50 protein-coding genes and 1 tRNA gene (2 of these 51 running past the window's edge) are annotated in these 56,279 nt (G+C 68.5%); 27 read left to right on the forward strand and 24 right to left on the reverse strand.

Annotated features, from left to right (window positions below; translation table 11 throughout):
* The 3 genes from CSC65_RS13120 to CSC65_RS13130 form a co-directional block, all read left to right on the forward strand.
* On the forward strand, positions 1-447 hold the 3' portion of the coding sequence (locus tag CSC65_RS13120) for a TetR/AcrR family transcriptional regulator (RefSeq protein WP_162411030.1). Its footprint begins 183 nt before the window's first position; 447 of the gene's 630 nt are visible here — the last part of the coding sequence; the start codon falls outside the window, past its left edge; the stop codon is at positions 445-447.
* 28 nt (positions 448-475) lie between these two features.
* A complete protein-coding gene (locus tag CSC65_RS13125) occupies positions 476-2,848 on the forward strand; it encodes a 3-hydroxyacyl-CoA dehydrogenase/enoyl-CoA hydratase family protein (protein WP_162411031.1) in 2,373 nt (790 codons plus the stop codon).
* Between the two features lie 82 nt (positions 2,849-2,930).
* Positions 2,931-4,136, forward strand: a complete 1,206-nt coding sequence (locus tag CSC65_RS13130) for an acetyl-CoA C-acyltransferase (protein WP_162411032.1) — start codon at positions 2,931-2,933, stop codon at positions 4,134-4,136.
* 107 nt (positions 4,137-4,243) lie between these two features.
* Here CSC65_RS13130 and galU read toward each other — a convergent pair whose 3' ends face one another.
* From galU to cmk, 8 genes are all read right to left on the reverse strand, one after another.
* Positions 4,244-5,146 (reverse strand): UTP--glucose-1-phosphate uridylyltransferase GalU, encoded by a 903-nt coding sequence (gene galU, locus CSC65_RS13135; RefSeq protein ID WP_162411033.1) that lies wholly within the window; start codon positions 5,144-5,146, stop codon positions 4,244-4,246.
* Positions 5,143-7,056 (reverse strand): nucleoside-diphosphate sugar epimerase/dehydratase, encoded by a 1,914-nt coding sequence (locus CSC65_RS13140; protein WP_238390396.1) that lies wholly within the window; start codon positions 7,054-7,056, stop codon positions 5,143-5,145. Before CSC65_RS13140 ends, galU begins: the two co-directional genes overlap by 4 nt.
* 9 nt (positions 7,057-7,065) lie before the next feature.
* A complete protein-coding gene (locus CSC65_RS13145) occupies positions 7,066-8,046 on the reverse strand; it encodes an MraY family glycosyltransferase (protein ID WP_238390397.1) in 981 nt (326 codons plus the stop codon).
* A 5-nt stretch (positions 8,047-8,051) separates the two neighbouring features.
* The gene (lapB, locus tag CSC65_RS13150) at positions 8,052-9,230 is read right to left on the reverse strand and encodes a lipopolysaccharide assembly protein LapB (RefSeq protein ID WP_162411035.1); all 1,179 of its coding nucleotides are present in this window, start codon (positions 9,228-9,230) and stop codon (positions 8,052-8,054) included.
* A gap of 3 nt (positions 9,231-9,233) precedes the next feature.
* On the reverse strand, positions 9,234-9,518 hold the full coding sequence (locus CSC65_RS13155; RefSeq protein WP_162411036.1) for a hypothetical protein: 285 nt from the start codon (positions 9,516-9,518) through the stop codon (positions 9,234-9,236).
* 58 nt (positions 9,519-9,576) lie between these two features.
* Positions 9,577-9,891, reverse strand: a complete 315-nt coding sequence (locus tag CSC65_RS13160) for an integration host factor subunit beta (protein WP_162411037.1) — start codon at positions 9,889-9,891, stop codon at positions 9,577-9,579.
* 78 nt (positions 9,892-9,969) lie between these two features.
* Positions 9,970-11,658 (reverse strand): 30S ribosomal protein S1, encoded by a 1,689-nt coding sequence (gene rpsA / locus CSC65_RS13165; RefSeq protein ID WP_162411038.1) that lies wholly within the window; start codon positions 11,656-11,658, stop codon positions 9,970-9,972.
* A 166-nt stretch (positions 11,659-11,824) separates the two neighbouring features.
* Positions 11,825-12,502, reverse strand: a complete 678-nt coding sequence (cmk, locus tag CSC65_RS13170; protein WP_162411039.1) for a (d)CMP kinase — start codon at positions 12,500-12,502, stop codon at positions 11,825-11,827.
* A 175-nt stretch (positions 12,503-12,677) separates the two neighbouring features.
* On the opposite strand from cmk, the gene ykgO reads away from it, so the two are divergent.
* From ykgO to CSC65_RS13200, 6 genes are all read left to right on the forward strand, one after another.
* Positions 12,678-12,803 (forward strand): type B 50S ribosomal protein L36, encoded by a 126-nt coding sequence (ykgO, locus tag CSC65_RS13175; RefSeq protein WP_010342887.1) that lies wholly within the window; start codon positions 12,678-12,680, stop codon positions 12,801-12,803.
* A 220-nt stretch (positions 12,804-13,023) separates the two neighbouring features.
* A complete protein-coding gene (locus tag CSC65_RS13180; RefSeq protein ID WP_162411040.1) occupies positions 13,024-13,353 on the forward strand; it encodes a hypothetical protein in 330 nt (109 codons plus the stop codon).
* Between the two features lie 138 nt (positions 13,354-13,491).
* Complete coding sequence (locus tag CSC65_RS13185) at positions 13,492-14,523, forward strand: agmatine deiminase family protein (RefSeq protein WP_162411041.1); 1,032 nt, start codon at positions 13,492-13,494, stop codon at positions 14,521-14,523.
* Positions 14,524-14,647: 124 nt separating this feature from the next.
* Positions 14,648-15,532: a carbon-nitrogen hydrolase gene (locus CSC65_RS13190; protein ID WP_162411042.1), complete on the forward strand. Its 885-nt coding sequence runs from the start codon at positions 14,648-14,650 to the stop codon at positions 15,530-15,532.
* A gap of 9 nt (positions 15,533-15,541) precedes the next feature.
* Complete coding sequence (locus CSC65_RS13195; protein WP_162411043.1) at positions 15,542-16,072, forward strand: GNAT family N-acetyltransferase; 531 nt, start codon at positions 15,542-15,544, stop codon at positions 16,070-16,072.
* Positions 16,062-17,300, forward strand: a complete 1,239-nt coding sequence (locus CSC65_RS13200; RefSeq protein ID WP_425501368.1) for a TraB/GumN family protein — start codon at positions 16,062-16,064, stop codon at positions 17,298-17,300. The genes CSC65_RS13195 and CSC65_RS13200 overlap by 11 nt, the downstream gene beginning before the upstream one ends.
* 66 nt (positions 17,301-17,366) lie before the next feature.
* Here CSC65_RS13200 and CSC65_RS13205 read toward each other — a convergent pair whose 3' ends face one another.
* The 3 genes from CSC65_RS13205 to CSC65_RS13215 are packed head-to-tail and all read right to left on the reverse strand — an operon-like array spanning position 17,367 to position 25,110.
* Entirely contained in the window at positions 17,367-20,477 is a 3,111-nt protein-coding gene (locus CSC65_RS13205) for an efflux RND transporter permease subunit (RefSeq protein WP_162411044.1), read from the reverse strand.
* The gene (locus CSC65_RS13210) at positions 20,474-23,986 is read right to left on the reverse strand and encodes an efflux RND transporter permease subunit (RefSeq protein ID WP_162411045.1); all 3,513 of its coding nucleotides are present in this window, start codon (positions 23,984-23,986) and stop codon (positions 20,474-20,476) included. Before CSC65_RS13210 ends, CSC65_RS13205 begins: the two co-directional genes overlap by 4 nt.
* The gene (locus tag CSC65_RS13215; RefSeq protein WP_162411046.1) at positions 23,983-25,110 is read right to left on the reverse strand and encodes an efflux RND transporter periplasmic adaptor subunit; all 1,128 of its coding nucleotides are present in this window, start codon (positions 25,108-25,110) and stop codon (positions 23,983-23,985) included. Before CSC65_RS13215 ends, CSC65_RS13210 begins: the two co-directional genes overlap by 4 nt.
* A 258-nt stretch (positions 25,111-25,368) precedes the next feature.
* On the opposite strand from CSC65_RS13215, the gene CSC65_RS13220 reads away from it, so the two are divergent.
* From CSC65_RS13220 to CSC65_RS13240, 5 genes are all read left to right on the forward strand, one after another.
* The gene (locus CSC65_RS13220; RefSeq protein ID WP_162411076.1) at positions 25,369-25,767 is read left to right on the forward strand and encodes a c-type cytochrome; all 399 of its coding nucleotides are present in this window, start codon (positions 25,369-25,371) and stop codon (positions 25,765-25,767) included.
* Positions 25,768-25,780: 13 nt separating this feature from the next.
* A complete protein-coding gene (locus CSC65_RS13225; protein WP_162411047.1) occupies positions 25,781-26,224 on the forward strand; it encodes a c-type cytochrome in 444 nt (147 codons plus the stop codon).
* Positions 26,225-26,379: 155 nt separating this feature from the next.
* Complete coding sequence (locus tag CSC65_RS13230; protein ID WP_162411048.1) at positions 26,380-28,263, forward strand: ABC transporter ATP-binding protein; 1,884 nt, start codon at positions 26,380-26,382, stop codon at positions 28,261-28,263.
* Between the two features lie 29 nt (positions 28,264-28,292).
* Entirely contained in the window at positions 28,293-29,489 is a 1,197-nt protein-coding gene (locus CSC65_RS13235; RefSeq protein WP_162411049.1) for a PQQ-dependent sugar dehydrogenase, read from the forward strand.
* A gap of 141 nt (positions 29,490-29,630) precedes the next feature.
* Complete coding sequence (locus tag CSC65_RS13240; protein ID WP_162411050.1) at positions 29,631-30,413, forward strand: ferredoxin--NADP reductase; 783 nt, start codon at positions 29,631-29,633, stop codon at positions 30,411-30,413.
* A gap of 124 nt (positions 30,414-30,537) precedes the next feature.
* On the opposite strand, the gene CSC65_RS13245 is transcribed toward CSC65_RS13240, so the two are convergent.
* Positions 30,538-31,044 carry a glutathione peroxidase gene (locus CSC65_RS13245; RefSeq protein WP_162411051.1) on the reverse strand — a complete coding sequence of 169 codons (507 nt, stop codon included), beginning with the start codon at positions 31,042-31,044 and terminating at the stop codon, positions 30,538-30,540.
* Between the two features lie 264 nt (positions 31,045-31,308).
* On the opposite strand from CSC65_RS13245, the gene CSC65_RS13250 reads away from it, so the two are divergent.
* A complete protein-coding gene (locus CSC65_RS13250; protein WP_202922884.1) occupies positions 31,309-31,755 on the forward strand; it encodes a hypothetical protein in 447 nt (148 codons plus the stop codon).
* An 84-nt stretch (positions 31,756-31,839) separates the two neighbouring features.
* Positions 31,840-34,035, forward strand: a complete 2,196-nt coding sequence (locus CSC65_RS13255; RefSeq protein ID WP_162411052.1) for a M3 family metallopeptidase — start codon at positions 31,840-31,842, stop codon at positions 34,033-34,035.
* 325 nt (positions 34,036-34,360) lie between these two features.
* Here the strand turns inward: CSC65_RS13255 and cfa are convergent, their stop codons facing one another.
* Genes cfa through CSC65_RS13270 form a run of 3 tightly spaced genes read right to left on the reverse strand, consistent with a single transcriptional unit; the run spans position 34,361 to position 36,711 of the window.
* Positions 34,361-35,485, reverse strand: coding sequence for a cyclopropane fatty acyl phospholipid synthase (cfa, locus tag CSC65_RS13260; RefSeq protein WP_162411053.1), 1,125 nt, complete (start codon positions 35,483-35,485; stop codon positions 34,361-34,363).
* Between the two features lie 7 nt (positions 35,486-35,492).
* Entirely contained in the window at positions 35,493-36,344 is an 852-nt protein-coding gene (locus CSC65_RS13265) for a DUF3298 and DUF4163 domain-containing protein (protein WP_162411054.1), read from the reverse strand.
* A 58-nt stretch (positions 36,345-36,402) separates the two neighbouring features.
* Positions 36,403-36,711, reverse strand: coding sequence for a GNAT family N-acetyltransferase (locus CSC65_RS13270; RefSeq protein ID WP_162411055.1), 309 nt, complete (start codon positions 36,709-36,711; stop codon positions 36,403-36,405).
* Positions 36,712-36,890: 179 nt separating this feature from the next.
* On the opposite strand from CSC65_RS13270, the gene CSC65_RS16140 reads away from it, so the two are divergent.
* Positions 36,891-37,058: a hypothetical protein gene (locus CSC65_RS16140; protein ID WP_202922885.1), complete on the forward strand. Its 168-nt coding sequence runs from the start codon at positions 36,891-36,893 to the stop codon at positions 37,056-37,058.
* Positions 37,059-37,143: 85 nt separating this feature from the next.
* On the opposite strand, the gene CSC65_RS13275 is transcribed toward CSC65_RS16140, so the two are convergent.
* The 3 genes from CSC65_RS13275 to CSC65_RS13285 all read right to left on the reverse strand — a co-directional run bounded on the left by CSC65_RS13275 (position 37,144) and on the right by CSC65_RS13285 (position 40,354).
* A complete protein-coding gene (locus CSC65_RS13275) occupies positions 37,144-38,037 on the reverse strand; it encodes a hypothetical protein (RefSeq protein WP_202922886.1) in 894 nt (297 codons plus the stop codon).
* Positions 38,038-38,108: 71 nt separating this feature from the next.
* Positions 38,109-38,726 (reverse strand): rhomboid family intramembrane serine protease, encoded by a 618-nt coding sequence (locus CSC65_RS13280; RefSeq protein ID WP_162411056.1) that lies wholly within the window; start codon positions 38,724-38,726, stop codon positions 38,109-38,111.
* A gap of 8 nt (positions 38,727-38,734) precedes the next feature.
* Positions 38,735-40,354: a POT-type proton-dependent oligopeptide transporter gene (locus CSC65_RS13285; protein ID WP_162411057.1), complete on the reverse strand. Its 1,620-nt coding sequence runs from the start codon at positions 40,352-40,354 to the stop codon at positions 38,735-38,737.
* Between the two features lie 160 nt (positions 40,355-40,514).
* Between CSC65_RS13285 and CSC65_RS13290 the strand changes: the two genes are divergently transcribed.
* From CSC65_RS13290 to CSC65_RS13305, 4 genes are all read left to right on the forward strand, one after another.
* A complete protein-coding gene (locus CSC65_RS13290; protein ID WP_238390401.1) occupies positions 40,515-42,308 on the forward strand; it encodes a M14 family metallopeptidase in 1,794 nt (597 codons plus the stop codon).
* A gap of 16 nt (positions 42,309-42,324) precedes the next feature.
* The gene (locus tag CSC65_RS13295; protein ID WP_162411059.1) at positions 42,325-43,227 is read left to right on the forward strand and encodes an endonuclease/exonuclease/phosphatase family protein; all 903 of its coding nucleotides are present in this window, start codon (positions 42,325-42,327) and stop codon (positions 43,225-43,227) included.
* Between the two features lie 108 nt (positions 43,228-43,335).
* A complete protein-coding gene (locus CSC65_RS13300; RefSeq protein ID WP_162411060.1) occupies positions 43,336-43,902 on the forward strand; it encodes a type 1 glutamine amidotransferase domain-containing protein in 567 nt (188 codons plus the stop codon).
* A complete protein-coding gene (locus tag CSC65_RS13305) occupies positions 43,899-44,342 on the forward strand; it encodes an MliC family protein (RefSeq protein ID WP_162411061.1) in 444 nt (147 codons plus the stop codon). Before CSC65_RS13300 ends, CSC65_RS13305 begins: the two co-directional genes overlap by 4 nt.
* A 105-nt stretch (positions 44,343-44,447) precedes the next feature.
* Here the strand turns inward: CSC65_RS13305 and htpX are convergent, their stop codons facing one another.
* Entirely contained in the window at positions 44,448-45,323 is an 876-nt protein-coding gene (gene htpX, locus CSC65_RS13310) for a protease HtpX (RefSeq protein ID WP_162411062.1), read from the reverse strand.
* A 79-nt stretch (positions 45,324-45,402) separates the two neighbouring features.
* On the opposite strand from htpX, the gene gluQRS reads away from it, so the two are divergent.
* The 3 genes from gluQRS (at position 45,403) to phaR (ending at position 47,741) form a co-directional block, all read left to right on the forward strand.
* Positions 45,403-46,365 carry a tRNA glutamyl-Q(34) synthetase GluQRS gene (gene gluQRS / locus CSC65_RS13315; protein ID WP_274379414.1) on the forward strand — a complete coding sequence of 321 codons (963 nt, stop codon included), beginning with the start codon at positions 45,403-45,405 and terminating at the stop codon, positions 46,363-46,365.
* Positions 46,366-46,393: 28 nt separating this feature from the next.
* Positions 46,394-47,134, forward strand: coding sequence for an acetoacetyl-CoA reductase (phbB, locus tag CSC65_RS13320; protein ID WP_162411063.1), 741 nt, complete (start codon positions 46,394-46,396; stop codon positions 47,132-47,134).
* Positions 47,135-47,219: 85 nt separating this feature from the next.
* Positions 47,220-47,741 (forward strand): polyhydroxyalkanoate synthesis repressor PhaR, encoded by a 522-nt coding sequence (gene phaR, locus CSC65_RS13325; RefSeq protein WP_238390398.1) that lies wholly within the window; start codon positions 47,220-47,222, stop codon positions 47,739-47,741.
* A 125-nt stretch (positions 47,742-47,866) separates the two neighbouring features.
* Here phaR and CSC65_RS13330 read toward each other — a convergent pair whose 3' ends face one another.
* Together CSC65_RS13330 and CSC65_RS13335 are read right to left on the reverse strand one after the other, a co-directional pair.
* A complete protein-coding gene (locus CSC65_RS13330; RefSeq protein ID WP_162411065.1) occupies positions 47,867-48,766 on the reverse strand; it encodes a M48 family metallopeptidase in 900 nt (299 codons plus the stop codon).
* A 14-nt stretch (positions 48,767-48,780) separates the two neighbouring features.
* Positions 48,781-50,628 carry an SUMF1/EgtB/PvdO family nonheme iron enzyme gene (locus CSC65_RS13335; protein ID WP_162411066.1) on the reverse strand — a complete coding sequence of 616 codons (1,848 nt, stop codon included), beginning with the start codon at positions 50,626-50,628 and terminating at the stop codon, positions 48,781-48,783.
* A gap of 116 nt (positions 50,629-50,744) precedes the next feature.
* Here CSC65_RS13335 and rnd point away from each other — a divergent pair, with 116 nt between their 5' ends.
* From rnd to CSC65_RS13350, 3 genes are all read left to right on the forward strand, one after another.
* Positions 50,745-51,839 (forward strand): ribonuclease D, encoded by a 1,095-nt coding sequence (gene rnd, locus CSC65_RS13340; protein WP_162411067.1) that lies wholly within the window; start codon positions 50,745-50,747, stop codon positions 51,837-51,839.
* Between the two features lie 24 nt (positions 51,840-51,863).
* Positions 51,864-51,939, forward strand: a tRNA-Ala gene (locus CSC65_RS13345).
* A gap of 111 nt (positions 51,940-52,050) precedes the next feature.
* Positions 52,051-53,169, forward strand: coding sequence for an SGNH/GDSL hydrolase family protein (locus CSC65_RS13350; protein WP_162411068.1), 1,119 nt, complete (start codon positions 52,051-52,053; stop codon positions 53,167-53,169).
* A gap of 4 nt (positions 53,170-53,173) precedes the next feature.
* Here CSC65_RS13350 and CSC65_RS13355 read toward each other — a convergent pair whose 3' ends face one another.
* The 3 genes in view from CSC65_RS13355 to CSC65_RS13365 are tightly spaced (at most 60 nt apart) and all read right to left on the reverse strand, a layout consistent with a single transcriptional unit that may run on beyond the window.
* The gene (locus tag CSC65_RS13355) at positions 53,174-53,887 is read right to left on the reverse strand and encodes a phosphatase PAP2 family protein (protein ID WP_162411069.1); all 714 of its coding nucleotides are present in this window, start codon (positions 53,885-53,887) and stop codon (positions 53,174-53,176) included.
* Positions 53,868-55,136 (reverse strand): flavodoxin-dependent (E)-4-hydroxy-3-methylbut-2-enyl-diphosphate synthase, encoded by a 1,269-nt coding sequence (ispG, locus tag CSC65_RS13360; protein WP_162411070.1) that lies wholly within the window; start codon positions 55,134-55,136, stop codon positions 53,868-53,870. The genes CSC65_RS13355 and ispG overlap by 20 nt, the downstream gene beginning before the upstream one ends.
* Before the next feature lie 60 nt (positions 55,137-55,196).
* A protein-coding gene (locus CSC65_RS13365; RefSeq protein WP_162411071.1) for a bifunctional diguanylate cyclase/phosphodiesterase crosses the window boundary here: on the reverse strand, positions 55,197-56,279 show its final stretch. 1,818 nt of this gene lie beyond the right edge of the window; the window shows 1,083 of its 2,901 coding nt (coding positions 1,819-2,901); its start codon lies off the right edge, out of view; its stop codon occupies positions 55,197-55,199.

The following is a 56,279-nucleotide window of genomic DNA, read 5'->3' on the forward strand; positions in this document are numbered from 1 at the left end:
CGACGAATGGACGGCATGACCAGCCAGCGCCTGGAACAGCTGGAAACCGCCCTGCGTGAACGACCCGGCGAACTGGAGCCGGTCCTGGCCGCTTTCATCGAACCTGCGCTGGCGCTGGCCCAGGACCGCAATGGTGGCGCCTCTTTCGTGCGCGTGATCGCCCGCGCCTACGCCGAGCACAACGAGAGCCTGCGCAAGTTCCTCTCCGACCACTACGGCCATGTGTTGCGGGAATTCGGCAAGGCCCTCGCCGGCTGCCTGCCCGGCCTGGACAAGGAAACGCTGTACTGGCGCCTGGACTTCCTGGCGGGCTCACTGACTTACGCGATGTCCGACTTCGGCCTCATCAAGCGGCCGACCGGCGCCAGCGAGGCCTCCCATCGAGCCCGGGCCGCACGAGAACTGATCCGATTCGCCGCCGCGGGCCTTGGTGCTCCGGCGAAATAAACGTTGTCAATACAGAAGGTTGAAAGACATGTCTGAGAAACTTCTTGTACGTCGCGCCGCCGTGCTCGGCGCCGGAGTCATGGGCGCGCAGATCGCCGCCCACCTGACCAATGCCGGCGTGGATACCGTCCTGTTCGACCTGGCGGCCAAGGAAGGGCCGGCCGACGGCGTCGTGCTCAAGGCGATCGCCAACCTGGGCAAGCTCAGCCCCGCTCCGTTCGCCAGCAAGTCGCTGGCCGAGGCGGTCACCCCGGCCAACTACGACACCGGCCTGGAGCAGCTCAAGGACTGCGACCTGATCATCGAGGCCATCGCCGAGCGGATGGACTGGAAGCAGGACCTGTACCGGAAGATCGCTCCGTTCGTGGCCGACCACGCGGTGCTGGCCTCCAACACCTCGGGCCTGGGCATCAACAAGCTGGCCGAAGTGCTGCCCGAGCAGCTGCGCCACCGGTTCTGCGGCGTGCATTTCTTCAACCCGCCGCGCTACATGCACCTGGCCGAACTGATCCCGGCTGCCAGCACCGACAAGTCCGTGCTGGAAGGACTCGAAACCTTCCTGGTCACCCAGCTGGGCAAGGGCGTGGTCTATGCCAAGGACACGCCGAACTTCATCGGCAACCGGATCGGAGTGTTCTCGATCCTGTCGGTGATCCACCATACCCGCCAGTTCGGCCTGGGCTTCGACGAGGTCGACGCGCTGACCGGCCCGCTGGTCGGCCGTCCCAAGTCGGCCACCTACCGCACCTCCGACGTGGTCGGCCTGGACACCATGGCCCATGTCATCAAGACCATGGCCGACACCCTGCCACTAGACCCGTGGCACAAGTACTTCCAGTCGCCTGACTGGCTGCAGGCGCTGATCGGCAAGGGCGCGCTGGGCCAGAAGGCCGGCGCCGGCATCTTCCGCAAGGTCGGCAAGGACATCGTCGTCCTCGACCTGGAGAAGCAGGACTACCGCGCCGCCGACCGCAAGGCCGCCGACGAGGTGGTCGAGATCCTCAAGATCAGGAACCCCGCCGAGAAGTTCGCGAAGCTGCGCGAGAGCCAGCATCCGCAGGCGCAGTTCCTGTGGGCCGCCTTCCGCGACCTGTTCCACTACAGCGCCTACCACCTGGCCGACATCGCCCACACCGCGCGCGACGTCGACCTGGCCATCCGCTGGGGCTACGGCTGGTCGCTGGGTCCGTTCGAGACCTGGCAGGCCGCCGGCTGGAAGCAGGTGGCGCAGTGGATCGCCGACGACATCGCCGCTGGCAAGGCCATGAGCGACGCGCCGCTGCCGGCCTGGGTGCTGGACGGCCGCGACGGCGTGCACGCGGCTGCCGGCAGCTACAGCCCGTCTGACAACGCCCTGGTGCCCCGCTCCACCCTGCCGGTCTACCAGCGCCAGCGCTTCCCCGATCCGCTGCTGGGCGAGAAATTCGACACCGGCCAGACCGTGTTCGAGAACGACGGCGTGCGCATGTGGCACGACGGCGACGGCATCGCGGTGGTCGGCTTCAAGACCAAGATGAACACCGTTTCCGACCAGGTGCTCGATGGGCTGCAGGAAGCGATCACCATTGCCGAACGCGACTTCCAGGGCCTGGTGATCTGGCAGCAGAAGGAGCCCTTCTCCGCCGGCGCCGACCTGGCCGGGGCACTGGGTGCGCTTCAGGCCGGCAAGGTCGCCGAGTTCGAGGCGATGGTCGCCAACTTCCAGCGCACCAGCCAGCGGATCAAGTACGCGCTGGTCCCGGTGGTCGCGGCCGTGCGCGGCCTGGCCTTGGGCGGCGGCTGCGAGTTCCAGATGCACAGCGCCCGCACCGTGGCCCACCTGGAGAGCTACATCGGCCTGGTCGAGGCCGGCGTGGGCCTGCTGCCGGCCGGTGGCGGCCTGAAGGAACTGGCGGTGCGCGCCTCGCGTGCGGCCGGTCCGGGCGGCGACGTGTTCGCCGAGCTGAAGAAGACCTTCGAAACCATCGCCATGGCCAAGGTGTCGGCTTCGGCCCTGGAGGCCAAGGAGCTGGGGCTGCTGCGCGCAGACGACAAGGTGGTGTTCAACGCCTTCGAACTGCTGCACGTGGCCAAGGCCGAGGCGCGAGCACTCGCCGAAGGTGGATATCGCCCACCGCTGCCGGCGCGCCGCGTCCAGGCCGCCGGCGACGTGGGTATCGCGACGTTCCGGATGATGCTGGTCAACATGCTGGAGGGCCGCTTCATCAGTCCGTACGACGACGAGATCGCGACCCGCATCGCCACCGTGCTCAGCGGCGGCGAGATCGATCGTGGCGCCATCGTCGACGAGGAGTGGCTGCTGAAGCTCGAGCGCACGCACTTCGTCGAGCTGGCCCAGCAGGAAAAGACCCAGGCCCGCATCGGCCACATGCTCAAAACCGGCAAACCGCTGCGCAACTGAGGCTGGCGCGGCGCCATCGCGCAGATGGCGCCCCCTTCCGTCCGCCGCGGTCCCAGGCCCTTCCGAACTCCGGAGTAACGAAATGACCAAGCAGATCCAGGACGCCTACATCGTCGCCGCCACCCGCACCCCGGTCGGCAAGGCGCCCAAGGGCATGTTCCGCAACACCCGCCCCGACGACATGCTCGCCCACGTGCTCAAGTCCGTGGTCGCGCAGGCGCCGGGCATCGATACCTCGCGCATCGACGACGCGATCATCGGCTGCGCCATGCCCGAGGGCGAGCAGGGCATGAACGTGGCGCGCATCGGCGTGCTGCTGGCCGGCCTGCCCGACACCGTGGCCGCGCAGACCATCAACCGCTTCTGTTCCTCCGGCCTGCAGGCCGTCGCGCTGGCCGCCGACCAGATCCGGCTCGGCAACGCCGACCTGATGCTGGCCGGTGGCACCGAGTCGATGTCGATGGTGCCGATGATGGGCAACAAGGTCGCCCTGTCGCCGTCGGTGTTCAAGGACGACCACGTCGCCATCGCCTACGGCATGGGCATCACCGCCGAGAAGGTCGCCGAAGAATGGAAGGTCTCGCGCGAAGAGCAGGACGCCTTCGCGGTCGCTTCGCACCAGAAGGCGCTGGCCGCGATTGCCGCCGGCGAGTTCCGCGACGAGATCAGCCCCTACGAGATCCAGTCGCACGTGCCTGACCTGGCCAGCAACACGATCCAGCTGCGCAAGAAGCTGGCCGATACCGACGAAGGCCCGCGCGCGGATACCTCGCTCGACGGCCTGGCCAAGCTGCGCCCGGTGTTCCGCAACGGCCAGTTCGGCGGCACCGTCACTGCCGGCAACTCTTCGCAGATGAGCGATGGTGCCGGTGCGGTCCTGCTGGCCTCCGAGCAGGCGATCAAGGATTACGGCCTGACCCCGCTCGCCCGCTTCGTCAGCTTCTCGGTGGCCGGCGTGCGCCCGGAAGTGATGGGCATCGGCCCGATCGCCGCGATCCCCAAGGCGCTCAAGCAGGCAGGCCTGACCCGTGACCAGTTGGACTGGATCGAACTCAACGAAGCCTTCGCCGCGCAGGCGCTGGCGGTGATCCGCGACAGCGGCCTGGACCCGTCCAAGGTCAATCCGCTGGGCGGTGCGATCGCGCTGGGGCACCCGCTGGGCGCGACCGGCGCGGTGCGCACGGCCACGATCGTCCATGGCATGCGTCGTCGCCAGCAGAAGTACGGCATGGTGACCATGTGTATTGGTACCGGCATGGGTGCGGCCGGGATCTTCGAGGCGCTCTGAGTCCAGAGCGTCCTGTAGAACGGACGGCTAGGCAGAACGAAAAACGGCGCCCCTAGGCGCCGTTTTTTATCTATCGCTGCCGGCAGTTAGTTGCCGGGCAACGCCGATCAGTCTTGGTCCTTCACGCCCAGCTCGCCCAGGGCGCGCTGCATCATGTCCCGTGCTGGATCGCTCAGCTTCTCGTGGTCGAGCGCGTAGCGGATCGTCGCCTCAATCAGCCCGATATGCGTACCGCAGTCGAAGCGCGTGCCCTGGAACCGGTAGGCGTGCACCGGCTGCTCGGCCAGCAACGCGGCGATCGCATCGGTCAGCTGGATCTCGCCACCGGCGCCGGGCCGGGTCGCCTCGAGCAGGCCGAAGATGCGCGGGCTCAGCACGTACCGGCCGACCACGGCCAGATTGCTCGGCGCCACTTCAGGCTTGGGCTTCTCGACGATCGCCTTGATCCGGCCCTGGCGGCCGTCGAAGGCCTCTGTGGCCACGATGCCGTAGCTGCCGGTGGCCTCGTGGGGCACGTTCTGCACCGCGATCATGCTCGCGCCGGAAGCCTGCGCCGCATCGGCCATCTGCTTCAGCGCGCCTGCGCCACGGTTCCAGATCAGGTCGTCGGGCAGCAGCACAGCGAACGGTTCGTTGCCGATGACTTCCTTGGCGCAAAGCACCGCATGCCCCAGGCCCAGGGCTTCAGCCTGGGTCACGAAGATCGCGCGCACGCCCGGGGGCAATACGTGCCGTACCAACTCCAGCTGCTCGGTCTTGCCGGCACGTTCGAGCTTCTGCTCCAGCTCGTACGCCTTGTCGAAGTAATCGGCGACCGCATGCTTGTAGCGGTTGGTGATGAATACCAGCGTGTCGCAGCCAGCCTCGATCGCCTCGTCCACGGCGTACTGGATTAGCGGCCGGTCGATGATCGGCAGCATCTCCTTGGGAACAGTCTTGGTCGCGGGCAGGAATCGGGTCCCCAACCCCGCCACCGGGAAAACTGCCTTCCTGATCCTCTGGGACGTCATCGTGTCGCTCGTGCCTCACGCGCCGGGAACGGCACCACGGTGGCGCCGGATTCGGATGCCTCGACCAGCTCGGCGGGGATGAACTCCGGAATCACCTCGCGCAACACCTGCCGCAGCGCCTGCTCGTCGTAGCGCGCACTGGCTTCGCGCATGCGTTCGACACCTGTCCGAACCAGCTCGGCGGAGGACTCCCTTGCACCTGCCTCCAGGATCTTGGAATGCGAGGTCGGGCGGTAGTGTTCGTCGGCATAGAAAAGCGTTTCGTGCAGCTTCTCGCCTGGCCGCAGGCCGGTATACACGATCGCGATGTCACGGCCTGGCTGCTTGCCTGCCAGGCGGATCATCTGCTCGGCGAGCAGCCGGATCGGCACCGGCTCGCCCATGTCGAGGGTATAGATCGCCGCATGCGAGCCCGACGCCGCCGCCTGCACGATCAACTGGCAGGCCTCTGGGATCGTCATGAAGTAGCGCGAAACCTCGGGATCGGTCACGGTGACCGGCCCGCCCTTGCGGATTTGTTCGCGGAACAGGGGAACCACGCTTCCTGCCGAATCGAGCACGTTGCCGAAGCGCACGGTGACGAAACGGGTGCCGCTGTGCTTGCTGTCCAGCGATTGCGCGATCATCTCGGCGAAACGCTTGGTTGCCCCGAGGACGTTCGCGGGATCGACGGCCTTGTCGGTGGAGATGAAGACGAACGTGCCGACGTTGCTCTCGCGGCACAGCCGGGCAACCGTATCGGTGGCCAGCACGTTGTTGCGCACGGCCTCGCGCATCTGGTTTTCGAGCAAGGGCACCTGCTTGTAGGCCGCAGCATGGAAAACCGCATCGGGTTGCCCCAGCTGCAGCGCGTAAGCAGTCACCGCCGGATCCCCGCAGTCACCCAGAACCGCCTGGATCTCAAGGTCGGGGAAGGCGCGCCTCAGGTCTCCGTGGATTGTGATCAACGCAAGCTCATTGATCTCCAGCAGCACGATCCTGCGCGCACCGTGGCGCGCGCACTGCCGGCACAGCTCCGAACCGATCGAACCGCCGGCGCCCGTCACCATCACCGTCCGCCCGCCCAGCCATCCACGGATCAGCTTCCAGTCCGGCTGCACTGGCTTGCGTCCGAGGAGGTCTTCGATCGCGACCTCCTTGAGCTCACCTGGCAGCGCCTGCCCTTCCAGCACGTCCGTCAGGCGCGGCACGGTGCGGAACAGCAATCCGGTCCGCTCGCAGATTCCCATCACCCGCTGCATCGCTGCGGCATCGAGCGAGGGCATTGCGATCACCAGCATGCCCGCCGCTGTTTCCTTGGCCATCGCCGGTGCATCGTCCAGTCCGCCCAGGACAGGCAGGCCATGCAGGCGCGATCCCCGCAGCCGTGGCGCGTCGTCGAGGAATCCGACGGGCTCGTAGGCTCCCGAACGACGCAGGTCCCGGACCAGTGCTTCACCCGCCCTGCCTGCCCCGAGGATCAGCACCCGGCGCGCGGACAAGTGGCGCTGTCCGACATGATGGTCCTTCCACACCCGGTACAGCAGCCGGGGCATGCCCAGCAGAACGGTCAGGGCAAAGGGATACACCACCAGGGCCGTCCGCGGCACCGTGTCCAGGCGGTTGTAGACCGCCAAGGCCATCACGATCGCCAGGAGGCCGAAGATGCCGGCCTTCAGGATGTTCCAGAGGTCGGGCACGCTGGCGAATCGCCACAGCCCCCGGTAAAGCCCCACGCGCCAGAACACGAGCCCCTGCGCCACCAGCACCAGGGCGATCGTCGGCGAGAAATCGAACCAGGCATACCCCTCGTGGCGGCTGGCATAGCGCAGGATATGGATCAGCTGCCAGCAGACGTAAACCATCACCATGTCGTGCAGCACGACGGCGATGCGGGTCAGTGCGGCTGCCGAATTTTGTCCGGAATTCATGCGTTCTCTTTAGTTGAAACCGCTCTTCCTTGACACGAGACGCCGACGCTGGAAGAACCAGCCAAGGGACGCGCATGCAAACCAGAGGACCGTGACCGCAGCCGCCTGCCACGGCCCGATCTTGTTCACGGAAAGCGCAAGGATACTAGCTGCCAAGCTGAACGTAGCGTAGATGCATGTCACAAATGTGTGACTCTGGGCGGTTTTAACCCAACGCTGATACAGGTGGGAGGTATGCGGCTGCCACCATCGCTCGCCCCCCCGCATGCGGGCACCCAAGGTCAGGGAAGCGTCGACCAGGAACGCCGACAGGGGCAGGAGCACCAGGATCGCACCGTCCGGGCCCCGCTCGACCGCCGCTACCGATGCCAATGCCGCCAACGCATAGCCCAGGGTCCCGCTGCCCACATCGCCGAGGAATATTCTCGCCCGCGGGAAATTGAACGGCAGGAACACCGCCGCTGCGACTCCGAACGCCAGTGCCGCGTAAGCGGTGCCCGGCGCCAGCCATGCGAAGGCCACTGCACACAACATGGCCTGGCTGGTGGCCAGGCCATTGATGCCGTCCATGAAGTTCCAGACGTTGACCAGCCCCGGGACCAAGGCCAGGGTCAGGATTGCCCAGCCCCACTGCCCCTCCGCTCCATGCAGCCCCCAGGCGAGCAGCGCGCCGGCCAGGCATTGCACGGCCAGTCGCAACCAGGGCGAAAGCGGTCGATGGTCGTCCACCCATCCGATCCCGGCGACCAGCATCAGCCCACCTGCGAAACCCAGCACGGCGGCCGGCCGGGCGGTGCCGGCAATCAGCGCGACCACGCATCCGGCCAACAGCGCGCAGGCGATGCCGATGCCTCCTCCACGCGGCGTCGGCACCGCGTGACTGCGCCGCTCACCGGGCAGGTCGACCAGATTGCGTCGGCGCGCATAGGCCAGCGCCGCCCAGGTCATCAGTACCGAAATACCGGCGTGGAGCGCCAGCCAGCCCGCCATTGCCATCAGACGACCGCGTAGTTCAACAGCGGCTTGACCGTTCCCCATTCCTTGCAGCTGGGACACTGCCAATGGTGGGTCCGGGCTCCGAAACCGCAACGCGTGCAGCGGTAACTCGGATTGCGGACGAGCAGCTGGTCGGTGATGTGCTTGAGGTCATGCAGGGTGGCGGTGCTGTCCGCACCCACGGCCAGGGTGAGATCGATCAGCGCGGCCTCGCCACGCACGGACGGACGGTCCTTGAGCTGACGCCCGAGGTAGTCACGTGCGGCATTCGGTCCCTCCTGGCCCTCGATCAGGCGGGTGAGCGCCAGCACCGGCGCGATGCCACGGTAGTGCTCGCCCATCTCGGCCAGGAACGCACGTGCGCCGGCGTTGTCGCCGACCTCCCCGTAACACGCCAGCAGGCTGGGCAGGAATTCAGGCAGATACTCCGGATCGTGGCGGGCAGCACGCTCGTAGGCACGGATCGCGCCTTCCGGATTGCGGGCATCCGCTTCGATGCGCCCTTCAAGGATGCCCGCACGCACGCTGGCGGCATCGGCCTGGTAGGCACGCGCGATCGCCGCGCGGGCACCATCGAGATCGCCGTTGGCGCGATGGCGCTCGGCCAGCTCGCATTCGAACTGGGACACCAGCTTGCCCATCGGCTCGCCGGCGACCTCCTCGTAGCGCATGGCGTTGTCGATCGCGCGTTCCCAATCGCGCTCGGCCTGGTAAATGCCGATCAGGTGCTTGAGCGCCTGCGGCGCGCGCTGGTCGATCCGGGCCAGGTCGGTGAAGACGGTCTCGGCACGATCAAGCAGGCCGGACTTCATGTAGTCCTCGCCAAGCGCGAGCAGGGCCTGGACCCGTTGGGCATCGCTGAGGTCATTGCGCTGCACCAGGCCCTGGTGCAGACGGATCGCGCGGTCGACTTCGCCACGGCGACGAAACAGGTGCCCCAGCGCGACCTGGGTTTCGAAAGTTTCCTTGTCCAGCTCGGCGATGTGCAGGAACAGTTCGATCGCCTTGTCCGGCTGCTCGTTGAGCAGGTAGTTCAGGCCACGGAAGTAGGTCGTGGACAAGCGACTGACCTGCGTGTCGCCATGACGCTGTCCACCGCGCCGGCCGATCACCCAGCCGGTGAGCGCGGCGATGGGCAGAAGCAGGAAGAACCAGAACCACTCGTTCAGAAATTCCATCGCTCAGGTTCCCGGGTTGGGCGGACGCGGACCTTCCGCGGCCGTTGCGACGGGTACGGGACGGTTGGCGCGGCGCAGGCGTGCACGCAGGGGGAGGACAGTCGTCGCCATCACCATTCCGCCGCCCAGGAGCACCCCGGCGAGCAGCGACACCATGATGGCGATTCCCGTGGTGGTGACGACTTCGACGATGCCGAAATCGAGCGCGATCCGCTGCGGATTGAGCGAACCGACCACCAGGCCCGCGGCCAGGAAGGCGACGAGCACCAGCAGACGAAGAATGGTCATGTCCCGACTCCTGCGACAGTCGGGGAAGCTTAACGGACCGGAACGCGGTCGACGAGCGTCAGCTGCCGTCGTCGGCGGATGCCGGGATCGGCTGCACGTCGCTCACCTTCTCGCGCAGCTCCTTGCCGGGCTTGAAGTGCGGTACATGCTTGCCGGGAAGGGCCACCGAATCGCCGGTCTTGGGGTTTCGCCCCAGACGTGGCGGCCGGTAATGCAGGGAAAAGCTGCCGAAGCCCCGGATCTCGATCCGCTCACCGGAGGACAGCGCACCCCCCATCATTTCCAGCAACGACTTGACGGCGAGGTCTACGTCCTCGGCCTTCAGGTGCGACTGGCGGCGGGCCAGGATCTCGATCAGTTCGGACTTGGTCATCTCAGGCTTGGCTGGATGCGGGTTGACAGGCCGAGGCGGCCCGGGAAGCCCGGACCGCCTCGGTAACTGCGTTACTTCTTACTCGGACTTGCCGCCCAGCTGTGCACGCAACAGCGCGCCCAGGCTGGTAGTGCCGGCAGCGGCCTCGGCGGCCGACTTGTTGTACTCGTGCAGCGCCTCGGCGGTTTCGGCTTCGTCCTTGGCCTTGATCGACAGCTGCAGGGTGCGGCCCTTGCGGTCCATGCCCACGAACTTGGCCTCGACCTTGTCGCCAACCTTCAGGTGCTGGGTGGCGTCGTCCACGCGATCGTGGCTGATGTCGCGAGCGGCGACATAGCCCTCGATGCCGTCGGCCAGTTCGATCGTGGCGCCCTTGGCGTCCACTTCCTTCACCGTGCCTTCGACCTTCGAGCCCTTCGGGTTGGTCGCCATGTACTGGCCGAACGGATCCTGCTCCATCTGCTTCAGGCCCAGGCTGATGCGCTCGCGCTCCGGATCGACCGCGAGCACGACCGCGTCAAGCGTGTCGCCCTTCTTGTAGTTGCGCAGGATGTCTTCGCCGGTGGCGTTCCAGCTGATGTCCGACAGGTGGATGAGGCCGTCGATGCCGCCGTCCAGGCCGATGAAGATGCCAAAGTCGGTGATCGACTTGATCTGGCCCGACACCTTGTCGTTCTTCTTGTGGATCGCGGCGAAGGTCTCCCACGGGTTGGCGGCGACCTGCTTCATGCCCAGCGAAATACGACGACGCTCTTCATCGACATCCAGGACCATGACTTCGACTTCGTCACCGACCTGCACGACCTTGGACGGGTTGACGTTCTTGTTGGTCCAGTCCATCTCGGACACGTGCACCAGGCCTTCCACGCCCGGCTCGATCTCGACGAACGCGCCGTAATCGGTGACGTTGGAGACCTTGCCGAACACGCGGCTGTTGGCCGGGTAACGGCGGGCGATGTTGTCCCACGGATCCTCGCCCAGCTGCTTCAGGCCGAGCGAAACGCGGTTGCGCTCGCGATCGAACTTCAGCACGCGCACGTCCAGCTCGTCGCCGACGTTGACCACTTCGGACGGGTGGCGGACGCGCTTCCACGCCATGTCGGTGATGTGCAGCAGGCCATCGATGCCGCCCAGGTCGACGAACGCGCCGTAGTCGGTGAGGTTCTTGACCACACCCTTCAGCACCGCGCCTTCCTGCAGCTTCTCCATCAGCTGCTCGCGCTCTTCCGAATGCTCGCTCTCGACCACCGCACGGCGGGAGACCACGACATTGTTGCGCTTGCGATCCAGCTTGATGAGCTTGAACTCCAGCTCCTTGCCTTCCAGGTAGGCCGGGTCGCGCACGGGGCGCACATCGACCAGCGAACCGGGAAGGAATGCACGGACGTCCTTGATGTCGACGGTGAAGCCGCCCTTGACCTTGCCGCTGATGCGGCCGGTGATGGTCTCGTTCTTCTCGAGGGCTTCTTCCAGCTCGTCCCACACCATCGCGCGCTTGGCCTTCTCGCGCGACAGCACGGTCTCGCCGAAGCCGTTCTCGAGGGAATCCAGCGCGACCTTGACCTGGTCGCCCACGCCCACGTCGATTTCGCCGGCGTCGTTACGGAACTGCTCGATCGGCACGATGCCTTCGGACTTCAGGCCGGCATTGATCACCACCACGTCGCCGCGGACTTCCACGACGGTACCGATGACGATGGCGCCCGGCTTCAGCTTGGCAAGGTTGGCCTGACTGGCTTCAAACAGTTCGGCAAAAGATTCGGTCATTGTGATTACTCGGTTGAACACACGGACGGAAAGCACGGCGCATGCCGCATTCCGCCCCCCTGGTCGGCCCACGAGGGAGCCCAGTGTGGTTGATTGGAAAAACCGCCGTGGTCATCCACGACGGCGCCTTCTGCTGCGCGCGATCCGATCGAACCGGAAGCCCGTGTCAGTCGGTGCGCACCGGCACCAGGCCGAGCACGCGATCGACGACCTCGTCGATGGACAGGCCGGTGGTGTCGAGGAGGACGGCGTCTTCGGCCGGCTTCAACGGTGCCACCGCACGCTGGGCGTCGCGGGCGTCGCGGGCGAGAATCTCCCGCAGCAGACCGTCAAATGTAACCGAAACCCCTTTTTCCTTCAACTGGTTATGACGCCTGCGGGCGCGCTCGTCGGCGCTGGCCGTCAGGAACACCTTGGTCGTGGCGTCCGGGAAGATGACCGTCCCCATGTCGCGGCCGTCGGCCACCAGCCCCGGCTCGCGGCGGAAGGCGCGCTGGCGCTCCTTCAGGGCGGCACGGACCTCGGGGATGGCGCCGATCGCCGAGGCCAGGGTGCCCGTGGTCTCCAGCCGCAGTTCGGCGGTGGCGTCGGTCCCGTTGACGAGCACCCGCAGGCCATCCCCGGACTCACGGAAGTCCACGGCGGTGTCGAAGGTGCAGCGGACCAGGGCCGCCGGGTCGGCCAGGTCCAGGTCGGCCCAGCTGGCCGCTACCCCGACCGCCCGGTAGAGTGCGCCGGAATCGAGGTAATGCCAGCCAAGTCGCGAAGCCACCAGCCGGCTGACCGTGCCCTTGCCGGCACCGGAAGGACCATCGATGGTGAGGACCGGGACGGCGGATGACATGGAAGCTCCGAGGGGGTTCTGGGGCGCCGGATTGTAGCCCGCCCACCCCACCGCCCCGGGCACCGGGCGCAACCACTTGAAACAGCAAAGGAAAGGCCGCTAGAATGGCGGGCTTGTCTGTACGCCCTGGCCGATCCGGCCCTGGCATCCCATCCGTCGTCCTCCGAGGGGTGTCATGAAAGTCCTGTCCTCCCTGAAGTCGGCGAAGGCCCGTCACCGCGACTGCAAGGTGGTCCGCCGCCGCGGAAAGGTCTTCGTGATCTGCAAGTCGAACCCGCGCTTCAAGGCCCGCCAGCGCTGAAGCCGGCAGGCGTTCCGGCCCTGCCGGGACGCGGATCGAACCCGAAGGCCGCAGCGATGCGGCCTTCGACGTTTCTGGGGCTAACCTTCGGGCCGGGCTCCTGGATCTTGACGCCGGCCCCACCTCGGGCCGCGCGCTTCTGCTTACAATCGTCCGGTCAAGCACCAGCATCGTCCGGCAAGACCCGGCGATGACCATCCACCACGGGGAGAGCAATGCGATGACGCACCGTCCGAACACCCTCATCCTGCTGGCCCTGCTCGCCCTGTGCGGCGGCGCCCAAGCCGACACCCTCCTGGTCGAACGCGCCAACCAGACCCCGGCGGTGGCCCAGCCCTCGCGCGGCCTGAGCATGGGCGAGGTCGAGTCCCGCTTCGGCGCTCCGCAGGAGAAACTCGATCCGCGCGGCGGCCAGAAGCAGCAGTGGCCGACGATCAACCGCTGGGTCTACCCGGAGTTCATCGTCTACTTCGAGAAGAACAAGGTGATCGACGTGGTGGCACGCAAGGCCGATGCCCAGGAAATCGGACCCAAGCCTCCGATCCGGTAAACCGCACCGAGACACGCGCCCGCCCGACCCGGCGGGCGTGAAAGCCCACGGCCAGCCTCCTGCAGGCGAGCGCGATCGCGCAGGTCGAAATCCGCACCGCCCGGCATGGCTCCGGGCCCCACGAGCATCCCTCCGGCAATGACCGAAACACTGCGCTTTCCCGCGGAATGGGAACCCCAGTCCGCGATCCTTATCGCATGGCCGCATGCCGGCACCGACTGGGCCGAACGCCTGGCCGAGGTCGAGGAGACCTACATCGCGCTGGTGCAGGCCATCACCCGCTTCCAGGACGCCTGGATCTGCGTGGCCGACGACGACCTGCAGACCTACGCCGAAGCGCGCCTGCGCTCGGCACGTGTGGACATGGAACGGGTCCGCTTCATCCCGTTCGACTACGACGATACCTGGCTGCGCGACTCGGGCCCGATCACCCTGCGCGAAGGCGATGGCTTCCGCCTGCTCGATTTCCGCTTCACCGCGTGGGGCGGCAAGTTCGAGGCCGGGCGCGACGACCGCCTGGTCGAGGCGCTCAGTGCCCAGGGCCTGTTCGGCGACACCCCGCGCCAGCGCGTCGATTTCGCCCTGGAGGGCGGCGGCATCGAAACCGACGGCGACGGCACGCTGCTGACCACCTGGCACTGCCTGCACGAGCGCCACCCCGAAGCAGGCCGTGACGAGCTGGACTCCAGCCTGCGCGGATGGCTGGCGCAGGATCGCGTGCTGTGGCTGGACCATGGCTATCTCGAGGGAGACGACACCGACGCGCACATCGACACCCTCGCGCGTTTCGCCCCGCATGATGCGATCGTGTTCCAGGCCTGCGACGATCCGGCGGACAGCCACTACCTGGAGCTGCAGGCGATGGCCGCGGAGATCGCCGCGCTGCGCACCGCCGACGGCCGTCCCTACCGCCTGTTCCCGCTGCCGTGGGCCGCACCGATCCTCGACGGCGAGCGCCGGCTGGCCGCCTCGTACGCCAACTTCCTGATCGTCAACGGTGCCGTGCTGATGCCGGCGTATGGCGACCCCGCAGATGATCGCGCCGCGGATGTATTGGCAGAAGCATTCCCCGGTCGCGAGATCGTGCAGGTGCCCTGCCGTCCGTTGATCTGGCAGAACGGCAGCCTGCATTGCGTCACCATGCAGCTCCCGCTCGGCATAGACGACTGAGGTCGCGCGCGGTCCAGCGCACCATCCCGCGGAAGCACCACCCACGTTGGCGGCGGACCCTGCTTCAGACCCGGTGCACGGCGCCGGGTTACCATCCATGCATTCCCCGACGAACCCTCCGCCGATGAGCCGCAAGAGTCTTTCCGTCGCCCTGGTCCAGGAGCGCAACCACGGCGATGCCGAAGCCAACTTGACGGTGATCGAGCAGCGCGTGGCGGAGGCTGCCGCACAGGGCGCGCAACTGGTCCTGTTGCAGGAACTGCACAACGGCGCCTATTTCTGCCAGCACGAATCGGTGGACGAGTTCGACCTGGCCGAACCGGTTCCCGGCCCCAGCACCGCGCGCCTGGGCGCCCTGGCGAAGAAGCACGGCGTGGTGATCGTCGGTTCGCTGTTCGAGCGCCGCGCCGCCGGCCTGTACCACAACACCGCGGTGGTGCTGGAAAAGGACGGCACGCTGCTGGGCAAGTACCGCAAGATGCACATTCCCGATGACCCGGGCTTCTACGAGAAGTTCTACTTCACCCCGGGCGACATCGGATTCAAGCCGGTCGATACTTCCGTCGGCCGCCTCGGCGTGCTGGTGTGCTGGGACCAGTGGTATCCGGAGGCGGCCCGCCTGATGGCGCTGGCCGGTGCCGAGCTGCTGCTCTATCCGACCGCCATCGGCTGGGATCCGGACGATGTGCAGGACGAGAAGAACCGCCAGCGCGATGCGTGGGTGCTGAGCCACCGAGGCCATGCCGTGGCCAACGGCCTGCCGGTGCTGTCGTGCAACCGTGTCGGCCACGAAACTTCGCCGCTCGGAGCCTCGGGCATCCAGTTCTGGGGCAACAGCCACGTGCTCGGTCCGCAGGGCGAATTCATTGCCGAGGCCGGCGGCGATCCGACCGTGCTGGTCTGCGACGTCGACCTGCAGCGCAGCGAGCACGTGCGCCGGATCTGGCCGTTCCTGCGCGACCGCCGCATCGATGCCTACGGCGACCTGCTCAAGCGCTACATCGACTGAGGCCTGCGCGTGTCCCTGATCCTCCGTGACGCCACGCCGGCCGACGTGCCGGCGATCACCGCCCTCTACGCGGCCGAAGTGCGCGACCACGTCAACACCTACGAGTACGACATCCCCGACGAGGCCGAAATGGCGCGGCGCATGGGCGCGGTTCTCGATGCCGGGTATCCGTACCTGGTCGCCGAGGATTCGCAGGGCCTTGCCGGGTACGCCTACGCCAACAGCTACCGCGCACGCATCGGCTACCGCCTCACCGTGGAGAATTCGGTGTACGTGGCTGCGGGCCGGCAAGGTCGTGGCATCGGTGCCGCGCTGCTGGAGCGCCTGATCGCCGATTGCGAGGCGCGCGGCTACCGGCAGATGATCGCGGTGATCGGCGAACCGACCAATACCGCTTCGCTCCGGCTGCACGAAAAGTTCGGCTTCCACCTGGTCGGCATCTTCCGCGGCATCGCCTGGAAGCACGACCGCTGGCTGGATACCGTGCAGATGCAGCGCAGCCTGGGTCCCGGCAACAACGAGCCTCCGCATGACTCCTGACAGCGACACCCCCGACGCGATGCATGACGCCACGAACGATCCGGTGCGAGGCCAACCGCACCGCATCGTCGAACGCGACGGCGTGCGCTACACCCTGCTGGGCACCGCGCACGTTTCCCAGGCCAGCATCGACGCGGTGCATGCGGCCATCGACAGCGGTGGCTACGACGCCGTGGCCGTGGAGCTGGATGCCGGTCGCCTGCAGTCGCTGGCCGATCCGGCCGCGCTGGCGCAGCTGGACATCGTCAAGGTGCTGCGCGACGGCAAGGCACACCTGTTCGCCGCCAACCTGGCCCTCGCCGCCTACCAGCGCCGGCTGGCCGAGCAGCTGGGCGTGGAACCGGGCGCCGAACTGAAGGCCGCGGTGCAGGAGGCGCGCGCACGCAACCTGCCCTTCCACCTGATCGACCGCGAAGTCGGCCTCACCTTCCGCCGCGCGATGCAGAAGCTGGGCTGGTGGGGGCGGGCCAAGACCGGTGCCGGAATCCTGCTGGCGATGGTCGGCGACGAGGAGATCGGCGAGGACGACATCGAGAAGCTCAAGGGCGGCGACGTGCTCGAGTCCAGTTTCGGCGAATTCGCCGCGCACAGCCCGGCGCTGTACGAGAGCGTCATCGCCGAACGCGACCGGTACATGGCTGCCAACCTGCGCGACCTGGCCGGCAGCGGCGCGCGCGAGGTGCTGGCCGTGGTCGGCGCCGGCCACCTGCCCGGCCTGGCCCGCCACCTCGCCGAGGACACGCTTGCCCCGCAGGCGGTCCGCAGCGAACTGGAGGTGGTCGAGGAGAAGAAGAGCTTCCCCTGGTTCACCCTGGGCCTGACGGTCTTCGTGATCGGCGGTTTCGCCTGGGGCTTCTGGCAGGGCGGCCTGGACGTGGGCTCGGACCTGATCGTGCAGTGGGTGCTGGCCACCGGCCTGCTCGGCGCATTGGGCTGCGCGATCGCCGGCGGCCATCCGCTCAGCATCCTCGCCGCGTTCGTCGCTTCGCCGCTCACGCCGCTGCATCCGGCGCTGGCCTCGGGCACGATCAGCGCCCTGGTCGAAGCGACTTTGCGCAAGCCGACCTACGCCGACTTCATGGCCCTGCGCGATGACGTGCAGACCGTGAAGGGCTGGTGGCGCAACGGCGTGGCGCGCGTGCTGCTCAACTTCTTCCTGACCAGCCTGGGTACCGCCATCGGCGTGTGGACCGGCGGCCTGCGCATGCTGGGTCGCCTGTTCGGCTGAACCCCGCTTCGCGCCGCGCACGAGCGCGGCCATGCCGCCCGCCGGTTCGCGGCGGGCGGCAACCACTCACTCCAGGTGCAGGGCGGCCACGGCGACGGCTTCCGGGCCATCGCCCTCGGGCACGCCGCGGGCGCGCCGCACCAGTCGCGACATGCCGCTGCGCATGTCGTCCAGGATCGCGTAGATGGTCGGCAGGAACAGCAGGCTGACCACCGTGGAGAACGCCAGGCCGCCGGCGATCGCGCGCGCCATCGGCGCATAGGCCGGGCCGTCGCCGGCCATCTTCGTCTCCGCCAGCGCGATCGGGATCATCGCCAGGATCGCCGTGCCCATCGTCATCAGGATCGGCCGCAGGCGTTCGCGGCTGCCCTCGACCAGCGCATCGGTGCGCGACATGCCGCGCCTGCGCAGGTTGTTGATGTGCTCGACCATGACGATGCCGTTGTTCACCACCACGCCCATCAGCACCAGGATGCCGATGAAGGACATGATCCCGAACGTGGTGCCGGTCAGGGCGAACAGCCAGAACACGCCGAACACGGAGAACAGCACGCCGCTCATGATCGCCGCCGGGAACAGCAGCGACTCGAACACCGCGGCCATCACGATGTAGATCATCACGAGCGCGATCATCAGGTTGAACATCATCTGCGCACCGGCCTCGTCCTCTTCCTGGAACGCGCCGCCATCGAACGAGTAGCTGTAGCCCGGCGGGAAGGACATGCCCTTGAGCGTCTCCTCCATCGCCTTGCGCGCCTCGGGCACGGTCGCCTTCTCGGCCAGGTTGGCCTGCACCGACAGCGTGGTCTGGCGATTGGTCCGCTGGATCTGCGTCGCCGACGGGGTCACGGCCACGTCGACCAGGCTCAGCAGCGGTACCGTGCGCCCGTCCGGGGAACGGACCATGAAGCCGGCCAGGTCCTGCGTGCCATAGTCCTCGGCACCGGCGAAGCGGACCCACACCGGCACTTCGGCTTCACCACGCCGGAACTCGCGCAGCGGCGCTCCGCGCAGGGCCAGGCCGACGAAGTTCGCCACCTGGTCGGCGCTGAAGCCGAACGCGGCTGCACGCTCGCGGTCCACGCGCACGTTGAGCTCGCTGTTCTGGTCGCCGATGTCCACGCGCACGTCGCGCAGTTCCGGCCGCCGCGACAGGATCGGGATCAGCTCGTTGGCGATCTCGCCCAATGTCGCAGTCGAATCCCCGACCAGCTGGAACGACACGTTCTGGCCCGGGGACCCGCCGCCGCCCTGCCCGCCCTGGTCGCCGATGCCGATGTTGGCCCGCGCCGACTTCGGCAGGGCCTCGCGCAACGCCTCCACCAGCGGCTTGGTTTCACTGGGCTTGTCGGTGTCGAACTTGACCATGGTCCCGCCCCAGCCCTGCTCGCTGAAGAACGAGTAGATCTGGTTGATCCGGAACTTGGCGCGATTGGCCTCCAGGAACTTCTCGATCCGCAATACCTCGTCGGACATCTGTTCCTTGGTGTAGGCACCCTTCCACTGGTAGTAGATCTGGGCCTGGTCACCGTCGTCGCCGCCGAACATGTCGAACTTGGTGAACTTGATCGGCACCAGGCTGACCAGGATCACCAGCAGGATGCCCAGCACGCTCCAGCCACGATGCTCCAGCGTCCAGCGCAGCAGCCCGGCATAGCGCTTCTGCATGCGCGGGATGATGCCCCTGGAGTCATGCACCAGCGGCGGGGTCTTCAGCCGCGCCGAGAGCATCGGGATCAGGCTCACCGCCACCAGCCAGGAGGCCAACAGCGACACCGAGATGGTGATCGCGATCTGGCCCAGATAAATGCTGAGGAAGTTGCGCTCGCCGAACAGGTTGGGCACGAACACGATGCAGTGGCACAGGGTGCCGGCCGACAGCGCGATGGCCACGTGGCGGGTGCCGACGATCGAGGCGGCGACCGGGTCGTCGGGGAACTTCTCCCGCTCCTGGTAGATGCTCTCGACCACGACCACGGCGTTGTCGACCAGCATGCCGATGGCCAGCAGCAGGCCCATCATGGTGAGGATGTTGAGGGTGACGCCGGCGAAGTACATGAAGCCCAGGGTCATCACGAAGCAGATCGGGATGGCCAGGGTCACCATCGCCACCGAGGGCCAGTGGCGCAGGAAGAACCACAGCACCATGATCGACAGGACCAGGCCGATCAGCCCGGCCTCGGCCAGTTCCAGCAGCGAGGACGTGACGTTCTTGCCCTGGTTGTCGATGATCTTGATCTGCACGTCCCGCAGCGCCGGTTGCGCGCGGATCGCCTCCACCTCGGCGAGCGCCTTGCTGGAGACGTCGACCAGGTTCGCGTTGCGTTCCTTGAAGATGTCCAGGCCCACGGCCGGCTGCCCGTCGAGGCGGCGGCCATAGTCCATCCGCGCCGGCTTCAGGCGAACGTCGGCGATATCGCCCAGGCGCACGTTGCCGCTGCCGACCACCAGGTCACGCAACTGCTGCAGGTCGGTGAGCTCGCCGACCGGCTGCACGCGCAGGCGCTGGGGGCCGTCGCTGATCACGCCGGCGGAGATCGAGAAGTTGACCGCCTGCAGGCGCTGGGTGAGGTCGTTGAGGCTCAGGTCGTGCGCGGTCAGGCGATCCTGGTTGATCGCGATCTCGACCTCGTTCGGCGGCGCGCCGGATACCTCGACGCGGGCGACGCCCGGGATACGCTCGATCCGGCGCTTGAACTCGCGCTCGATCATGTCGTACGCGCCGGTCAGGTCGGACTTGCTGGCCAGGCGGACGCGCAGTACCGGCTCGTCGGTGGTGGAGAACTTGAAGACGAAGTAGCGCTGCAGGTCGTCGGGCAGGTCGTCGCGGATCGCATCCAGCCGCTCGCGGGCCTCGGACGCGGCGATCGCCACGTCGCGGTCCCAGTCGGAGAACTGGATGAAGATCTGCGCGCCTTCGGACTTGGCGTTGGACTCCATCCGCTTGATGCCCGGCATCGTCGACAGCGCCTCCTCGGCCGGGCGCAGCACCGTGCGCTCGACCTCTTCCGGCGTGGAGCCGGTGTAAGGCAGCTGGACGAAGATGAAGGGCGGGGAGACCTCCGGGAAGGCCTCCAGCGGCAACCTGATCGCCGCGATCAGGCCGATCACGAACAGCGACACGAAGAACATCACCGCCGTGACCGGTCGCCGGATGCTGAACTCCGCGATGCTCATGCGGGCTCGCCCTCGCCTTCGCCCACCACCTGGCCGAGCGCACGCGCGGCGCGCCGGCCGCGCTCGCGGTAGTACTCGTCCGCGCGGCGGTCCAGCAGGTCATAGACCACCGGGATGACCAGCAGGGTCAGCAGGGTGGACACGATCAGGCCACCGATCACCGTCACCGCCATCGGCGAACGCACTTCGGCGCCCGGGCTGCCGAACAGCGGCGCGATGGCCAGCGGCAGGAAGCCGAACACGGTGCACAGGGTGGTCATCGCGATCGGCCGCAGGCGCGATCGGGCGCCCTCGACCAGCGCGGTGCGCTTGTCCACGCCGGCCTCGCGCAGCTGGTTGACCTTGTCGATCAGGATGATCGCGTTCTTGGTCACCAGGCCGACCAGCAGGATCAGGCCGATGAACACCACCACCGATACCGGCGACCCGGTCAGGAACAGCGCGGCGACGGCACCGACCATCGCCAGCGGGATGGTGAACAGGATCACGAACGGATGCAGCAGCGACTCGAACTGCGACGCCATCACCAGGTAGACCAGGAACACCGCCAGGGCGAAGGCGAACAGCAGCGAGTTGAGCGACTCGGTCAGTTCCTCGCCCTGGCCGCCGATGTGCATGCCCACGCCGGCGCCGAGCGGATCGGCGACGACCATCTTCTGGACCTCATCGACCGCGGCACCCAGGTCGATGTCACGCAGGTTGGCCGAAACGATGGCCACCCGCACCTGGTCGGCGCGATGGACCTCGCTCGGTCCCGTGGTGGCGACCACTTCGGCCACCGCCGACAGGGTCACCGGACGGGTGCTGCCCGGATTGACGATCAGGCGACGGATGCTTTCCACCGAGGCGCGATCGCCTTCCTGCGCACGCACCAGCACGTCGATCTTGCGGTCGCGGAAGCTGTAGCGGGTGGCGACTTCGCCGCGCACCTTCTTGACCACCACATCGGCGATCTGGCGGGTGGTCAGTCCCAGCGCGCCGGCCCGTTCCTGGTCGAAGCGGATCTGGATCTCCGGGAAGCCCTGCTCCACCGTCGACTTGACGTCGGCGTAGTGCGGATTGGCCCGCAGCATCGTCGCCAGCTTCTGGCCCGCGCGCTCGATGGTCGCCAGGTCCTGGCCGCGCAGTTCCACTTCCAGCGGCGTGGAGGAACTCAGCAGCTGGGGCCGGCTGAAATCGACCTGCGCACCGGGCTGGCCCTTCATCGAGGCACGCAGGGCTTCGGTGGTGCGCGCTTCGACCTCCGCGCTGCCGCCGTTGGCCATGACCACGGTGAGCTTGCCGACGTTCTCGCCGCTGTCGGTGGGGCTGGCATCCAGGCGCGTGCCACTGCCACTGACGCCGTACAGGGACTGCACGCCCTCGGCACCGGCATGCTTCTCCTGAAGCTTGCGCACCAGCGCGTCGGTCTGCGCCAGCGGCGTGCCGGGCGGCAGCTTCACCGTCATTTCGAAGCGGTCCTGCGCCAGCTGCGGGATCAGGTCTGCGCCCAGCTGCGGGACCATCAGCAGCGCGGCGATGAACGCACCCGCAGCCAGCCCGAGCACCAGCGTGGGCCGTTCGAGCGATGCCGGCAGCAGTTTCATGTAGCCGGCCTCGGCGCGGTGGTACGGCGCCATCGCCAGGTCGCTGGCCTTGCGCATGACCGGGCCGACGCCCGCCACCACGAGGCGCCACACGCGGGTCACGCCCCAGGCGATGCCGAAGAGCACGCCGCGGATCCCGGCGCCGATGCCGCGACCGGTTACGGCGGCCGGCTTCTGCCAGCGCGACTGCGGCTGCCACTGCGGATGCGGCGCCTCTTCCGGGAATGCCAGCGGCGGACGACCCTTGATCGAGCTGAGCATCGGGATCAGGGTCATCGACACCACCAGCGAGATGGCGATGGCGATGGCAACGGTCAGCGCCTGGTCGCGGAACAGCTGGCCGGCGATGCCCTCCACGAACACCAGTGGCAGGAACACGGCGATGGTCGTCAGCGTCGAGGCGACCACGGCCATGCTCACCTCGCGGGTGCCGACCACGGCGGATTCGAGCACGCCCAGCCCTCGCTCGCGCGCCTTGGCGATGCTCTCCAGCACCACGATCGAGTCGTCCACCACCAAGCCGGTCGCCAGCGCCAGCCCGCCGAGCGACATCACGTTCAGGCTCAGGTCGAGCTGGTCCATGAAGAAGAACGTGGCGATGATCGAGACCGGCAGCGACAGGCTGATCACGAAAGTGCTCCAGCCATCGCGCAGGAACAGGAAGATGATCAGGATCGCGAGCATGCCGCCGATCACCGCGTCCTTCTTGACGTCGGCGATGGCGTGCTCGATGAACAGCGACTGGTCGTCGATGATGGTCAGCTCGACATCCGGCGGCACCTGCTTCTGCAGCTGCTCCAGGCGCTCCTTGAGCGCCTTGGCGGTGGCCACCGTGTTGGCGTCGCCTTCCTTGTAGATCGCCAGCTCGACCGCTTCCTTGCCGGCGAGGCGGATGACCGCCTCGCGTTCCTTGTAACCCTGGCGGACGTCTGCGACATCCTTCAGGCGCACCGGCATGCCGCCCGCGACGGTACTGCCGCCGCCGCCCGAAGCGCTCTGCACCGAAGCCGCCGCGGCCATCGCCTCCGCAGAACCGGTGGAGGCGGCGATCGCCGCCATCTGCCGCGCCGCCGAGGCCGCGGCATTGTCGCCACCGCTCTGGGTGGTGACCAGCATCTCGCGGATCTCGTCGATCGAGGCGAACTGGTTGACCGTGCGCACCAGGTAGCGCTGCGAACCTTCCTCCAGGCGGCCGCCGGAGACGTTGATGTTCTCCTGCTGCAGGCGCTGGATGACGGTGTCGATCGGCAGGTTGAGCTGGGCCAGCTTCTGCTGGTCGATGTCGACCTGGATCTCGTCCTCGAGGCCGCCGCCGACCTTGACCGCGGCCACCCCGGCGACCGGCTCGAGCTTCTTCTTCAGGTCCTCGTCGGCGTAGCGGCGCAGCTCGGTCAACACGCGCACGCTTTCCGCATCGCTGGCACCGGCCTGCTTGCCCGACAGCGCCACCCGCAGGATCGGCTCGGTCGAGGGATTGAAGCGCAGCAGCACCGGCGCCTTGGCCTCCAAAGGCAGGAACTGCGCCAGCAGCTCCATCTTGTCGCGGACCTCCAGGCTGGCCTGGTCCATGTCCGTGCCCCAGGCGAACTCCAGCACGACGTCGCTCTGCCCGGTGCGCGACACCGACTTGAGCTTGCGCAGGTTCTTGACCACGCCGACGGTCTCTTCGACCGGCTCGGTGATCAGGGTCTCGATTTCCAGCGGCGCCGCACCGGTGTACTCGGTGCGCACGGTCAGGGTCGGATAGCTCAGGTCGGGCAGCAGGTTGACCTTGAGGCTGCCCAGCGAGATCAGGCCGAACAGCACCATCGTGACCGTGATCATCGCGATGGTCACGCGACGGCGGGTGGAGAATTCGACCAGCCCTCCCCCCAGCCTGCCACCGCCTGCCGCGTTGTGCGGCGCGTGGTCGGGCGCGCTCATTGCTCGCTACCGGCCGACTTGGCGGCGCTGGCATCGGCCACGGCCTTGGCCGGGGCTTCGCCGCCGATCACCTGCACCGCGCTGCCTTCGCGCAGTGCGACCTTGCCGGCGGTGACCACCTGGTCGCCCGTCTTCACGCCTTCGCGCACTTCGATCCATTCGCCATCCACGTAGCCGACCTTGACCGGCACGCGCGCGGCCTTGCCCTCGCGGATCACGAACACCGCCGGTTCGCCATCGTCGAGCAGGGCCACGCGCGGCACCACCAGCGCGTCCGGGCGCTGGTCGTAGTCGATGCGGATGCGGCCGAACATGCCCGGCTGCAGGGTGTTGCCGCCGGTGAAGGTGCTGATCACGCGGAAGGTGCCGCTGCCGGCGTCCACCACCGGTGCCACGCGGTCGACCACGCCTTCGAAGGTGCGGCCGGGCAGCGCGTCGACCTGCAGCAGTACCGGCTGGCCGGGCTTCATCGTCGCCAGCTCGCGCTCGGGCACGTTGAGCGTGGCCTCCAGGCGCGAATCGTCGACGATGCGGAAGATCGGAGTGTTGATCTGGACGAAGTTGCCCGGCTTGATCGAGCGCAGCGCGACCACGCCGGAGATCGGCGCGGTCACCGTCGAGTACGACAGCTCCAGCGCGGCCATGTTGTACTGGGCGCGGGCGTTCTCCAGGTCGTAACGCATCTGGTCGACCTCGCCGGCGCTGATCAGCTGCTGGGCGACCAGCTGCTGCGCGCGACGGTAGTTGTTCTCCAGCTTGCCCATCTGGGCCTGGGCCTGGGCCAGGGCCAGGCGCGCCCGGTCCGGATCAAGCTTCACCAGGGGCTGCCCCGCCTTGACCTGCTGGCCTTCCTCGACCAGCACGGCCAGGGCAACGCCGGAGGTCTTGGCCACCACCTGCGAGTCGGCCAGCGGCTCCAGCGCCGCAGTGCCGGTGTAACTGGCCGCGATCGGCCGCCTGGCCGCCTTGGTCACCTCGACCGGAATGGCCTCGACCTCGGCTTCCTTGGCCTGGGCGTCACCCGGGCCGCCTTCGCCCTTCTTGCAGGCGGTCAACGCGGCGGCGAGGACAAGGGCGGCCGCGGCGGCGCGCAGTCCTGGACGGAAGGGGTGGCGAGTGGCCATGACGATATCCATGTGTTCGAGGGGCCCGGTGGGGGTGTGATCAGGTGTTGTATGCAAGTAGATCACCTGAACAGTCAGTCGCCATGCGCCGAAGGTCATGGGTACCGGCGGCGAGCTTGGACCCATGCGAGAAGCCGCAGGTTCCGGTCGCGTGAACACGCAGGCTATACTGCGGCTGCTTCATGACAGGCGTCGCCCTCACCGGCTGCGCCAGCATGACCAGCCCACTTACCGCGACCGACCCCGGACCACCGAATGATGCGCCCGCTGCCGCTAGCCGCCTGCCTTGCCCTGCTCACCGCCCTGCCCTTCGCCGCGCTCGCCCAGGAGGCCGCTCCGCCGGCTCCCGCGCCGGCCCCCACCGAACCTGTCGCCGCTGCTGCGCCCGCCGCCCCGGCAGCGCCGGTCGGCAACGCCGAGACCGGACGCCAGCTGGCCTATACCTGCCAGGGCTGCCACGGCATCACCGGCTACAAGAACGCCTACCCGAGCTTCAAGGTGCCGCTGATCGGCGGCCAGTCGGCCGAATACCTGGCCCAGGCGCTGCACGAATACCAGCAGGGCAAGCGCAAGCACCCGACCATGCAGGCCCAGGCCCAGAGTTTCTCGGACCAGGACATCGCCGACATCGCCGCCTTCCTGTCCACCCTCAAGTAAGCAGCCGCCACCCATGCCGACAGCCGTGACCTCAACGCGTCTCGCCATCGCCCTGACCACCGCCCTGCTCCTGGCGGCCTGTTCCGGGCAGGACAGCTCCCATTCCGCCGCCGAAGGTGAAGCCCAGGCCGCGAAAAGCTCGTCGGCGGGCCTGCCTGACGGCCGCATCGCCGTGGGCGAGCAGCTCGCCAATGCCAAGGGCAAGGCCACCGGCCAGAGCTGCATCGACTGCCATGGCCCCGATGGCAATGCGCCGATCGATGCCGCCTACCCGAAGCTGGGCGGCCAGTACGCCGACTACATCGCCCACGCCCTGCAGCAGTACCGCAAGGGCGAGCGCCAGCATGCGCTGATGACGCCGCAGGCCACCGGCCTGAGCGACCAGGACATCGCCGACCTGGCTGCGTTCTTCGCCTCGCGTCCGACCCAGCTGCGCGACCTGCACGGCGTGCACTGAGTCTCAAGCACCCGCGTCACGAGCGAAGGCCCGCGAAAGCGGGCCTTCTGCTTTCCAGGCCACCAGCATGTGGCGCGGATGGCCTGCATGGTCGCGGCATTGCCCGGCCACGGGCCGTGACAACAGCCCCCGCCCCGGCGCGGCACAATGCCCGCATGGCCAGCGCACCACCGCCCGCTTCACCCAAGCCCCGCCGCGAGCGCGGCAATCCGAGCCTGCGCGAGCGCTTCGACGCGTTGCGCAACCTGCCGCCGTTCCTGCGCCAGATCTGGCGGACCAGCCCCGCGCTGACCCTGGCCAGCCTCGGCCTGCGGCTGGTCCGCGCGCTGATGCCGGTGGTCATCCTGTACATCGGCAAGCTGATCATCGACGAGGCGATCCGGCTGGTCGGGCTCGGCCTGCAGTTCGACGGCCTGGGCGAGGCCCTGCGCGGTGGCCAGCTCGACCACCTGCTGTGGCTGCTTGGCCTGGAGCTCGCGCTGGCGGTGGTGTCGGACCTGCTGGGGCGGCTGGTCAGCTATGCCGACGGCCTGCTCTCGGAGCTGTTCACCAACGCCAGCAGCGTGCGCCTGATGGAACACGCCGCCACCCTGGACCTGGAGGACTTCGAGGATCCGGACCTGCAGGACAAGCTGGACCGCGCCCGGCGGCTGACCATGAGCCGGATGAACCTGATGAGCCAGCTGTTCGGCCAGGCCCAGGACGCGATCACGGTGATCGCCTTCGCCACCGGCCTGCTGGTCTACGCGCCCTGGCTGATCCTGCTGCTGGCGGTCGCGCTGGTGCCGGCCTTCGTCGGCGAGGCGCACTTCAACGCCCTGGGCTACTCGCTCAACTTCCAGTGGACGCCCGAACGCCGGCAGCTCGAATACCTCCGCCAGACCGGCGCCAGCGTGGAAACGGCCAAGGAGGTGAAGATCTTCAACCTCCACCGCTTCCTGATCGACCGCTACCGCGTGCTGGCCGAGAAGTTCTACCTCGCCAACCGCGCCCTGGCGCGCCGGCGCGCGCTGTGGGGCGCGATGCTGGCGGCGCTGGGCACGCTGGGCTACTACGTCGCCTACGGCTACATCGCCTGGCGCACCGTGAAGGGCGACTTCAGCATCGGCGACCTGACCTTCCTGGCCGGCAGCTTCCGTCGCCTGCGCCAGTTGCTGGAAGGCTTGCTGGTCGGGTTCTCGCAGGTCGCCGGACAGGCGCTCTACCTGGACGACCTGTACTCGTTCTTCGAGATCAAGCCGGAGATCGCGTCGCGGCCGGATGCGTTGCCGGTACCGCGCCCGATCGCGCGGGGGTTCGTCTTCGAGAACGTCGGCTTCCGCTATCCCGGCGCCGAATCATGGGCGCTGCGCGGCCTGGAATTCGAGCTGCGCGCAGGTGAGGTACTTGCCCTGGTGGGCGAGAACGGCGCCGGCAAGACCACGCTGGTGAAACTGCTGGCGCGGCTGTACGAGCCCGACGAGGGCCGCATCCTGCTCGACGGCCGCGACCTGCGCGATTACGACCTGGACGACCTGCGCGCCAACATCGGCGTCATCTTCCAGGATTTCGTCCGCTACCACCTGTCGGCCGGCGAGAACATCGGCGTGGGCCGGATCGAGGCCATGGACGACGACACGCGCATCCGCGAGGCGGCGCGCCGGGCGATGGCCGACGAACTGATCGGCGCATTGCCGCAGGGCTACGACCAGGTGATCGGCCGTCGCTTCAAGAACGGCGTGGACCTCTCCGGCGGGCAGTGGCAGAAGCTCGCCATCGCCCGCGCCTACATGCGCGACGCGCAGGTCATGATCCTCGACGAGCCGACCGCGGCGCTGGACGCTCGCGCCGAGTTCGAGGTGTTCCAGCGCTTCAAGGAGCTGTCGCACATGCGTACCGCGGTGCTGATCTCGCACCGCTTCTCCAGCGTGCGCATGGCCGACCGGATCCTGGTCCTGGCCGGCGGCAGGGTGGAGGCCAGTGGCACGCACCAGGAACTCATGGCCCAGGGTGGCCGTTACGCGGAGTTGTTCGAACTGCAGGCCGCCGGCTATCGTTGACGGCCCTTAGTCACGACAGGATGCCCGTCATGCGCCTGCCTTCCCGCACCGCCACCGTTTCGGCCCTCGCCTCCGCGCTCACCGTCGCCGCCCTGCTTTCGGCCTGCAAGCCGGCACAGGAGCCCGCGGCCACTCCGGGGCCTGCGACGGCGGAACCGGCGCGTACCGTCAGCAGCGAAAAGGGCGACCTTCAGCTGAGCGTGGTGGCCCGCGGCCTGTCGCATCCCTGGGCGCTGGCGCCACTGCCTGACGGTGGCTTCCTGGTCACCGAACGCGGCGGCAACCTGCGCCATGTGGCTGCCGATGGCAGCGTATCGGCGCCGCTGGCCGGCGTGCCGACGGTGGTCGCGCGCGGCCAGGGTGGCCTGCTCGACGTGGCCCTGGCCCCGGACTTCGCCCAGAGCCGGCGCATCTACCTGAGCTATGCGGAACCCGGCGACGGCGGCGTGTCGGGCACGGCAGCGGCCTACGCCACGCTCGGCGACACCGGACTCAGCGACGTGACGGTGTTCTACCGGCAGGAGCCCAAGGTCAACGCCGAGAACCACTACGGCTCGCGCTTCGCCTTCGACAACCAGGGCCATGTGTTCATCAGCCAGGGCGAGCGCACCATGCGCACGATGTCGCAGGAGCTGGACAAGCTGCAGGGCAAGCTGGTCCGGCTGAACCTCGATGGCAGCGTTCCGGAGGACAACCCCTTCGTCGGCCAGGCCGGCGCACGTCCCGAAATCTGGAGCTATGGCCATCGCAACTCGCAGGGCCTGGCGTTCGACCCGCGCACCGGCAAGCTGTGGGAAGTCGAGCACGGTCCGCGCGGCGGCGACGAGATCAACCTGCCGCAGCCCGGCGCCAACTACGGCTGGCCGGTCGTCACCCATGGCATCAACTATTCGGGCCAGCCGATCCCCGAGGCGGTGGGCAAGGAAAAGGAAGGCATGGCGCCGGCCCACCACGTGTTCGAGGTTTCGCCGGGCCTGTCGGGCATGGCGTTCTACACCGGGCAGCCGGGCAAGCCGTGGAACGACAGCCTGTTCCTGGGCGCCCTCGCACAGCGCAACCTGATCCGCCTGCAGCTGGAGGGCGACCGTGTCGTGGGCGAGGAGCGCCTGCTGCAGGACGTCGGCGAGCGCATCCGCGATGTGCGCGTGGCCGCCGACGGCAACGTCTACCTGGTCACCGACGAGGAAGACGGCAAGCTGCTGAAGCTGGTACCGCCGCAGGGCTGAGCGGTCCACGGCAACGCTCCGTCGCCGGGCAGCCTGCCCGGCCCGGAGCCGGTATCCCGATCCCGCCCTGATCCTGCGCAAGGCCGCGGGACGGCGGTCGGCTACAATACGCAGCGAATATCCCCCTGCGCCCACGCCCCGATGTCCTCTGCCTACGGCACCGAAACGGTGCTCGACGTCCGTCACTGGACCGACGACTACTTCAGCTTCACCACCACGCGCGACGACGGTTTCCGCTTCGAGAACGGCCAGTTCGTGATGATCGGCCTGGCCACCGACAGCGGCAAGCCGCTGCTGCGCGCCTATTCGATCGCCAGCGCGAACTGGGAAGAGCAGCTGGAGTTCTTCAGCATCAAGGTGCCCAACGGCCCGCTGACCTCGCGCCTGCAGCACATCCAGCCCGGCGACACGGTGCTGGTCGGTCGCAAGCCCACGGGGACGCTGCTGATCAGCGACCTGCACGTGGGGCGCAACCTGTACCTGCTGGGCACCGGCACCGGCCTGGCGCCGTGGCTGTCGGTGGTCAAGGACCCGGAGACCTACGAGCGCTTCGAGCGCGTGGTCGTGTGCCACGGCGTGCGCAGCATCGGCGACCTGGCCTACCGCGACTATTTCGAGAAGGAACTGCCGAACCACGAGCTGCTCGGCGACGTCCTGCGCGAGAAGCTGCTCTATTACCCGGCAGTCAGTCGCGAGGCGTTCCCCAACCATGGCCGCCTGACCGACCTGATGGCCAGTGGCGAGATGATGCGCACCCTGGGCCTGGACCCGCTGGATGCGGAGCACGACCGCGCGATGATCTGCGGCAGCCCGCAGATGCTGGCCGACTTCCGCAGCCTGCTCGACGGACGCGGCTTCACCGCCTCACCGCGCATCGGCACCGCCGGCCAGTACGTGTTCGAGCGCGCCTTCGTCGAGAAGTAGCCCCGCGCGCCGCCCCAGGGCGCGTGCTGTGCGGGATCATGGAAGAAGTCGTTTCGCTGCCGCCGGACGAGGTCAAGGCGCGACCCTCGGCTACGGCCACCCGCCGCAGGGAGTCGAACCGGCCTCAACCGCTACGCGGCTCCGCCAGCGCCCGGTCGATATCCGAGGCCAGCGATTCGGGCTTCTGGTTCGGCGCATAGCGCGCCAGCACCCGGCCGTCGCGACCGACCAGGAACTTGGTGAAGTTCCACTTGATCGCACCATCGCCGAGGAAGCCGAGGAAGCCGCGCTTCTCTCGACGCAACCACTGCCACAACGGGTGCGACCCGGGGCCGTTGACCTCGACCTTGGCGAACATGGGAAAGGTCACCCCGTAGTTCAGCGCGCAGAAATCGCGGATCTGCGCTTCATCGCCGGGCTCCTGGCGGCCGAACTGGTCGCAGGGGAATCCCAGCACCGACAGGCCGCGTTCGCCACGCTCCCGCCACAACCGCTCCAGTCCCGCGTACTGCGGGGTGAAGCCGCAACGCGACGCCACGTTGACGACCAGCAGGACCTGGCCGGCGAATTCGGAAAGGGCGCGCTCGTGGCCGTCGATGTCGATCGCCGAGAAATCGTGGAAGCGGGTCATGGGGGATCGCGGTGGCCGGGACGCCGCAAGCATAGCCGGCCTCGTGCGGGGCCACGCGCGACGGCCCGATGCCCTACTCTTGGCGACGATCGTAGCCCCCGCCACAGGAGCCGTCATGCAGGCCCCTCACGACACCGCCCAGATGGCATCGCTCTACGTACACATCCGCATCGTGCTCGGGATGATCGTCGGCCTGGGACTGACCCACCTGCTGCGCCATTTCGCCAACTGATCGAGAACCCGAAACGCAAGCGCATCTACTGGGTGCACCTGGGCTGGGCGCTGTCGATGTTCCTGTTCCTGATCCATTTCTGGTGGTGGCAGTTCCGGCTGGGGCACCTGGTCGAATGGAACTTCAACCTGTACCTGTTCGTGACCCTGTACGCGTTGCTGCTGTACCTGCTGTGCGCGCTTGTGTTCTCCGACAGCGCCAGCGAATACCCCGATTACCGCGAATACTTCTATGCCCGCCGGCAATGGTTCTTCGGCCTGCTGGCGCTGGCCTATGCGGTGGACATGGTGGACACCTGGATCAAGGGACCGGCGTACTTCCACAGTTTCGGCAACGAGTTCCTGGTGCGGAACCTGGCCTACATCGTCCTGTGCGGCATCGCCATGCTGACCCGGAGCCCCCGGTTCCATGGCGCCTTCGTCAGCCTCGGACTGGCCTACCAGGCGGCATGGATCGCACGTCAATTTGAGACGCTCTGACGGTCGCCCCTGCCTTTCGTCACAGGCGCCGGCTCCCGGCCGCGGGTTAGATTCAGAGGAATCATCCCCGCAGGATCCGTTGTAATGAAGAAGACCGGCCTCTACCTGGCGCTCGCCGCCGCCCTTGGACTTGGCATGACCGCCTGCAACCGCACCGACGCGCCCGCCAGCGGCTCGGCCGCCACGGCCGAAACCGCCGCGCCGGCCACGCAGGACAACCCGTTCTTCGTGCAGAGCGACCTGCCGCTGCACTACCCGCACTTCGACCGGATCAAGGACGCCGATTTCGGCCCGGCCTTCGACGCCGGCATGGCCGAACAGCTGAAGGAAGTCGCGGCGATCGCCGACAATGCCGAGGCCCCGACCTTCGACAACACGATCCTGGCGATGGAGAACAGCGGCCAGGTCCTGGACCGCGCGGCCACGGTGTTCTTCAACCTGTCCAGCACCGACACCAACGACGCGCGCAAGAAGCTCGACGCCGACTACTCGCCGAAGTTCGCCGCCCACCGCGACGCGATCTACCTGGACGGGAAACTCTTTGCCCGCGTGCAGTCCCTTTACGACCAGCGCGAAGGCCTGGGCCTGGACGCCGAGGGCGTGCGCCTGGTCGAGCGCTACTACACCGACTTCGTCCGCGCCGGCGCCAAGCTGTCCGACGCCGACAAGGCGAAGTTGAAGGACATGAACGCCCAGCTGGCCACGCTGGGCACCCAGTTCGACCAGAACGTGCTCAACGAGGTCAATGCCTCCGCCGTGACCTTCGACAATGCCGAAGCACTGGCCGGCTCCAATGATGCCCAGGTCGCCGCCGCCGCCGACGAAGCCAAGAAGCGTGGCGTCGAGGGCAAGTACGTCGTCACCCTGCTCAACACCACCGGCCAGCCGCCGCTGACCTACCTGAGCAACCGCGACGCGCGGCAGAAGATCTTCGAGGCCTCCGTCGCCCGCGGCAGCCGCGGCAACGAGTTCGACAACACCGGGATCGTGTCCCAGGTGATGAAGCTGCGCGCCGAACGCGCCGCTTTGCTGGGCTTCCCGAACCACGCCGCCTATTCGCTGGCCGACTCGACCGCCAAGACCCCCGAGGCGGTCAACGACATGCTCGGCAAGCTGGCCCCGGCCGCGGTCGCCAACGCGACGCGCGAAGCCGCCGAGCTGCAGAAGATGATCGACCAGGAGCAGGCCGCCAAGGGCGAGCCGACCTTCAAGCTCGAGCCGTGGGACTGGGCGTTCTACAGCGAGAAGGTGCGCCAGGCCAAGTACGACTTCGACGAGTCCCAGCTCAAGCCGTACTTCGAGATGAAGAACGTACTGGAGAACGGCGTGTTCTTCGCCGCCACCCAGCTCTACGGGATCACCTTCAAGGAACGCACCGACCTGCCCAGGTATCGCGACGATACCTGGACCTACGACGTCTTCGACGCCGACGGCAAGCAGCTGGCGATCTTCATCTTCGACCCCTACGCGCGCGAGTCCAAGCGCGGCGGTGCGTGGATGAACGCCTACGTCTCGCAGTCCGGGCTGCGCGGCACCCAGCCGGTCGTGGCCAACCACCAGAACATCACCAAGCCGGCCGACGGCCAGCCCACGCTGCTGACCTGGGATGAGGTCACCACGATGTTCCACGAGTTCGGCCACGCGCTGCACGGCATGTTCTCGGACGTGGAGTACCCGTACTTCAGCGGCACCGCGGTGCCGCGCGACTTCGTCGAGTTCCCCTCGCAGGTCAACGAGATGTGGGCCGACTGGCCGTCGATCCTGGCCAACTACGCCAAGCACCACCAGACCGGCGAAGCGATGCCGCAGGCACTGCTGGACAAGGTCCTGGCCGCGAGCAAGTTCAACCAGGGCTTCGCGACCACCGAGTACCTGGGTGCGGCCATGCTCGACCAGCGCTGGCACCAGATCGGCGCCGACCAGGTGCCTGCCGCCGCCGGCGTGATGCAGTTCGAGGCCGATGCGCTGAAGGGCGACGGGATCTACTTCCGCCCGGTCCCGCCGCGCTATCGCACCCCGTACTTCAGCCACATCATGGGCGGCTACGCGGCCGGCTACTACGCCTACATCTGGTCCGAGGTGCTGGACGCCAACACCCAGGAGTGGATCCGCGCCAATGGCGGCCTGAAGCGCGAGAACGGGGACCGTTTCCGCGCCACCCTGCTCTCGCGCGGCGGCAGCAAGGACGCCCTGCAGCTGTTCCGCGACTTCGCCGGGCACGATCCGAAGATCGAGCCGCTGCTGGCCAAGCGCGGCCTGGATTCCGCGCCCCCGCGCTGATCCAGGTCCACCGCGGCATCGCGCTGCGCCACCTTCGGGTGGCGCAGTCGTTTCCGGCCGCAGCCTTGTCCGTGCGTACCCGGGGTTTTCCACAGGCGGTGTGGATGATCGCTGCACGAAGCTGTGGATAAGCGGCGACGCCGCAGGCGTGGCGGGGCTGTCAAGATGGTTGGCGCTTTTTTGGCCACGGGATCCTCACCGCTCAGCCCGGCGTGCTTGCGCATGTGCAAAACGGCGCTCCGCCCGGCAGGCGAATGAAGCGGAAAAAACAGCGCGCTGCATGTCCTCCGGACCGCAGCCGTCGGCGTTGTATTCGCCTGCATGCTCAGCGCGGTGCGACGTACCCGCCCGGCACCCCGCGTGGCGACATCACCACCTGCCACAACTGGGTCCGGCGGCTGCGGAAAGCCGCCATCGAGGCGGACAGGTAGAACCGCCACATCCGCCTGAAGCGTTCGTCGTAGCGCGGGTCCAGCCGGTCCCAGGCCGCTTCGATGTTCGCGCGCCACGCCTGCAAGGTGCGGTCGTAGTCGCTGCCGAAGTTGTGCCAGTCCTCGACCACGAACAGGCCCTCGCTGGCCCGTGCCACCTGCGCGGCGGACGGCAGCATCGAATTGGGGAAGATGTAGCGCGCGATCCACGGGTCGGTGTGGTTCGAGGATATGTTCCCGCCGATGGTATGCAGCAGGAACAGCGCCTGGTCGGGCAGGCAGCGCCGCACCACTTCGAAGTAGCCGCGATAGTTGCGGACGCCCACGTGCTCGAACATGCCAATCGAGAACGCCGCGTCGAACGGCTCGCGCAGGTCGCGGTAGTCCTGCAACCGGATCTGCACCGGCAACCCGGCGCACAGCCGGCTGGCGTAATCCGCCTGCGCCTGCGAGATGGTTACCCCGACACCGCTCACCCCATACCGCTCGACCGCATACTTCAGCGCCTCGCCCCAGCCGCAGCCGATGTCGAGTACGCGCATGCCAGGCCGCAGCTCGAGCTTGCGGCAGACCAGGTCCAGTTTGGCTTCCTGCGCTGCATCCAGCCCGTCGGCTTCGCGCCAGTATCCGCAGCTGTAGACCAGCCGGCGCCCGAGCATGGCCGCGTAGAGGTCGTTGCCCAGGTCGTAGTGCCGGCGACCGACCTCGCCACTGCGTCCCCGCGACTGGCGGTTCGACAGTCGGGCCAGCAGCGCGTCGCCGATCTCGGCCAGGCCGTGCACGCGCTGGTCCAGTCGCGCCTGCATCAGCTGGCACAGGAGGCCGTCCAGCGAACGCGCATCCCACCAGCCATCCATGTATGACTCGCCCAGCCCCAGCGAACCCTGCGCCAGCAGCCGCGCGTAGAGGTGCTCGTCGTGGACCTGCAGATCCCAGTCGCGGTTGCCGCCGATGCGCACCCCGGCCTCGCCCAGCAGCGCCTCGATCCGGCGGCGTGCGCGGGAATCGGCGCCCGGCATGGCACGCCTACTCCACGAACAGTCCGCGGACGCCCTCTGCCAGGTGCGGCCGCAGTACCGCGGCGGGCACCTCGACGTTCTGCACGCCATCGGCATAGGGACCGACCTGGTAGGGCGGGAACACGAAACGCAGGGCCGCGATACGGCCATTTGCAGCCGCCACCGGTTCGAACTGCGCGAAGTTCTGCGGCTGCGGCTCGGTGCCCTGGTCGATCATCTTCAGTGCCGTGGACAGGAGGCGCTGGCGATCGGCCGGGTCCAGGGCCTCGTCGGCGGCACGGGTGTGCGCGGCGGCACCGAGCTGTTCGCCGATGTAGTCGGCGACCGGGCGCCAGTCGGCCGGCGTGGCCAGCAGGGCATCGGAGGTCAGCATGCGCTGCTCGCCCGGCAACCAGACGAAGCGCGCCACGAGTGGCTGGCCGTGGGCGCCACCGGTGTACAGGCTGCCATCGGCGGCCACCGCGACCACATCGGCGGTCCGCATCAGCTCGCGGAACCCGAGCGACAGTTCGTAAGGCGCCGTCGGTGCGGCATCCAGCCCGCCGACCGCCTGCATCAGCTCGGCACGCGAGGCCTCGGCATAGTCATGCAGCGCCTTGGCCAGTCCCGGATCGGCCGCGGCGGCGGGTGGATAGCTGATCCCGACCACGTAACGCGGGTCGGTCTCGATCACGTCGACCAGCCCGGGCGCTGCCGTAGCGGCCGGCTCCGGAGTCGCGGCGATGCCATCGGTACCGGCTGCGGCCGCCGGCGAAGCGGGCGCTTCCGTCACCGGCGCCGCATCGCGCTGGCAGGCTGCCAGGGCGACGAGCAACAGCGCCGTGGCGGCCGTGCGTCGGTTGAGGGCGGCAGGTTTCATGAGGTACTCCCCGGTGCATGGGCGGGAACCTGGAGGACCAGGCGCGCCGGTCGTAGGTTCAGGCGGCGAGCAAGTCAGTGTATTCCGGATGCCGGGTGATCCAGACCTCCGCATAGGAACAGGCCGGGAGCACCCGCCACCCTGCCCCCCGGGCGTGCTCGAAGGCGGCCTGCACCAGCCGGCCGGCAATGCCACGGCCGCCGATCGCGGCGGGCACGCCGGTATGGTCGATCACCATGACCTGACCGCCGCCCCCCGGACCTGCGTCCCGCAGGTGGTAGGTCAGCTCGGCCTCGTGCCCATCGTCCAGCAGGCGGAAGCGCTGGCGGGCGGGGTCGTGGTGGATGGGCGACGGCGATTCGGTCATGGCGGCTCCGGGAGGACGGCAAAAGGCGACGCAGTACGTCACATTCTGGCGTCCGGCCCCGCAAAGGCGGGTGACGACATTGCTGAACGAGGGGATACGGGGCCCCGGGAGGGTTGGCACGGGTTATGCGTTGGTTCATCCATCGGAATTCGACGCCCAGTTTGCAAGGAGCCTCAGCCATGAACGCATTCGAACATTCCAGCCCGAACGATTTCTCCAGCGACTTCTCCCTGCTCGAAGGCCTCTACCAGCTCGTGGTCAACGGCCACACCGATGGCTGGGAGTTCGAGCAGCTCGATAGCGTGGTCTACGAGCGACTCAAGAGCGCCTACTCGGTCGTCGCCTGACACAGCTGCAAGGGGGAGGACGGAGCGCGGAACACGCGATCCGTCCGGGGGCAGTCCCGTCGGCGGCGGGGCTGCCCTTTTTACTTCACCGGTGGTCGCGCTTGCGCTGGTTGCGCCGGTCGTGGGTGCTGCTGCTGCCATGGATCGCCCGCATCCGGCTTTCGCCGGCGTGCAGCTCCTGGAGTTTGGCCTCCACGTCCGCCGGCGCATGGCCGTCGCTGCTGGCTGTGTGCGCAGCATGCGGCTCTTCCAGCATCCGCCACGGCGGCGTGTGGCGCGCCTGCTCCTGGTGGGCCTGCAACAACTCACGGGTCCGCGCCAATGCCAGTTCGGGTGTCAGCGCCGGGGCGCGCGGGCGACGGCCCGGGCGCGGTGCAGCAGGCTTGTTCGCGGCACGCGTGCGCGCGGCTGGCGTCTTCGTCACTGGAGCGGCCTGAAGGGTCGCGGCAATCGCCTTCTTCGCCGCCACTTTGCCCGCGACCGGCTTCCTGGCCGCGGTCTTGCGGGCGACGGCCTTCTTCGGCGCCGTCTGCCGGGCCGTGACCTTCGCTGCGACCTTCTTCGCTGCGACCTTCTTCGCTGCGACCTTCTTGGTCGCGGCCTTCTTCGTTGCAACCTTCTTCGTTGCAACCCTCTTCGCCGGCGCCTTCCTGGCCGCACCCTTCGCCGCAGCCGTGCGCTTCGCAGCGAGCCTGGTCGGTGCCGCCTTCTTCGCGACCCGCTTGGCAACCTTCGTCGCGACAGGTTTGCGGCCAATCGACTTCTTGGCTGCAGGCGCCTTGACCGCCACCCTCTTCGCCGCCGCCTTCCGCGCCGCCGGGGTCGCTCCGGCGGTCTTCCGGCCAGCCACGGCCTTCGATGCCGGTGCGCGTTTCGTCGCGGCCTTCCTGGCCACCTTCTTCGCCGCCTTGCGGATCGGCGCAACGGTCTTGGACGTGCGGGTCTTGCGGGTCGGGGTTCGCGTGCTCCGGGTTGCCATCTCCGCCTCCATCAACGTGGGTACGGGACACCGTTGCACGCCCGGCATTCACGCCGGGTGAGCGTGGCGCATCAACCGAAACGCGGATTCAGCAGCTGCTCCAGGAAGACCTCCCACACCCGCGGCTCCATCGCCAGCATGAACATCACGCCGAACGCCGCACCAGCCAGGTGCGCACTGTGGTTGATCCGGTCGCCGCCCTTGCGGTCCATCCAGATGCTGTAGCCGACGTAGAAAACCGCGTACAGGATCGCCGGCGCCGGAATGAAGAACACGAAGATCAGCGACCACGGCGAAAGCAGGATGAAGGCGAACAGCACCGCCGACACCGCGCCCGAGGCGCCCAGGCTGAAGTAGCTGGGGTTCTTCTGGTTCTTCAGGTAGCTCGGCAGGATCGAGACCACCAGGGCCGCCAGGTAGAACAGCGGATAGGTCAGCGGGCTGCCGGTGATCTTCAGCATCACCTGTTCGATCATCCGCCCGAAGAAGAACAGGGTGACCATGTTGAACAGCAGGTGCGGCAGGTCCGCGTGCAGGAAGCCGTAGCTGACCAGGCGCCAGTACTCGTGGCGCTTGGACACGGCCGGCGGCCACAGGATCAGCCGGTCGACGACGCGCCGGTCCTTGAACGCCAGCCACGACACCAGCGCGGTGATCGCGATCAGGACGAGGGTCACGGGAGACGACATGGCGATCCTCAGGCGATCCGGTAGTTGTCCTGCATCGGATAGCGGCGCGCGTAGGCGGCGAACGCCAGCGCGGCCACGAACGCGAAGCCGGCGAAGAAGAACATCAGGAACGCGTTCTCGCTGAGCCCGGTGCCGGCGATGCGGCTCAGCACCGCCTCGTTGCGCACACCGAAATTGGTCAGCAGTACCCAAAGGCTGCCGAAGGTGCTGGTCAGGTACCAGAAGGCCATGATCACGCCCTTCATCGCGTGCGGCGCCTGGCTGTAGGCGAACTCAAGCGCGGTGGCCGAGACCAGCACCTCGCCGAAGGTCAGCAGCAGGTAGGGCAGGGCCTGCCAGGTCAGCGAGACCTGCTCGCCGCCGTCCAGCCACAACTGCAACGCGCCGGCCACGATCCACGACACGCCGGAAATGGCGATGCCCCACCCCATCCGCCGCAGGGCGGTGGGCTCCCAGCCCATGCGGCGCAGGAGCGGATAGAGCACGATGTTGTTGAACGGGATCAGCAGCATCACCAGCAACGGGTTCAGCGCCTGCATCTGTGCCGCGTCCTGGATCAGCCAGCTCGGCCACCAGGTCGACGCGTGCGGGATGACCATCTCCCGGCCCTGGATGATCCAGGTCGAGGCCTTCTGGTCGAACAGCGACCAGAACGGGGTCACCAGCGCGAACACGATCAGGATCCGCAGCACCGCGCGCACGCCGTCCACCGCCGCATCCGGATGCGCGCCGCGCGCGCGCTCCAGCTGCATCGACGCGCCCCAGCCGCCCAGCGCGATCACCACGCCCAGCGCCAGGCAGGCGGAGATCACGAAGCCGAAGTCCGGCCACCACGACGGCGCCAGTCCACCGAGCGAAAGCGCCCACAGCCCCAGCAGCGCCACGGCCAGCACCACGCCCGACATCGCCACCGCATGGCCCGGACGGCCGCGCCCGGGCGCCTGCGCGCGCAGTGCGGTCTTGACCACTTCGAAGAAGCTGTGCGGATCGTTGCCCGAGGGCGGCACGTTGACGTAATGCCGGCGTCCGAGCCAGAACACGAAGGTGGCGATGAACATCAGCACGCCGGGGATGCCGAAGGCGACCGCCGGGCCCCAGTGGCGCAGGAACAGCGGCGCCAGCAGGGAAGCGAAGAACGAGCCGAAATTGATGATCCAGTAGAACGCGTCGAAGACGACCTTGGCCCTGGACTTGTTGCTCTGGTCGAACTGGTCGCCGCAGAACGACACCACCAGCGGCTTGATGCCTCCCGAGCCCAGCGCGATCAGGAACAGGCCGGTGTAGAAGCCGGTCGCGTTGTTCTCGAACATCGCCAGGCAGGCGTGGCCGGCGCAGTAGATCAGCGAGAACCAGAGGATCGTGTGGTACTTGCCGAAGAACCGGTCCGACAGCCAGCCACCGAGCAGCGGGAAGAAGTACACGCCGATGACGAAGGTGTGGAAGATGTCCTTGGCGGCGCCGTCGCGCTGGGGGCCCTCGGGCAGGTAGGCCAGCAGGATCGAGCTGATCAGGAACGGCACCAGGATGTTGCGCATCCCGTAGAAGCTGAAGCGCTCGCAGGCTTCGTTGCCGATGATGTAGGAGATCTGGCGCGGCATGCGCCCTTGGTCCGCGGTCGTCGTGCTCATCTAGGTCGTGCTGCAAAAGAAGTCGAGGGTACCTGATCGCCCTGCCCCACCGGAACCGCCCGGCCGTTCGGCGGGCCGCGACCACTGCCCGCGCCGCGTCGTGCTGGCATCATGGCGCCATCCCGCACTGGTGCCGCCGATGTCGCCTCGCTCCCGCCTGATGTCCCGCCCCGTGGCGGCCTGCCTGGCCCTCGCCGGCCTGGCTTGCGCTTTCGACGCGCCCGCCTGGGCCGCGGCCGCCGCCGAGCCGCTTTCGACCGTGTCCGAACGCTCCGGCTTCCAGCGCACCGGCCGCTACGACGAGGTCGCCGCGCTGGCCGCCGCCTTCCAGGCCCGCTATCCGGACCGGGTCGTAGCGCGCAGCTTCGGCACCACGCCGGAAGGCCGCCCGATGCAGCTGCTGGTCGTGACCGCGACCGGCGCCTTCGACCCTGCTGAAGCCCGCCGCCGCGGCCTGCCCGTGTTGCTGGTCCAGGGCGGCATCCACGCAGGCGAGATCGACGGCAAGGATGCCGGCTTCCTGGCGATGCGCCAGATCCTGGAAGGCGAGGCCGCTCCGGGCGTGCTCGACAAGGTCGTGTGGCTGTTCGTGCCGGTGTTCAACGTCGACGGCCACGAGCGTTTCGGCGCCTGGAACCGCCCCAACCAGCGCGGCCCGGTGGAAATGGGCTGGCGCACCACCGCGCAGAACTTCAACCTCAACCGCGACTACCTGAAAGCCGACGCGCCGGAAATGCGGGCGATGCTGCGCCTGGTCCAGGAATGGGATCCTCTGGCCATGGTCGACCTGCACGCCACCAACGGTGCCCAGTTCGAGCACGACATCTCGTTCCAGGTCGAGCCGCTGCACGCCGGCGACCCGGCCCTGCGCAAGGTCGGCCGCCAGTGGCGGGACGCGGTGATCGCCGATGCGGCGCGCGAGGGTTCGCTGCCGCTGGGGTTCTACCCCTCGTTCGTGGTCCAGGACGATCCCGCGTCGGGCTTCGAGGACGGCGTGGCGCCGCCGCGCTTCTCGCACGGCTATTTCCTGCTGCGCAACCGGCTGGGCATGCTGGTCGAGACGCACTCCTGGAAGCCCTACCCCGAGCGCGTGCGCAGCACCCGCAACGCGATCGTCTCGGTGCTGGAGCAGATGGCGCTGCATGGCGCGCAATGGCGGCGCACGGCGCTGGAGGCCGATGCGCGCGCAACCCGCCTCGGCGGGCAGGACGAGCCGCTGGCGTGGAAGGCAACCGCTGAATCGCGCACCGTCGATTTCCGCGGCTACGCCTACACCCGCACGCCGTCGGACGTCTCCGGCGCGCTGATGACCCGCTACGACGAAACCACCCCCCAGGTCTGGCGCGTGCCGTTGCGCGACCACGTGGTTCCCGCGCTGACGGCCACCGCGCCCAGGGCCGGTTATCTGGTCCCACCGGCCTGGGTGGCATTCGTGCAGCCCGCGCTGGAAGCCCATGGTGTTTCCTTCCGTCGCCTGGAAGCGACATGGCCGGATGCACCGGTCCAGGCTTTCCGCGCCGGCACCTCCAAGACCGACGCCACCTCCACCGAAGGCCGCCAGCGGCTGGCGCTGGCGGGCGGATGGAAAGACGAGCCGCGCGACATCGGCCCCGGTGCGCTGTTCGTCCCGGTCGACCAGCCGCTCTCACGCCTGGTGCTCGCCCTGCTCGAGCCGCAGGCACCCGATTCGCTCGCCGCCTGGGGCGGTTTCAACATCGCGTTCGAACGCAAGGAGTACATGGAGGACTACGTCGCCGAGGACGTGGCCCGGAAGATGCTGGCCGCCGATCCGGCGCTGCGCGCGGAATTCGAACGCCGCGTGGCCACCGACCCGGCGTTCGCCGCCGATCCGGCCGCACGCCTGGATTTCTTCTACCGACGGCACACGGCCTGGGACGAACGCTACGGGCTGTATCCTGTCCTGCGACTTGACCAGCCGCCACCGGCCCGCTGACCGCGTCGAGGACGCCATGGACCGCCTGCATCGCGTCGCCGCCAGCCTGCTGGTGTACTCGGGCCTGCTGCTGTGCGCCGCGCCCCTGCCCGCGCTGGCAGGGGCCCTGGAGCACGGCACGACGGCGCCGGCCGATGCGGCGCCCGGGTTCAGCGTGGTCACCCTCAACCTGCACCACGACCGCGACGACTGGCCGCGTCGACGCGTCCAGATCGTGGAGACCCTGCGACGCCTGCAACCCGATGCGATCGCGCTGCAGGAAGTACTGCAGCACGAAAGCCTGCCGAACCAGGCCACTTGGCTGGCACGCGAGCTCGGTTACCAGTCGCACTTCGTGACCACCGACCCGCCCAGCCACAAGCGTCGCTACGGCATCGCCCTGCTGACCCGCACGGAGATGCTGGAGGATGGTGAAACGATGCTGCATCCGCTGGAGGACCATCGCACCGCCGGATTCGCGCGCGTGATGGTCGGCGACCAGCCGTTGAACCTGTACTTCACGCACCTGTACTGGGCGCCCGACGGCGCCGCAACGCGCAGCCAGCAGCTCGCCGACCTGCTCGCGTACGTCGATGCCACGGCCGGCGACGCGCCCTCCCTCATTGCCGGCGACTTCAATGCCGACGCGACCGCGCCCGAGCTCGATGCGCTGCATGCGGGCTGGGAGGACGCCTGGGGCGCGCTGCATCCCGACGCGGATGTCGCCGCATCGAGCACGCTCAATCCGGCCTACTTCAGCGTACCGGCGCGCGTGGACCATGTATTCGCGCAACGCGGACGCCTGCGGCCGGTCGAAGCCGAACTGCTCTTCGCCGAGCCCGATGCCGATGGCACGTGGGCTTCGGACCATCGTGGCCTGCTGGTCCGCTTCAGCCTGGCGACCGACGCGGAGCCGGCGGCCGAACCGGAAACACCCTGATCCTGCGTGCTGCGGCTCACGGTTTAATGTTTCGCATACATCGCCTTCGCGCCGGGCATGCGCTTGCTCGGCGACGCTGTGGACCCCCATTCGCAGGAACCGCACACGATGAGCCACCTCACCGGCAAGCGCATCGCCATCCTCGCCAGCGACGGATTCGAGGAATCGGAGTTGCTCGAGCCGATGCGCGCCCTGCGCGAACACGGGGCGCAGGTCGACGTGGTGTCGCCCGAGCGCGGTCCGATCCAGGGCTTCCGCCATTTCGATCGTGGCCAGACGGTTCCGGTCGACCGCGACCTGGCCGACGCACGTGCCGCCGACTACGACGCGCTGGTCATTCCCGGGGGGCTGTTCAATCCCGACGCGCTGCGCCACGACGAAGACGCACTGCGCTTCACCCGCGACTTCTTCAACGATGGCAAGCCGGTGGGCGCGATCTGCCACGGCCCGTGGGTGCTGGTCGATGCCGGCGTGGTCCAGTCACGCGAGATGACCTCGGTCCCCAACATCCATCGCGACCTGGAGAATGCCGGGGCCCGCTGGGTCGATCGCGAAGTGGTCGTCGACCAGGGGCTGGTCACGAGCCGTACGCCGAAGGACCTGCCGGCGTTCTGCGCGAAGCTCGTGGAGGAGATCGCCGAAGGCCGCCACGCGCAGCCGGCGGCGTCAGCATGAGTGGCGGTGCTGCTGCGACGCGCCTGGCCGCCATGGCCTCGGGCGCAGGCCTGATCCTGGTGCTGGCGGCCGGATGCCGGCCTGCCGAACCCGAAGCGGTGGTCCCGCGCCCCGCTGCGCAGGCCAGTCCGCCGGCACCGGCGCCCGTACAGCCCACGGCCTCGGCCACCGCCGCGCCCAATCCGGGCACCCCGGTCGAATCCCACTGGCAATGCGGCGACCAGCGCGTGGCCGCGCGCCTGGATCCCGCCTCGCAGACGCTGACCCTGATCCACGAGCGCGGCCAGCTCGCGCTGCCGCAGTCGGTGGCCACCTCAGGGACCCGCTACGCGGACGAGAACGGCAACGAGTTCCGGAGCGGGGAAAGCGGCGCCACGCTCACGCTGTCCGGTACGCCGGCACGCGAATGTAGCCAGGTGACGAACGGCGCCAGCGGCTGAGCCGACAGGCGCCGCGCCTTTGCGTACACAGGCCAGGCACATGCCGCGCTCCGCGTCGTCCCGGTTTCGGCCAGGACGGGCTGTCGTGCAGCAGGGAGAGTGCGATCAGGCCGCGGTGGATGCGCGCAGCGCGGCGATCCGCTCCGGCAGCGGCGGATGGCTCATGAACAGCTTGCGCAGGCCCTGGTCCATGCCACCGGCGATGCCGAACGCTTCGACCTGGGCCGGCAGCGTGCTCTGGCCATGGTTCTGCGAGAGCCTTTCCAGCGCCGCGATCATCTTCTGCCGTCCGGCCAGCTGCGCGCCGCCGGCATCGGCGCGGAACTCGCGTCGCCGCGAGAACCACATCGCGATCATGGTCGCGAACAGGCCGAACACCATCTCCAGCACCATCACGATGCCGAAGTAGGCCAGCCCGCGGCCGCCACCCTCGCGGTTGCCGGACAGGAAACTGTCGACGATGCCGCCGACCACGCGCGCGAGCACGATCACGAAGGTGTTGAGCACGCCCTGCAGCAGGGCCATGGTCACCATGTCGCCGTTGGCGACGTGCGCGATCTCATGGCCGAGCACCGCCTCGGCCTCGTCGGCCTGCATCTGCCGCAGCAGGCCGGTGGACACCGCCACCAGGGCGTTGTTGCGGTTGGCGCCGGTCGCGAACGCATTGATCTCCGGCGCGTCGTAGACCGCGACTTCGGGCATTCCGATGCCGGCCGCCTGCGCCTGGCGCTGCACGGTCGCCAGCAGCCAGCGCTCGGTTTCGTTGCGCGGCTCGGTGATCACCTGGGCGCGGGTCGCGCGCTTGGCCAGCCACTTGGACATCAGCAGTGAGACCAGGGAGCCGCCGAATCCGAACAGCGCAGCCATCACCAGCAGGTCGCCCATCTGGTTCGGATTGACCCCCAGGAACGACATGATGATGCCGGCCAGGAACAGCACGGCCAGGTTGGTGGCAAGGAACAGGGCGATACGACTGAACACGGGCAAGTCTCCGCAATTGGCTTGTCGCCGCCGTAATGGGTGCGCTGCGGCTTGAAATCAAGCCACGGCCGCCGCGACCATGGCATCGATGCACGACCCGGCGCCCCCGACCCCTTTGCTTTCCTCCACCCGCCTGCCCAACGCGCATGGCTACCGGGGCCGCTTTGCGCCCTCGCCCACCGGTCCCCTGCACATGGGCTCGCTGCTGGCGGCGCTGGGCAGCTGGCTGCTGGCGCGCCAGGCCGGGGGCGAATGGCTGGTGCGGATCGAAGACCTCGATCCACCGCGGGAGGTGCCCGGGGCCAGCGACCTGCAACTGGCGACCCTGGCGGCGTTCGGGCTGGAGCCGGACCAGCCGCCGGTGCGGCAGAGCGACCGCCATGCCCTGTACCGCGATGCGCTGGATCGCCTGCTCGCCGCCGGCCACGCCTTTCCCTGTTCCTGCACCCGCAGCGACCTGACGACGCAGGGCGGCATCCACCGGCAGTGCGTGGCCACCGTCCCGCGGCCGCATCCCGCGTTCCGCCTGCGCGTGCACGACGCCGGCCTCACCAGCTTCGAAGACGGACTGCAGGGCGAGGTGCGGCAGGATGTCGCCAGCGAGGTCGGCGACTTCGTCCTGCTTCGCGCCGATGGCTACTGGGCCTACCAGCTGGCGGTCGTGGTCGACGACGCCGCGCAGGGCATCACCGATGTCGTCCGCGGTGCCGACCTGCTCGACTCCACCCCACGCCAGATACTGCTGCAGCGTGCCTTGGACCTGCCCACGCCGCGCTACCTGCACCTCCCTCTGGTGCTGGACGCCGATGGACGGAAGCTCTCCAAATCCAGCGCCGCACTGCCGGTGGACCCGGCCGATCCCCTGCCCGCGCTGCGCCTGTGCTGGGCCCTGCTCGGCCAGGACCAGGCACCATTGCGGGGCGCCAACAGCCCCGATGCACTGCTGCGGTGCGCGCTCGCGCACTTCGATGGTTCACGGCTTCCGGCGCGCTTGCACTTTCATGAAGCTGCCACTACAACGGGATCGACGGATCCTGAATAGACCTGAATACCCTCGGGAGGGGTTGACCATGAGCAGTCGCGTCGCACTCGTCACGGGCGGCACCGGTGGTATCGGCACTTCAATCTGCAAGAAGCTCGCCGACATGGGCCACAAGGTCGCCACCAACTACCGCAATGAAGAACGGGCCAAGGTCTGGCAGGCGCAGATGAAGGCCGACGGCTACGACATCGTCCTGGTCAAGGGCGACGTCACCTCGCCGGACGAGGCGCAGGCGATGGTCAGGGAGGTCGAGCAGTTGCTCGGGCCGGTCGAGATCCTGATCAACAACGCCGGCATCACCCGCGACGGCACCTTCCACAAGATGAAGGCCGACCAGTGGAACGACGTGATCAACACCAACCTCAACTCGGTGTTCAACGTCACCCGCCCGGTGATCGACGGCATGCGTGATCGCAAGTGGGGCCGGATCATCCAGATCAGCTCGATCAATGGACTCAAGGGCCAGTACGGCCAGGCCAACTACGCCGCCGCCAAGGCCGGCATGCACGGCTTCACCATCTCCCTTGCGCGCGAGAACGCCAAGCTCGGCATCACCGTGAACACGGTCTCGCCCGGTTACGTCGCCACCGACATGGTGATGGCGGTGCCGGAGGACGTGCGCGCCAAGATCGCCGCGGACATCCCGACCGGCCGCCTGGGCAAGCCCGAAGAGATCGCATACGCGGTCGGTTTCCTGGTCGACGAGCAGGCCGCCTGGATCACCGGCTCCAACCTGGATATCAACGGCGGCCACCATATGGGGTGGTAGCCGTCAAGGCGGACCTGCGGCAGTTGCATGCGCTGCTGCGGTGCGCCATGCTCGGCGCCACTTGAAGTCCGTCTGCGAGCGCTCGATGGCTGCCATCCGCATCATCAAGAAATATCCGAACCGTCGGCTCTACGACACCGAGATTTCCAGCTATATCACCATCGAGGACGTGCGCCAGCTCATCCTCGACGGCGAGTCGTTCGAGGTCCGCGACGCCAAGAGCGGCGACGACCTCACCCGCTCGGTCCTGCTGCAGATCATCGCCGAGCAGGAGCAGGACGGCGAGCCGATGCTCTCCACCCAGCTGCTGAGCCAGATCATCCGCTTCTACGGCGACTCGCTGCAGGGCTTCATGGGCAACTACCTCGAGCGCAGCATGACGCTGTTCCTCGAGCAGCAGCAGACCTTCCGCCAGCAGATGGGCAACCTGCTCGGGCAGACGCCGTGGACGGCGATGAACCAGCTGACCGAGCGCAACCTGGAAATGTGGCAGGACTTCCAGCGCGGGCTGGCCGGCAACCTGGGCCGGCCCACCGGCACGGCCGCCCCGCGCGGCGAACCGGAACGTGGCACCGGCACCGGTACGGGCGGCAAGCCGCGGCGCTGAACCAGGCCATCGCGCGCCCGGCCGCACCGGCTGGCGGCGCGCACGCTCGCTAGCAAGACATCACGCTCGCTCGCATACCTGTCCGGCCGACCAGCCCCACGGGCCGGTCGCGGCCGTGCCTGCCTTTACTGCCGGCAGAAGCTCTGCCGGTATTCCAGCGCCTTGGGCATGAGCGACTGCAGGGTCTGGATGCGGGTGCCGGGGTTGGGATGGGTCGAGGAGAACTCGGGCGGCGCCTGGCCACCGGAGGATTCGCTCATCCGCTCCCAGAGGCCGATCGCCTCGTTGGGGTCGTAGCACGCCGCCGCGGCCAGCATCAGCCCGACCTCGTCGGCCTGGGTCTCGTGGGTGCGCGCATACGGCAGCAGGTAGCCGTAACCCATCGCCGCCATCACCATCTGCTGCTGTTGCGGATCCATGCCGCTGGCCGCGCCCGCCATCTGCCCGATCTGCGCCAGCTTCTGCTGGCTCATCCGCTGCGCGCCGTGGCGCAGCAGCGCATGGGCGATCTCGTGGCCCATCACCACCGCCATCGCGTCCTGGCTCTGTGCCACGGGAATCAGGCCGGTGTAGACGGCCATCTTGCCGCCGGGCAGGCAGAACGCATTGGCCTGCTCGGAGGGAATCACGTTGACGTCCCACTCGAACTCGCGCCAGTGCTCCGGCGCAGCCATGCCGTGCTCGGCGGCCAGCGCCGCGGTGACCTCGGGGACCTTCTCGATCAGGCGCTGCGCGATCGCGGTGATCTGCTGCGCGGTCTGGTCGGTCCTGGGTAGCGGCTGCTCCTGCGACAGGATCTCCTGGTAGGCCTGCAGGCCCATCGCGCGTTCCTGCTCCGGCCCGATCGAGCCGTCGATCAGCACCGTTTCGCCGGTATACGGATCCTCGGTGCGATTGGAGAAGTAATAGCAGCCGCCGTAGACCAAGAACCCGAGCAGGATCAGCCAGCGCAGGTTGCCGATGCCGCCGCCACGCCGCCGCGGAGCCTGCCCTTCGCCGGAACCGCCGAACGGATCGTTGCGCATTCTTCCCTCCTGCCTCAGATGCCGCGCACCAGGCGAAAGCCGATGCGCGCGCTGGTCATGTCCGAATCCATCGGTGCCCGCCATGCCGACCGGGTCTGCGCCGGCGATCCGGCCCAGACGCCGCCACGCACCACGCGCGAACGACACCCGGGATTGAACCACGCCGCACCGTCCGCAGGCGCCCGCCGGTAGCTGGCGTGCCAGCAGTCGGCGACCCATTCGCTGACATTGCCGGCAAGGTCGTGAAGACCCCATGCATTGGGCTCGAAACGCCCGGCGGGCGCCGGCCCCCAGTAGCCGTCGCCGAAGCCGACGAAGGCGTTGTTCCAGGTCCGTCCGCCCGGCGAGACGTCGTTCCCGCCGGCGAAGTTGCCGCTGCCTTCCGGCGGCACGGCCGCGTTCCCCCACGGGAAGCGGGCCGGCTCGCCGGCGCGCAGCGCGTACTCGAACTCGGTCTCGCTCGGCAGCCGGTAATGCCGGCCGGTCTGGTCCGAAAGCCAGGCCGCATAGGCTTCGGCATCGCGCACGCTCACGTGCAGTACCGGGTCGCCCTGCCCGGCCGGCCGGCCGTCGTATCCCGAACGCCAGTCCGCGCCGCTGCGCCGGGCGAAGTTGCCGCTGCGTTCGTCGTACACGATCGAGTTGCCTCGCCGGGTCGCGCGCGGCCGTGCACCGGCATGGGCGACGAAGCGGCCGAACTCGGCCACGGTCACTTCGGTCAGCGACATGGCGAAGCCACGGTCGAAACGCACGTAGTGCACCGGCCGCTCCGCATCAGACGAGTCCGGCTCGCTGTCCGGCGCGCCCATATGGAAGGCGCCGTGCGGCACCACCACCATCTGCGGCCCGCGACTGCCATCGGCCAGCGCGTCGGTGAACACCTGGCCCGGGCGGAACGCGCCGTAGTGCGTGGCCAGGTCGATGCGCTGGCGCAACTGCACGGCGACCGGATCCCCGGGCGGCGCGATCTGCAGGATGTCGGCCAGCCGTGTCCGTGCATCGCGCAGGCCGTCGCCGCGCACGAGGTCGCGCAGGGCCGCATCGCGCAGCACGGCGATCCGCGCGTCACGCAGGGACGCCACCCGCTGGCGCGCGTCGCGGACGGCACCGGCGCCATCTTCGCGTACCGCGTGGGCATGGCCGAGCCACTGCTCGGCCGTGGCGAAGTCCAGGGCGAGCGCCGCCTGTTCGGCGCGCGACAGCGCGGCGCTCTCCACCGCGGCCCTACCCTGCAGCGCGCGGGGATCGTCCGGCCGCAGTGCCAGCGCGTCGCGGAAGTACGCCAGGGCGCCATTGCCCTGTTCGCCCAGCCGGCCTGCCCGCAGGTCGTCCTCGCCGGCCCGGTCGAGCGCATCCAGGCGCCGCTCGGCCTCCACCTCCCGCTGCAGCGCCAGCACGCCTGCGTCATCGGGCGCCAGTGCGCGCGCCACCGCGGCCAGCTGTTCGAGCCGGGCCAGGCCGGGGCTGCCGCGATCGGGCTCCGCCAGCAGCGTTCGTGCTTCATCGACGATGCGGGCACGCGCGCGCTGCAGGCCGCGGCGGGCGGCACGGTCTCCGGGGTCGGCCTGCAGGAGCGCCAGGTAGATCGGTACCGCCGAATCCGCATCCTCGAACAGGCGGCCCGATTCCAGCGCCTGCGCCGCGCGCGCGCGCCACGGCGCGAGGTCCCCGCCATCGCCAAGGTCGACCGGTGGGGGTGACCAGGCGCCGAAGACCGCCTGGCTTTCGTCGCCACTCACCGTCACCTGCGGCCCCTCAGGGCTCGCGGCGCCACCGGCGGCTGCGTCCGCCGTGGAAGCAGGCTGCCCGGGTGCTTCGGGCGCGCGCGCGCAGCCGACAGCCAGCAGGGTCGCCATCAACATCAGTGCGTGGCCGCTCGCGCGCAAGATCGCTCCCTTCCCGGTCCATCCGCCTCTGGCGGTTTGACGTTAGGCTATCGCAGCCCGCCCGGGCAATCGAAGAAGCCACCGGAACCGAAGTGCCAGAAACCCATTGGATCGACCAGCCCGCCGAACTCCTGCGCCGCCTGGAGCACGCTCCGCCCCGCGTCGGGCTGGATACCGAGTTCATACGCGAGCGCACCTACTGGCCTCGGCTGGCCCTGGTGCAGATGGCGGTAGGCGACGAGATCCTGCTGGTCGACCCGCTGGTCCCGGGCATGGCCGCCGCCCTGGCCGCCTGGCTGGACGCGCCGGGTGTACTCAAGGTGATGCACAGCGCCAGCGAGGACCTGGTCGCGTTCAAATGCACCTGCGACACCCTGCCCCGGCCCATGTACGACACCCAGATCGCCGCGGCTCTGGGCGGAATCGGTGCCGGCGTGGGCTACCAGAAGCTGGTCGAACAGGTCACCGGCGTGGTCCTGCCCAAGGGCGAGACGCGCTCGGACTGGCTGCGCCGTCCGCTCAGCGCGGCCCAGCTCGAATACGCCGCCGATGACGTGCGCCACCTCGCCGCGCTGTACGAGGCCACCGCGAGCAGGCTGCGTGAACTCGGCCGCGAAGCCTGGCTGGCCGAGGATGTCGATCGCATGCTGGCCAACGCCGCGCGCGAGGAAGGCGAGGCGTGGCCGCACCTGTCGATGCGTTCGGCCCAGTTCCTGGATACCGCCGGCCAGCGCCGGCTGCTGCGCGTGCTGCGCTGGCGCGACCGCCACGCGCGCGAACACGACCATCCGCGCAGCTGGGTGCTGGACAACGAGCTGGCCGTGACCCTGTCGCGCGATCCACCGGCCGATGCCGAGGCGCTGCAGCGGCGCCTGGATGCGATACCCAAGTCGCCACGCCGCCTCGCCCCGGCGATCTGGCAGGCGCTGTCCACGCCCCTGCCCGACGAGGAAAGCATGCCGGCGCCCGCAGCCGACCCGGACCGCCAGGCGCTCAAGCGCCTGCAGGATGCCGTGGCCCGGCGCAGCGCCGAGCTGGCCCTTCCCGACGGCGTGCTGGCGTCGCGTCGCCACCTCGAAGCCTTGCTCGAAGGCGCGGGCTGGCCCGTGCCGTTGCAGGGCTGGCGCCGAGGCGAACTGGAAAGCACGCTGGCGCCCCTGTTGGCACCCGCGCCCACCGCGGGCTAGAATCCGTCGCACAGTTTCATCCGTGGGGCCATAGCTCAGCTGGGAGAGCGCGTCGTTCGCAATGACGAGGTCGGGAGTTCGATCCTCCCTGGCTCCACCACTTTTCCGAAAGCCACCTCCGGGTGGCTTTTTTCTTGCGCGAAGGCAACCCCGGCAACATCGCGAACGCTCGTTTAGGATCGCGGGCACCGCCGCCCGGATCCGCGCCTGCATGAAGAAGACGTTCCACGCCCTGCTCCTGGCCTGCGCGTGCGCGGCCCCGTTCGTGGCGCCGGCCAGGGCGGCGTCCGTGGCGCGCGTGGACGCGCCCACCATGGAGGGCCTGGAACCGGCGCACTTCGCCATTGGCGGCCGCGTCGCGACCATGCCGGGCTCCGGCGGCTGGACCTGGCAGTGGCCGGGCCTGTACTTCGAAACCGCCTTCGCCGGCGGCGAGGCCGTCTTCGAGGTCGGCGCGGGCGCGACCATCCTCCATGTGGAGGTCGACGGACGCACGGCCGCCACCCTGGCCAGGCCCGCGCCCGGCCTGTACCGCGTCTCCGGCCTGGCCGGAAATCGCCCGCACATCCTGCGCATACAGGCGGCCACCGAGCACCAGGCGGGGCCCAACCACTTCGGCGGCATTTTCCTGCCCGCCGGCAGCCAGCGGCTGCCGCCGCCGCTGCGCGAGCGGCGCATCGAGTTCATCGGTGACTCGCACACCGTCGGCTACGGCAACCTGTCGCCACGGCGCGAGTGCAGCGAGGCGGAGGTCTGGGCGACGACCGACAACACCCGCGCCTACGGGCCGCTGCTGGCCGCGCGGTACGGCGCGGACTACCGGATCAACGCCATCTCCGGGCGCGGCGTGGTGCGCAACTACGGCGGCATGGCGGCCGATACGCTGCCCCAGGCCTATCCCTACGCGCTGTTCGACCGCTCCGAGCGCGCGGGCGACGAAGGCTGGCATCCACAGGTGGTGGTCATCGCGCTGGGCACCAACGACTTCTCCACGCCCCTGGCGGCGGGCGAGCGCTGGAAGGACCGGCAAGCGCTGTACTCCGACTACGAACGCGCTTACGTCGCCTTCGTGCGATCGCTGCGCGACCGCTACCCTGCAGCCCGCTTCGTCCTCTGGTCCACCGACCTGTTCGGTGGCGAGATCCGCGCGGAAGTCGAACGGGTGGTCGCCCGGCTGAATGCCGACGGCGATGTGCCCGTCACCTACCTGCCCGTCGCCGGCCTGCAGATGTCCGGCTGCCACGGGCATCCGTCCCTCGACGACCATGCACGCATCGCCGAACTGCTGGCAGCGCATATCGAAACACTGGCCGACCGCTGGGATGAATGAACGCTCAAGCCGCAGGCGCGCTCCAGCGGGAACCGTCCTGCCACGGGCGCCGCTGCCGGAACAGCACCAGGTAGGCACCACTGGTCCAGGCCAGCCCCGCCGCCCAGCCGCCCAGCACGTCGGACGGATAGTGCACGCCCAGGTAGAGCCGCGACACGCCGACCAGGCCGGTGAACACGACGGCCAGGACCAGCACCGGCCAGCGCCAGCGCGTGTGCCAGGCCAGCAGCACCAGCACGGCGGCCAGGGTCATCGAACCCATCGCATGGCCGCTGGGGAAACTGAAGGTCGTCTCCGGCGCGATCGATTCCCACAGCGACGGGCGCGCGCGCTGGAAATAATGCTTGGTCGCCACGTTGAGCAACGCCGAGCCGGCGAAGGCGGCGATCGCGAAGACCGCCTCGCGCCAGCGACGGAAGGCGAGCAGCGCCAGCGACAAAAGGATGTCGACCGGGATCACCCCATAGCGGTAACCGGCCAGGCTGAACCACAGGAAGAACCGGTCCCAGCCCGGTGACGTCCAGCCGTGCAGGCGCATCAGCAGTGCGTCGTCGAAGACCAGCGCTTCCATCTCGTGCACTTCGTCGGCCAGTTCGGCGAACACCCACAGCGGCAGCAGCACGCAGGCGAACAGCACGACGAGCAGGCCCAGGTTGCCGCGCAGCACCGCGGCCAGGGAAGACAGGCGCGAGCGGGCCTCAGCCGGCCCTGCGGGCATAGCGGGTGTCGACGTAGTCGTCGATCAGGGCGACGAATTCAGCGGCGATGTTCTCGCCCTTCAGGGTGACCTTCTTCTCGCCGTCGACGAACACCGGTGCCGAAGGCGCTTCGCCGATCCCCGGCAGGGAAATGCCGATGTTGGCGTGGCGCGACTCGCCCGGACCATTGACCACGCAGCCCATCACCGCCAGGGACAGGTTCTCGGCCCCGGGATGCGAGACGCGCCATTCGGGCATCTTCGCGCGCACGTGCTCCTGCACGGTCTTGGCCAGCTCCTGGAAGAACGTGCTGGTGGTGCGGCCGCAGCCCGGGCAGGCGGTGACCATCGGGGTGAAGGCGCGCTGCCCGGTCGTCTGCAGCAGTTCCTGCGCGACCACGACCTCGGTGGTGCGCGACTGGCCCGGCTCGGGGGTCAGCGAGATGCGGATGGTGTCGCCGATGCCTTCCTGCAGCAGCACCGACAACGCCGCGGCGGAGGCCACGATGCCCTTGCTGCCGATGCCCGCCTCGGTCAGGCCCAGGTGCAGCGCGTAGTCGCAGCGCGCGGCCAGGTCGCGGTAGACCGCGATCAGCTCCTGCACACCGCTGACCTTGCAGCTGAGCACGATGCGCTCGGCCGGCAGGCCGAGTTCGACCGCGCGCGCGGCCGAATCCACCGCCGAGAGGATCAATGCCTCGCGCAGCACGCGGCCGGCGTCCCAGGGCTCGGCGCGGGCGTGGTTCTCGTCCATCAGGCGCGCGGCCAGCGACTGGTCCAGCGAGCCCCAGTTGGCGCCGATGCGCACGACCTTGCCGTACTCCAGCGCCTTCTCGATGATCGCGGCGAACTGGGCGTCCTTCTTCCTGCCGAAGCCGACATTCCCCGGATTGACCCGGTACTTGGCCAGCGCCTCGGCGCAGGCCGGTTCGCCGGCGAGCAGCTGGTGCCCGTTGTAGTGGAAGTCGCCGATCAGCGGGACATCCACGCCCATCATCACCAGCTTGTCGCGGATGCGCGGGATGGCCGCCGCGGCTTCGGGGGTATTCACCGTCAACCGGACCAGTTCGGAGCCCGCGCGCCACAGCTCGGCGACCTGCTTCACCGAAGAGGCCACGTCGGCCGTATCGGTGTTGGTCATCGACTGGACCACCACCGGCGCGCCTCCACCCACGGCAACCCCGCCGATCAGGACCTGGCGGGTGGGACGGCGTGGCCACGGCGCGGCCGAGGCGGGAGGCGGGGGGCGGGTGACGGCGTCATGCTGCATGCGCGCATTCTAGACGGGCGACGGCAACGGCGCCCGAACCCCGGCGCAGCGCGTGGCGGCTCAGGCCAGGCGACGTGCCGCAGGACGGCCGAGCAGGAACCCCTGCCCGCAGCTGCAGCCCATTTCCTTCAGCGTGTCGCGCTGCAGTTCGGTTTCCACGCCCTCGCCCACCGTCTCGATGCCCAGCGTACCGGCCAGTGCCAGGATCGCGCGGACCAGGGCCAGGCTTTCCTGGCGCCCCCCGTCCTCGTCCAGGCCGGCGACGAAGCTGCGGTCGATCTTCAATCCGGAGATCGGGAACCGGTGCAGGTACGACAGCGCGGAGAAGCCGGTGCCGAAATCGTCCAGTTGCGCGAGCACGCCGTGCTCGCGCAGGGTGTTGAGGATGCGCAGCGTGCGCGGCGCGTCGTCCAGCAGCGCCACCTCGGTAATCTCCACCCGCAGTCGCGACGGATCGGCGTCTGCCGACTGCAGCAGGCCGAGCAGCCGGTCGGCGAAATCCGGCGAACGGAAGTGCCGCGGCGACACGTTGACCGACACGTAACCGCTGCCGCCCCGGGCCAATTCGCCGATCACCTGCTCGTACAGCAGCCAGTCGACCTGCTCGATCAGGCCGCTCTCCTCGCCCAGCGCGATGAACTCGGCCGGAGGCAGCAGGCCGCGGCGCTCGTGCTGCCAGCGCAGCAGCGCTTCGTGGCCGATCACCTCGCCATCCTCGAGGCGGATGATCGGCTGGTAGTACGGCAGGAAGTCGCGGCTGATGATCGCCCGGCGCAGGTCCGCCTCCAGGTCCAGGCTGCGCACGGCCTGCTCGCGCATGTCCTCGTCGAAGATGGCGTAGCGGTCGCGACCCTCGTTCTTGGCCCGGTACATGGCCGCATCCGCGTCGCGCAGCAGCTCCTCACCGGTGTTGTAGCGCGGGTGCCACAGGGCGATACCCATGCTGGCCGAAGGAAACAGTTCGCGTCCGGCCACCCACAGCGGCCGGCCGATCAGGGCCAGCAGCCGTGGCGCCAGGTCGCGTACGCTGCCGCCGCCGTCCGGGCAGCTGACCAGGATCGCGAACTCGTCGCCACCGAGCCGGGCAACCACATCCTCGGCCCGCATCGCCGAGACCAGGCGCTTGGCGACCTCGATCAGAAG

Origin of the sequence: Pseudoxanthomonas daejeonensis (assembly GCF_010093205.1) — a bacterium.
GTDB lineage: Bacteria > Pseudomonadota > Gammaproteobacteria > Xanthomonadales > Xanthomonadaceae > Pseudoxanthomonas > Pseudoxanthomonas daejeonensis.

Excerpts from the sequence above, each read along its gene's own strand:
- CSC65_RS13125 (WP_162411031.1), top strand. The coding sequence starts at position 476 with ATGTCTGAGAAACTTCTTGTACGTCGCGCCGCCGTGCTCGGCGCCGGA.
- CSC65_RS13130 (WP_162411032.1), top strand. The coding sequence starts at position 2,931 with ATGACCAAGCAGATCCAGGACGCCTACATCGTCGCCGCCACCCGCACC.
- galU (WP_162411033.1), bottom strand. The coding sequence starts at position 5,146 with ATGACGTCCCAGAGGATCAGGAAGGCAGTTTTCCCGGTGGCGGGGTTG.
- CSC65_RS13140 (WP_238390396.1), bottom strand. The coding sequence starts at position 7,056 with ATGAATTCCGGACAAAATTCGGCAGCCGCACTGACCCGCATCGCCGTC.
- CSC65_RS13145 (WP_238390397.1), bottom strand. The coding sequence starts at position 8,046 with ATGGCGGGCTGGCTGGCGCTCCACGCCGGTATTTCGGTACTGATGACC.
- lapB (WP_162411035.1), bottom strand. The coding sequence starts at position 9,230 with ATGGAATTTCTGAACGAGTGGTTCTGGTTCTTCCTGCTTCTGCCCATC.
- CSC65_RS13155 (WP_162411036.1), bottom strand. The coding sequence starts at position 9,518 with ATGACCATTCTTCGTCTGCTGGTGCTCGTCGCCTTCCTGGCCGCGGGC.
- CSC65_RS13160 (WP_162411037.1), bottom strand. The coding sequence starts at position 9,891 with ATGACCAAGTCCGAACTGATCGAGATCCTGGCCCGCCGCCAGTCGCAC.
- rpsA (WP_162411038.1), bottom strand. The coding sequence starts at position 11,658 with ATGACCGAATCTTTTGCCGAACTGTTTGAAGCCAGTCAGGCCAACCTT.
- cmk (WP_162411039.1), bottom strand. The coding sequence starts at position 12,502 with ATGTCATCCGCCGTCCCGGTCCTCACCATCGATGGTCCTTCCGGTGCC.
- ykgO (WP_010342887.1), top strand. The coding sequence starts at position 12,678 with ATGAAAGTCCTGTCCTCCCTGAAGTCGGCGAAGGCCCGTCACCGCGAC.
- CSC65_RS13180 (WP_162411040.1), top strand. The coding sequence starts at position 13,024 with ATGACGCACCGTCCGAACACCCTCATCCTGCTGGCCCTGCTCGCCCTG.
- CSC65_RS13185 (WP_162411041.1), top strand. The coding sequence starts at position 13,492 with ATGACCGAAACACTGCGCTTTCCCGCGGAATGGGAACCCCAGTCCGCG.
- CSC65_RS13190 (WP_162411042.1), top strand. The coding sequence starts at position 14,648 with ATGAGCCGCAAGAGTCTTTCCGTCGCCCTGGTCCAGGAGCGCAACCAC.
- CSC65_RS13200 (WP_425501368.1), top strand. The coding sequence starts at position 16,062 with ATGACTCCTGACAGCGACACCCCCGACGCGATGCATGACGCCACGAAC.
- CSC65_RS13205 (WP_162411044.1), bottom strand. The coding sequence starts at position 20,477 with ATGAGCATCGCGGAGTTCAGCATCCGGCGACCGGTCACGGCGGTGATG.
- CSC65_RS13210 (WP_162411045.1), bottom strand. The coding sequence starts at position 23,986 with ATGAGCGCGCCCGACCACGCGCCGCACAACGCGGCAGGCGGTGGCAGG.
- CSC65_RS13215 (WP_162411046.1), bottom strand. The coding sequence starts at position 25,110 with ATGGCCACTCGCCACCCCTTCCGTCCAGGACTGCGCGCCGCCGCGGCC.
- CSC65_RS13220 (WP_162411076.1), top strand. The coding sequence starts at position 25,369 with ATGCGCCCGCTGCCGCTAGCCGCCTGCCTTGCCCTGCTCACCGCCCTG.
- CSC65_RS13225 (WP_162411047.1), top strand. The coding sequence starts at position 25,781 with ATGCCGACAGCCGTGACCTCAACGCGTCTCGCCATCGCCCTGACCACC.
- CSC65_RS13230 (WP_162411048.1), top strand. The coding sequence starts at position 26,380 with ATGGCCAGCGCACCACCGCCCGCTTCACCCAAGCCCCGCCGCGAGCGC.
- CSC65_RS13235 (WP_162411049.1), top strand. The coding sequence starts at position 28,293 with ATGCGCCTGCCTTCCCGCACCGCCACCGTTTCGGCCCTCGCCTCCGCG.
- CSC65_RS13240 (WP_162411050.1), top strand. The coding sequence starts at position 29,631 with ATGTCCTCTGCCTACGGCACCGAAACGGTGCTCGACGTCCGTCACTGG.
- CSC65_RS13245 (WP_162411051.1), bottom strand. The coding sequence starts at position 31,044 with ATGACCCGCTTCCACGATTTCTCGGCGATCGACATCGACGGCCACGAG.
- CSC65_RS13255 (WP_162411052.1), top strand. The coding sequence starts at position 31,840 with ATGAAGAAGACCGGCCTCTACCTGGCGCTCGCCGCCGCCCTTGGACTT.
- cfa (WP_162411053.1), bottom strand. The coding sequence starts at position 35,485 with ATGCCGGGCGCCGATTCCCGCGCACGCCGCCGGATCGAGGCGCTGCTG.
- CSC65_RS13265 (WP_162411054.1), bottom strand. The coding sequence starts at position 36,344 with ATGAAACCTGCCGCCCTCAACCGACGCACGGCCGCCACGGCGCTGTTG.
- CSC65_RS13270 (WP_162411055.1), bottom strand. The coding sequence starts at position 36,711 with ATGACCGAATCGCCGTCGCCCATCCACCACGACCCCGCCCGCCAGCGC.
- CSC65_RS16140 (WP_202922885.1), top strand. The coding sequence starts at position 36,891 with ATGAACGCATTCGAACATTCCAGCCCGAACGATTTCTCCAGCGACTTC.
- CSC65_RS13275 (WP_202922886.1), bottom strand. The coding sequence starts at position 38,037 with ATGGCAACCCGGAGCACGCGAACCCCGACCCGCAAGACCCGCACGTCC.
- CSC65_RS13280 (WP_162411056.1), bottom strand. The coding sequence starts at position 38,726 with ATGTCGTCTCCCGTGACCCTCGTCCTGATCGCGATCACCGCGCTGGTG.
- CSC65_RS13285 (WP_162411057.1), bottom strand. The coding sequence starts at position 40,354 with ATGAGCACGACGACCGCGGACCAAGGGCGCATGCCGCGCCAGATCTCC.
- CSC65_RS13290 (WP_238390401.1), top strand. The coding sequence starts at position 40,515 with ATGTCCCGCCCCGTGGCGGCCTGCCTGGCCCTCGCCGGCCTGGCTTGC.
- CSC65_RS13295 (WP_162411059.1), top strand. The coding sequence starts at position 42,325 with ATGGACCGCCTGCATCGCGTCGCCGCCAGCCTGCTGGTGTACTCGGGC.
- CSC65_RS13300 (WP_162411060.1), top strand. The coding sequence starts at position 43,336 with ATGAGCCACCTCACCGGCAAGCGCATCGCCATCCTCGCCAGCGACGGA.
- CSC65_RS13305 (WP_162411061.1), top strand. The coding sequence starts at position 43,899 with ATGAGTGGCGGTGCTGCTGCGACGCGCCTGGCCGCCATGGCCTCGGGC.
- gluQRS (WP_274379414.1), top strand. The coding sequence starts at position 45,403 with ATGGCATCGATGCACGACCCGGCGCCCCCGACCCCTTTGCTTTCCTCC.
- phbB (WP_162411063.1), top strand. The coding sequence starts at position 46,394 with ATGAGCAGTCGCGTCGCACTCGTCACGGGCGGCACCGGTGGTATCGGC.
- phaR (WP_238390398.1), top strand. The coding sequence starts at position 47,220 with ATGGCTGCCATCCGCATCATCAAGAAATATCCGAACCGTCGGCTCTAC.
- CSC65_RS13330 (WP_162411065.1), bottom strand. The coding sequence starts at position 48,766 with ATGCGCAACGATCCGTTCGGCGGTTCCGGCGAAGGGCAGGCTCCGCGG.
- CSC65_RS13335 (WP_162411066.1), bottom strand. The coding sequence starts at position 50,628 with ATGTTGATGGCGACCCTGCTGGCTGTCGGCTGCGCGCGCGCGCCCGAA.
- CSC65_RS13350 (WP_162411068.1), top strand. The coding sequence starts at position 52,051 with ATGAAGAAGACGTTCCACGCCCTGCTCCTGGCCTGCGCGTGCGCGGCC.
- CSC65_RS13355 (WP_162411069.1), bottom strand. The coding sequence starts at position 53,887 with ATGCCCGCAGGGCCGGCTGAGGCCCGCTCGCGCCTGTCTTCCCTGGCC.
- ispG (WP_162411070.1), bottom strand. The coding sequence starts at position 55,136 with ATGCAGCATGACGCCGTCACCCGCCCCCCGCCTCCCGCCTCGGCCGCG.